Genomic DNA, 56,089 nt, shown 5'->3' with positions numbered 1-56,089 from the left:
GCGCTTCGGGGCGGCCACTCCGGAAGGCGCCATTTCTCGCACTCCACCCTCCAGGGAGACCAGCGTGTCCCGTATCCGCGCAGCCGCCGCCGTCACCGCCCTCGGGGCCTTCCTCCTCGTCGGCGTCGGTGCCGCCACCGCGCACGCCGACAACGGCGCCGGTGCCGACCACCACTCCAACAGCAGCGTGGTGAGCAACACCGGCTCCGACAACGTGATCGGCAACGTCCACGGCAACGTGGCCAACACCCAGCAGACGGCCACCGGCTCCGGCGCGAGCAACCAGGACAACGGCCTCGCCGTCACCGGCAACGGCGGCGACATCGGCGCCCTCCAGGGCAACGGAAACCCCGCCGCCACGGTGTACTACCCGCACGTCCTGTACTAGGACGAGCCTTCCGAGCTCGGCCGGGTGCCCGCCCCCGCGTGCGGGGGCGGGCGGTCACGTCCGGGCGGGCACCCCCAGGACGGCCCGGCCGAGGCGGCGCAGACAGGCGCCGAGGTCGGGCCGGTCGCTGTACGGACGGTTCCGCACCCCGTCGTTGACCATCGCGAACAGCGCGTGGACCCGGATCCGGGCCTCCGCCGCGTCGCACTCCGGGCGCACCCGGCAGAGCAGGCCGACCCACGTCCGCAGGAAGTCCCGCCGGAAGTCCACCGCGGCCCGCCGGTCCGGCGCGGCCAGCCGCTCGGTCTCGCACATCATCACGCCCAGGTAGTCGCTGTTGCGCCGGGCGAACCCCACGTACGCGGCCATTCCGGCCTCCAGCGCCGCCGCCGGACCGGCCTCCGCATCGATCGCGCCCGCCACCTCGTGCCAGAGCCGCTCGCGGCTGCGCACCAGCGAGGCGGCCAGCAACTGCTGCTTGCTGTCGAAGTGCCGGTACACGCTGGGTCCCGAAATGCCGACCGCGGCGCCGAGTTGGTCGGTGCTGACGTTGTCGAACCCGCGCCGGTGGAAGAGCCTGACCGCCGCCGCGAGCAACTCATCCCGGCGCGACTGCGGCCGCAACTCCGCGACGGCGAAGGGCGGTTGCACCTCCTCGACGACGCAGGGCGGCTGCGCCTCCGCGACGGCGAACGGCGGCTGCAACTCCGCGACGGCACAGGACGGTTGCCCATCGGGAGCGGCGTCCGCCAAGGACACGGCGAGCACCGCCGCCACCAGCTCGCGCAGCAGCCGTTCGGCCCGGCGCGGCTGCGGGACGGCCGACTGGTAGGAGAGGCCCGAGCAGGCCGAGAGCGCCGACCAGCAGATCAACTCGGCATCGTGCGCCAAGAGTTCGGGCCGTTCGACGCAGAGCACGCCTGCCATCAGGGCGGCGTCGGCGCGCAGCTCACGCCGGAGCGCGGCCCGCCGGGCCGCCGGCAGCAGCCGGGCGTCGCGCTGCACCAGCGTGCCGAGCGGCCGGTGCCCGACCGCGACGGCGGCCAGCGCGGCGCCGACCTCCGCCGTGGAGCCGGCCGCCCGCAGCCCGACCGCCAGCTCGTCCAGGCCCAGCCGGACGGCCCGGTCGAGCAGTTCGGGCTTGCCGCGGAAGTGCCGGTAGAGGGCGGGCGCGGTGATGCCGACCCCGGCGGCGACCTCCGTCATCGACACCTGGTGGTACCCGCTGCGGTGGAAGCGCTCGGCGGCCACGGCCAGGATCTGCGCCTGCCGGGCCGGCGCGGGCGGCCGCCTGACCACCATGCCGTCGCCCCCCTCGCACCAGCTCTCCGTCAACGCCGACCGTAGGCTAGCAAGGATTCACTTCACCGGCCTCCGAGCCCGCCGGTAGCGGCCTCTGCCCCAGCGGGGACGCCGGCACGCCGACCCTGGACAGCCGAAGCTACCCGGGATTAACTTGTGGAGCGATCACCTGGCACCACCGAAGGGAGCGCCGCCGTGCGCCGCACCGTGTTCACCGAGGACCACGAGGCCTTCCGGGAGACCATCCGGGACTTCATCGCCAACGAGGTCGTCCCCGTCTACGAGAGCTGGGAGGCCGAGGGCCACCCGCCGCGCGACTTCTACCGTCAGCTCGGCGCGCTCGGCATCTACGGCATCGAGGTACCGGAGGAGTACGGCGGCGCCGGCGAGAGCGGCTTCAAGTACCAGGCGGTCGTCGCCGAGGAGACGGCCCGCGCGGGCGTCAGCTTCGGCTCCTCGGGGGTGCACACCGGCCTGGTGCTGCCCTACCTGCTGGAGTACGCCAACGAGGAGCAGAAGCAGCGCTGGCTGCCGGGCTTCGTCTCCGGCGACATCATGACGGCCATCGCGATGACCGAGCCGGGCGCCGGCTCCGACCTCGCCGGCATCTCCACCACGGCCAGGCTCTCCGAGGACGGCACGCACTACGTGCTCAACGGCGCCAAGACCTTCATCACCGGCGGCGTGCTCGCCGATCTGGTCCTGGTGATCTGCCGGACGTCCCCGTACGACCCGGACAACCGCCGGGCCGGTCTCTCCATCCTCTGCGTGGACACCGCCTCCGACGGCTACACCGTCGGCCGCAAGCTGCAGAAGATCGGCCTGCGCACCTCGGACACGGCCGAGTTGGCGTTCAGCGACGTCAAGGTGCCGGTGGAGAACCTCCTCGGCGAGGAGGGCAGGGCCTTCTCCTACCTGACCCACAACCTGGTGCAGGAGCGGCTGGCGATCGCCGTCGGCGCGTACGCGGCCTCGGCGGCGGCGGTCCGGTTCGCCGTCCAGTACGTCAAGGACCGCAAGGTCTTCGGCAAGGCGGTGGCCGAGTTCCAGAACACCAAGTTCACGCTGGCCGACTGCGAGGCCCAGGTGGTGGCCCAGCAGTCGATGGTCGACCGCGCACTGGAGCTCTACCAGCACGGCGAGCTGACCGTCGCGGACGCGGCGGCGGCGAAGCTGTTCTGCACCGAGTCGGCGTCCGGCGTGATCGACAAGTGCCTTCAGCTGCACGGTGGCTACGGCTACATCCTGGAGTACCCGATCGCCCGCCTCTACACCGACAACCGGGTGTTCCGGATCTACGGTGGCACGAGCGAGGTCATGCGCAGCATCATCGCCAAGTCGCTCGGACTGTAGCGGTTGTCGTCCGTCGGCGGGCCGCCCCCACGGCGGCCCGCCGTCGTCCGGTCAGTTGGGTGAGCTGTGCTCGGCACGCCAGGCCTCCCAGCCCGCCGCCGACGCGACCTTGGCCTCGTGGAGCGCCCGCTGGGCCATGGCCGTCGGCGGGGTGTCCATGCTCCGCACCCAGCCGCGGCCGGCCGTGGCCAGCGCCGCACACACCATCACCGCCCCGGCTGCGCCGAGCAGCGCGCCGATGCCCGTGAGCACCGCGCCGCCGGCCAGCAGCGAGCGGTTGACCTGGAACCCGCTGAGAAAACTCTGGTTGGTAGCCATGCATCCACCATGGGTGCAGTCGGCGGACCGCGCACGCCGAAAGACTCCGGGTGCGGGAGCCGACCGCGTCCGCGACGCTGGCGGAGGGGCCACGGGGCCCCGGCAGGCCGGCCCTGGAGGACGCATGATGGTCGATCTCGAACTGCTCGCCGTGGAGCACGCGGCCAGGGCCGCCGAGAGCCCGCACGGGCGCAGCTCCCACCTCGTGCTGCACGACGGCGTCCTGCGGCAGACCGTGATCGCGCTGACCGCGGGGACCGCACTGGACGAGCACAACGCGCCGGCCGCCGCCTCCCTCCAGGTGCTGCGCGGCCGGGTCTCGCTGACCATCGCGGGCCGGCTCCAGGAGCTGTCGGCGGGCCAGCTCCACCCCGTCCCACAGGAACGGCACGGACTGCTGGCCCACGTCGACTCGGTGGTGCTGCTGACGGCGGTCACGGCGTAGACCCGCCGATCGGCCGATCAGCCCATCGGCCACGACGGCGCAGAAGCTCCGGAAGCGCCGCAGCCACGGGAGCGCCGCAGCGACGGCACCGCAGCCACGACAGCACCGCGGCTACGACACGGCCGGCCTGAGCACGGTGTCACCGACCAGCCGCAGGCCGCGCAGGAAGTCCCGCCCGGTCGGCGCCATATCGGGCGCGGCCAGCCACTGGCCCACCAGGCCGACCAGCAGCGCCTGGTAGAACATGCCGCGGGCCAGCTCCTCCTCGGTGTCCGGCACCTCTTCGAGCCCCTGGAACAGCGCCGCGAGCCCGAGCCGGCCCTCCTTCTGGGCGCTGGCGAGCGCCTCCTGCAGCTGGGGCGCCCGCTCGGTCTGCATCATCGCCTCGAACTGGGCCGTCCAGAGGCCGCGGTGCTCGGCGAACGTCTCCTTCACCCCGTCCCAGACCGCGACGAACCGCTCCTCCGGGTCGTCGGAGATCGCGTACGCCCGCTCCACCACGGCGCCCAGCGTGCCGCCCCACTCCCCCATGGCCTCGATCAGCGCCGCGTCGAGCAGCGACTCCTTGGAGCCGAAGTGGTAGCCGATGGCGGCCAGGCTGACGCCGGAGGCATTGGCGATGTCGCGGGCGGTGGTGCGCCCGTAGCCCTTGTCGAGCAGGCAGCGCTTGGCACCGGCGAGCAGGTCTTCACGATTTCCCATGGTCCCAATGGTACGGTCAATCCAGACACGTGTCTTGCACGCATGTCTTGCACACCTATTGAACAGATGAATAAGACACATGAGTTAGACGAGTGATTTAGACGCTCGTGCTAGACAAGCGTGCAAGACGGCTCTACTGTCGTCCCCATGACCGCAACCACCGGCCGCGCAGGCCGTCGCGCATGGATCGGCCTAGCCGTCCTCCTGCTCCCGACCCTCGTCCTCACCATGGACATGGGCGTGCTCTTCTTCGCCGTCCCGTACATCTCCACCACGCTGGCGCCGAGCGGCACCGAGCAGCTGTGGATCATGGACATGTACTCGTTCCTGCTGGCCGGACTGCTGATCACGATGGGCTCGCTGGGCGACCGGATCGGCCGCCGCCGACTGCTGATGACCGGCGCCGCCGGCTTCATCGGCGCCTCCCTGCTGGCCGCCTACGCGGACGGCGCCGGCCAGCTGATAGCCGCCCGCGCCGTGCTGGGCGCCGCCGGGGCGACCGTGATGCCCTCGACGCTCGCGCTGATCCGCAACATGTTCCACGACCCCAAGCAGCGGCAGGTCGCCCTCGGCGCGTGGGGCGCCGTCCTCACCACCGGCGCCACCCTCGGGCCCGTCGTCGGCGGCCTCCTGCTCGACCACTTCTGGTGGGGCTCGGCCTTCCTGATCGCCATCCCGGTGATGGCCCTGCTCCTGGTCACCGCCCCGGTGCTGCTGCCCGAGTACCGCACCCCGCAGCGCGGCCGCTTCGACCTGCTCGGTGCCGGCCTCTCGCTGGCCGCGATCCTGCCGCTGGTCTACGGCGTCAAGACCCTCGCCGTCGACGGCTGGAGCCCGCTGGCCGCCCTGGCCCTCCCGGTCGGTCTGCTGTTCGTCGCGGCCTTCGTCCACCACCAGCGCACCGCCGCCGACCCGCTGCTCGACCTGAGCCTCTTCCGGATCCGCGCCTTCACCGGGGCGATCAGCGTCAACTCCATCGCGATGTTCGCGATGATGGGCTTCACCCTCTTCACCTCGCAGTACCTCCAGCTGGTCAAGGGCATGAGCCCGCTGACCGCCTCGCTCTGGTCGCTCGTCCCCAGCGTGGGCGTCGGCGCCGCGGTCGGCCTCGGCTCGGCGCTCGCCGGGAAGGTCCGGCCCGCGGTCATGATGGCCGGAGGCTTCCTGACCGGCGCGGCCGGCTTCGCGATGATGACCCAGGTCGGCACGGACTCCCCGCTCGCCCTCATCCTCACCGCGGCGGGCATCCTGGCCGCCGGCACCGTCGGCACCATGACCCTCACCGCCGAGATGGTGGTCTCCGCCGCCCCGGCCGAGCGGGCCGGCGCCGCCTCCGCCACCTCCGAGACGGCCGTCGAGCTCGGCAGCTCCCTCGGCATCGCCCTGCTCGGCGCGGCCGGCGCCGCCGTCTACCGCTTCCGGCTCGACGGCTCCCTGCCGGCCGGCCTCGACGGCGAGGCCCTCCACACCGCCCAGGACACCCTCGGCGGCGCGGTCACCGTCGCCGCGGGCCTGCCCGGCCGGCTCGGCGCCGAGCTGCTCGACACCGCCCGCGCCGCCTTCACCGAAGGCCTGCACGTCGCCGCCGTGGTCGGCCTGGTCTTCGCGCTCGGCGCCGCCCTCCTCGCCTACCGCCTGATGTCCCACCTCCCCGCCCGCCCGGCCGAGCCCGCCGCCTGACCCCACCCCCCTTGCGCGTCATCAGGAGCCCCCACCCCGCCCCCCGCGGGGACGGGGGCTCTCGCACACCCGCCGTGGCTTCGGCCCGCGGCATTCTGCCGGACTGGCCACGCGCGCCGACTACCCCTGGCAGGCTGCCCGCATGACGAACAGTGCTGACCACGGGCGGGTGCGGGCGAGTTACGACGTCGTCGCGGAGGAGTACCGCGAGCGGGTGGGGGGCGAGCTGGCGTTCAAGGCGGTGGACCGGGGGCTGCTCGGGGTGGTCGTGGAGGCGGCCGCGGGCGGGGTGGTGGCGGATCTGGGCTGCGGGCCGGGTCATGTGACGGGGTGGCTGGCGGAGCGCGGGGTGAAGGCCGTGGGGGTCGACCTGTCGCCGGCGATGGTGGAGCTCGCGCGGCGGGACCACCCGGAGGCGGAGTTCCGCGAGGGCGACCTGCTGCGACTGCCCGCGTCGGACGGGGAGTTCGACGCCGCGGTCGCCCTCTACTCGGTGATCCACCTCGAACCGGCCGAGCTGTCGCCCGCGTTCGCGGAGCTGCGGCGGGTGCTGCGGCCGTCCGGCACCCTGCTGGTCTCGTTCCACCTCGGCACGGAGGTCCGCCGGATGGACGAGTGGTGGGGTCACCGGGTGGACGTGGACTTCCACTTCCTGGAGCTGGAAACCGTCGCCGGCCTGCTGGCGGAGGCCGGCTTCACCGTCGATGCGCGCCTGGAGCGGGGCCCGTACCCGGAGGAGGCGCAGACCCACCGCGGCTACCTGCTGGCCCGTCGCGGCTGAGGCCCGTTCGGGGGGCCCGGCGCGATCGGCCGGAGAGGACCCTAGAGGGCTTCCGGGCGGGCGGGCGAGCCGAAGCGGGCGAGCAGGTGCCAGACCCTCTTGAGGTCCTGCGGGTCGTACCGGCCGGTGCGGGCGGCGTCGCCGAGGATGCGCGGGTCGAGGTGGCCGCCCTCGGCGAGGGTGAGGCCGAGGGCGACGAACTCGGGCCCGCGGTAGTCGGGGTGGCGGCGCAGCTCGTCGGTGGAGAGACGGACGCCGGGGTGCCACTCGACCGGGCAGGGAAGGCGGCGGGCCTGCTCCTCGACGGGGGTGCCGCGGTGGCTCGGGTCGAGGACGAGCGCCTCGACGTCCCGGTCGAGCCGGACCTCGCCGTGCACCTGCGCCTCGATGTAGTCGTCCAGGGCGTCGGCGTCGTCGGCCTCGGCGAGCGGGACGAGGCCGAACCGCTCGGCGACGCCGAAGTCGGCCGGTTCGAGGAAGCTGTCGGGGTAGCAGAAGGTGACGCGGGCCAGGGCGGGCGCGCTCAGCCGGAAGTGGGCGGAGCCGAACCGCGGCGCGGCGCCGAGCGGCTTGCGGCGGAAGTTGAGCGCCCCGTACACCGGGCGCGCCTCGGCGGGGGCGGTGTCGTAGGCGCCGCCGAAGATACGGCTCTCCCAGCGCCAGCGGTCGCCGCCGGGGTGGGCGGTGAGGCCGCCGTTGCTGGTGCCGGTGACGAACTGGGAGCGGTAGACGGCGTCGCCCGCGAGCGCATCCAGGATCGGCCGGCCGTCGGAGACCCGGTCGGGGTGGAAGTTCAGGGTGACGCGCAGGTCCGGGTCGATCGGCGGCCCGGAGGCGAGGGCCGCGACGTGGTGGAGTGCGCGTTCCCGGGCGGTGCGGGGCTCGTCGGCGCGAAGAGTTCCGGTGCGGGGCGTGCCGGTGCGGGGCGTGCCGGTGCGGGGCGTGCCGGTGCGGGGCGTGTCGGTGCGGGGCGTGTCGGTGCTCATCGGGGCAGTGTTGCGGATGGAGGCCCGCCGCCGCATCCACATTTCGTCAAGTTCGTACTGCGAATCAACATGCTTCCTGCAGCGAACCAAAAGAGAGGGAGAGGCGGTTGGCGAAGCAGTACCGGGCCACGGCTCGGCAGCCCGCCTCAGCGGGCTCCCTCGTCCAGCTCCAGGAAGACCGCCGGCCCCCCGTTGTCCCGGACGACCCGGCCGAGCAGCCCGGCGAGCGCGGCCCGGTCTCCGGCGCCCAGTCCGGCCGGGAGCCGGTCGATCCGGCGGCAGACCTCGGCGTAGAACCCCTCGACCAGCTCCGATCCGGCTCCGGTGAGCACGATCCGCACGGCCCGCCCGTCCGACCGGTCGGCCTCACGCCGGACCAGGCCGCGCCGCGCGGTGCGGTCGACCAGACCGGTCAGGCTGGACTTGGCCAGCCCGAGCACCCCGCCCAGCTCGGTCATCCCGTACGGCTGCGCCATCAGCACACAGAGCAGCTGCCCCTGCTGCGGCGTGATTCCGTACGCGCGGGCCGCCTCGGCGTACACCGCGTTCACCAGGAAAGCCGACCGCACCAGGGCGGCGACGACCCCCGTTTCCTCTCCCGCAGCCTTTGCCATCCGGCCAGAATACGGCAGCCGAATAGGCCCGCCGGGGCCCAAGGAGATCACTGTTCGCAGGACGAACCACTTCCGCATGTGACAGGCAGAGCAGATCGGGAAGGCCGCCCCCCCGGGGGCCGCGCCCGGCCGGACGGCGCAGGCGAGGAGCGACTCCCGGGCTGCACGACCGGGCACCACGGCCTAGCGTCGACGGCAACGCCGGGCGGAGCTGGAGGGCCGATGCCGTCGTCGGAACCGGGACCGGAGCCGGGCGGGGAGCAGGACGGTGGCGGCGACGAGCCGGACTACCGCTTCTCCCTGGCCAACGAGCGGACCTTCCTCGCCTGGATCCGCACCGCGCTCGGCCTGCTCGCGGGCGGGATCGCCGTGGACCAGCTCACCCCCGACGTCGCCCCCGCGCCGCTGCGGATCGCGCTGGCCGTCGTCTGCGCGCTCGGCGGCGCGCTGATCGGGGTGACGGCGTACCGGCGGTGGGCGCGGGTGGAGGCGGCGATGCGGGAGGGGGCTCCACTGCCACGGACGCAGGTCCTGTTGGTGCTCTCGGTGGGGGTGGCGGTGGTGGCCGCGGTGTTCTGTGGTCTGATCGTCGGGTACTCCCACTGAGGCCGGGGCGACCCGAGTGCACTCACTGCTGCACACAGTGGTCCAGACCACTCCCCCCGGGTCGCCCGCGCAACATCTGCATTTTGACCAGCGTTTCCCGGCCGGTGTATACGTTCGCCTCCGCGGACAGGCATACTGGCCAGGTCGGGCGCTTTGCCCTCCTGTGACTCTAGAAGAGAAAGGACCGGTGGCCAGGGATGCTGCGGAACGGTCTTGAGCCCTGGCACCTCCTGGTGGTGCTGGCTGTCGTTGTCTTGCTGTTCGGATCGAAGAAGCTGCCCGAGATGGCACGCGGCCTCGGCAAGTCCATGCGCATCCTCAAGGCGGAGACCAAGGCTCTGCGCGAGGACGACGCCCCCGCCGACGCGGCCGCCCAGGGCACGGCGCAGAACACCGCCGCCCCGCAGCAGCCGGCCGCCGAGCAGGCCCGCCCGGCCGTGACGCCGACCAACGTCACCAAGGCCACCGAGACCCCCCGGTCCACCACGGCCTGAGTCTCCCGGATCTCCGACGAAGCCCCCGCTGACCCCAGCGGGGGCTTCGTCGTGTCCGGAGCCGACGGCAGCCTCGACCGGCCGTCCCGGGCCCGGCCCCCGGCCGACGAGCCTCCGGGCCGGCGGCCGCGGGAACGGCCCGAAGGAACCGAACAGCCCGAAGGCGTCCGACCGGCCCGAAGGCGTCCGACCGGCCCGAAGGAGGAGGCGCGTTCTCACCCTGAGGGACGATCATCCCGGCCCGGCCCGACCCTAGTCTCGACAAGGTGACGGGAACACGATGGTGGGGGCTGCGGCTGCTGCGGCCCGCCCTGCTGGCATCCGGGCTCGGGTACCTGCTGCTGACGGGCCGCCCCGCGGAGCTGGGCGCGGGCGGCTGGGCGATCGGCCTCGGCGCGCTGCTGCTGGCGGCGCTCGGCGGGCGGTGGCCGCTGGCGGTCGCGCTCGGCCAGTGCGCGCTGCTGGCACTCACGGCTTCACCGGCCGCCGCCACCGTGCACGTCGAGGTCAAGGCCGGGGTCGCCGCGGCCTTCTTCGAACTGGCGCTGCGCCGCTGGGGCGCGCCGGTCGTTCAGGCCGGGGCCGCCCTGGCCCTCGTCCAGCTGGCCACCGCCGGCGCCGGGCTGCCCTGGTCGGAACTGCCCTGGCCCGAACTCCTGTGGGGCGTCCCGGGCGCGCTGTACCGGGCGGCGGTGGTCGGCGGCGTCCCGGTCCTGCTGGCCGGCTACCTCCGCTCGGCCGATCAGGCCGCCCGGACGGCCCAGGAGCGGGCCCGCGAGGCCGAGCACAGCCGCGACCTCGCCGAGTGGGGCGCCCGGATGGGCGAACGCGCCGCCATCGCCCGCGAGCTGCACGACATGGTGGCCCACCACCTGGCCTCCACCGTGCTGCGGGTCGGGGTCGCCCGGCACGTGCTCCCCGGCACCGATCCGCGGCTGGCCGCCGTCCTGGACGACGTGCACGCGAGCGCCACCACCGCCCTCGCCGACCTGCGGCGCCTGCTCGCCGCCCTGCGGGAGCCCAACGCCGAGCACCTGGCCCCGCTGCTGGCCGAGACCACCGACCTGCCGGCCGCCGTCCACGGCGTCGTCGAGCGCTCCCGGCAGGCCGGCCTGCGGATCGACGCCGACATCGGCGGACGGCTCGGCCAGCTGGACGCGATCGGCGGGCTGACGGTGCTGCGGCTGGTGCAGGAGGGCCTGGCCAACGTCGCCCGGCACGCCGACGCGGGGGCGAGGGTCCGGCTGCGGGCCACGACAGAGGTCACGACGGAGGGGGAGAGCGTGCGCTTGGAGCTGGAGAACGAGCTGTCCGAAGGCCACCGTGCCCCCGGCGGGGTCGGCGGCGGCCACGGGCTGCTCGGCATGCGCGAGCGGGTCGCGCTGGTCGGCGGGGCGGTCGAGGCCGGACCGGTGCCGGGCGGCTGGCGTCTGGCGGCCTCCTGGCCGCTGACCGCACCCGGCGCACCGGCCGTACCGGGGTCCTTCGCGAAGGCCCACGGGGGTGCCGCGTGATCGGCGTCCTGATCGTCGACGACCAGCAGCTGGTCCGGGCCGGCGTGCGGATGCTCTGCGAGTCCACCGACGACCTGGCCGTCGCCGGCGAGGCCGCGGACGGCGCGCAGGCCGTCGAACTGGCCCTGCGACTGCGCCCCGACGTCGTCCTGATGGACCTCCACATGCCCGGCACCGACGGCATCGCCGCCACCCGCGAACTGAACCGCCTGCTGCCCGCCACCCGGATCGTCGTCCTCACCACCTTCGACGACGACGACCGCCTCTACCCGGCCCTCGCCGCCGGAGCCTGCGGCTTCCTCGCCAAGGACGTCGAGCCCGCCGCCGTCCTCGACGCCGTCCGGCGGGCGGCGTCCGGCGAGAGCCCTTACAGCCCGGCCGTCCTGCGGCGGGTGGTCGCCAGGGCCGCCTCCGACTGGACCGGCGGGGACGGCCGGCGCCAGCCCGTCGGCGGCCTCACCGGGCGCGAGCACGAGGTGCTGCGGCACATCGCCGGCGGGCTCTCCAACATCGAGATCGCCGAACGGATGCACCTCGGCGTGACCACGGTGAAGACGCACGTCTCCCACCTGATGGCCAAGACCGGCAGCCCGAACCGGGTCGGGCTGGCCGTCCTGGCGATCCGGCAGGGCCTGGCCGGCTGAGACCGGCTGCCCCGGACGGAGCAGCCCGGCGGGCACGGGCCGGTGCGGCACCGGAGCCTGGGGTGGATGTCCGACGACCTGCCGCCACCGCCCCGGAACCGCATCGACATGCGGGCCTGGTGCCTGCTGCTGGGCTCGTTCACGGTGCTGATGGTCGCGTACTTCACCCTGCCGCTGCGCTTCTTCGGCGAGCATCGGCCGGTGCTCAGCTGGCTGCTCTTCGGCGTCGTCCTGACCGGCCTGAGCGCCCTGCTGCTCGCCCGGATCATCGACATCCTGAACGGCACCGGCCGCCGTCCGGGGGTCTGGCTGGTCTTCCTGATCTGCCTCTCGATGACCGTCTTCGCCGCCACCTACTACGTCCTCGGCGCCCAGCCCGACGAGTTCGTGGGGCTCAACACCCGGCTCGACGCGCTCTACTTCACCCTCGTCACCATGTCCACGGTCGGCTACGGCGACATCACCGCGTCCGGGCAGGCGCCGCGGCTGGTGGTGATGCTGCAGATCACGTACAACTTCGTCTTCATCGCGACGGCGGCCGGGGCGCTGAGCCGCCAGGTCCGCAGCGGTGTCGAGAGCCGGGTGCGGCGGCGCGACTAGCGGCCTGCCGGCGAGCGAATCAAGGGTCGCGCCCGGGAGTCACGTCCGGCCGGCCTCAGCTCCGGCTGGTGTCGATGACGCAGAAGCGGTTGCCGTCCGGGTCCGCGAGGACGACGAAGTCCGGGTCCTCCGGGTAGCTGTCCCAGTCCACGTGCCGGGCCCCGAGGGCGACCAGGCGCTCCACCTCGGCGGCCTGGTCGGCGGCGTCGGCCGCGTAGAGGTCGAGGTGGACGCGCGGGTGCTCCTGCACCGGCGACTCGCTGCGGCCGAGCGCCACCTGCACGCCGGCGCCCTTCGCGGGGACGAGGACGACCCAGCGGTCGTCGATCTCGTCGCGCGGCACGTAGTCGAGGGCGGCCGTCCAGAAGGCGACTGCGCGGCGGACGTCCTCGACGCCGAGGACGACGGAACCGATGGTCAGCATGTTTCCCACTTTCCGAGGATGCGGGCGGCCTCGCCGCCGAGGGTGGTGTCCTGCGTCAACACCGTGAGCACATCGATCCGTTCCGGAGACGGCCCGGCGCCCTGGAGGGCGGCGGGCGCATCGCCACGGACGGCGTGGTCGGCGTCGCCAGGCGCGGCCCGCCGTGCGCCGCCACCCGGTGACCGCCGCGATCAGGGCCCGGTCGACGGCCGGGTCGACGGCGTAGCGGCCGAGCGCCGTCGTGGCCTGCGGGCGGAGCCCGGAAAGGGTGAAGGGGCCCTTCTCCGCACCGCCGTGCGGAGAAGGGCCCCTTCGGGTTTCCGTGCGTGCCGTCAGCGCTGGGGACGCAGGCGGCGCACGGCGATCAGGACGCCGGCGCCGAGGGCGACGAAGGCGGCGGCGGAGGCGGCGAGGAAGCCGTTGGTGGAGCTGGAGCCGGTCTGGGCCAGCTCGGGGGTGCCGGCGGGGGCGGTGGTGGCGGGGGCCGAGGGGGTGGCGGCCGGGGCGACGGCCGGAGCCTTGGTGGCGGTCGCGGTCGGGGCGGGGGTCTTGTCCTCGACGGGCTTGGCCGGGGCGGGCTTGGTGACCGGCTTGGCGGTGGTCGTGGGCTTGGTGGTCGCGGTCGGCTTCGCGGTGGTGGTGGGCTTGGCGGCCGGGGCGTCCTGGCCACGGGTGACGTTGACGGCCTTCAGGTCGGTGGCGCCGTTGGCCTCGGCGCCGGCGCGCCAGGCGTCGGTGACGAGCTCGACCTTGGTGACGCCCTTGGGGGTGCTCGGGGCGAGCGAGTAACGGAACTTGAAGGTCATGGAGGAGCCGCTGTCCAGGCGCTGGCGCTGGGTGAAGTCGGCGTCCACCGTGCGGTAGCAGCCGCCGACCGCCGGCACGTCCTTCCAGGTGTTGGTGTAGTCCAGCCACTGGATGTGGACGTCCTGGGTGCGCAGTGCCGCGCCGCTGTCGGCGCTGTGGATGCCGAAGGTGGGCTGCATGCCCTGGGCGTCGATGCCGGTCTTGTTGGTGACCTTCACGGCGACCTCGTTCCACTTGCCGTCCGCGACGACGCTGGACTTGCCGGAGACGAAGGCGGCGTCGGGAGCAATCTCGGTGATGCCGGGGCCGCTCGCGGCGGCCTGCGGGCCGCCGAGGCGCATGTCCCCGCAGGCCCAGGAGCTTTCGGCGGTCATGAGCTGGACGGAGCCGGCGAGGACGACGGTGGCGGCGACGGTGGCGAGGCGGCGGCGGCCGGAGATCGAGCGGACGTTCTTCGCGATCAAGGACATAACGGACTTGCGCATGACGTGAATCCCCAGGGTCATGGTGCGGATGGTGTGGTGAAGACGGCCGGCTGCCCGCTGTCGTCGAGCGGTAGCGCCCCCCGGCCTTTCCTTGCCGGTCTCGCTCTCCGTGCCTTCATCCGTATAGACGTGCATCCCCGCCGGGGGTTGCAGGTGGTTTCAAAAGTTTTTTCGGAATCCTTCGACCGGCCCGGCGAGGCGTGCGGGACGCCGGTCATCACCGGGGCCGGAGACCGGCGAGGCCCCCACCCGGGCGGGCGGGGGCCTCCGCGTCAACGGCTCAGCCGGGTATGCGGTGCCGGCCGGGGGCGGGGCCGGGGTTGGCCCGGTGGCGGATCTCGGGGCCGTAGTGGCCGGCCTGGCGGGCGATCCAGGCGTATTCGTGGGTGCCGTCGGGGAGTTGGCGCAGTTCCCAGCGGCCGTGTCGGGTGATGGGGGGTGGGGGTTGCCGGTCGTCCTCGTCGTTGACTCTGAGGGCGGTGACGACGCCGAGGGCGACGGTGGCGAGGGCGAGGGCGAGGAGGGCGAGGAGGGCGGCGCCGACGAGGAAGTTCGCGGTGCCGGTTCTCATCGGCGGATGCCGATGACGCGGTGGCCGAGGTGGGCGGCGAGGGTGTGGAGGAGTTCGTGGGCCTGGTCGCGGGTGAGGGGGAGGGCGAGGTGTTCGCCGGGGGCGGCGTGGATGTCGAGGTCGACGGCGGCGCGGAGCTGGAGGGCCGCGTCGGGGACGGTTTCGACGGTGAGGTGGGCGAGGGTGGTGCGTTCGGTGTGGACGGCCTGGGTGGCCATCGGGATCAGGACTCCCACGGCTGGTCCCTTTCGGTGGCGCGGAGGAGGTGGAGGAGGTTGAGGAGGGTGGCGATGGGCGCGTGGCCGAAGTTGACGAGGATGCGGCCGTCGACGGTGCTGTGGTGGGTGGTGGCGGAGCCCCACTGGATGCCGAACCTGGCTCCGCGTTCGTGGAGTTCGCGCAGGAGGGCGGTGACGTGGGCGTCGGTGTGGTCGTGCATGCGGGGGTCGTCGGGGGAGAGCGGGATGCGGGGGCCGGTCACGCGGCGGCCTCCAGCTCGAACCAGACCGCCTTGCCGCCGTGCTTGCGCGGGTCGGTGCCGAAGCGGTGGGTGAGCGAGCGGACGAGGTGCAGGCCGCGGCCGGACAGCTCGTAGGGGTCGGCGGACTGGACCGGTTCGGGGAGGGTGGGGCTGTCGTCGGCGACCGAGACCCGCAGGGTCCGGTTCAGGAGCAGGACCACGACCAGGGGCGCGGGGCTGCCGCCGTGGCGCCAGGCGTTGACGTACAGCTCACAGAGGGCGAGTTCGGCATCCTGGATGAGGTCGTCGGGCCAGGACGCGGCGGCGAGCGCGTCACGCAGCTCGGCGCGGGCGGCGGACCAGTCGGGCGGGTTGAAGGCACACATGAGGAACCTCCGGACGAGGCTGAGTGGAATGGGTGAGGCGTTCACCGGCGGAATCGTCGCCGTGAGCCAGGCCAGGGCGGAGCTGGTTGATGCCACGCGTGGCTGCTCTGCGGTGCGCGGGCAGCAGGCGCCTACTGCCCTGGAAACAGGCGTTACTGACGATCCATCGGATCGATCTGAGACGACCATAACGCATGCCAGTATCCAAATTTCCATCCATGCGGGATTTTCCCTCTACCGTGGTAGCCCAGCCCCAGATGGACCACCGCACGACCAGCGCGGCAGACTTGGGCCTGGTCCTTTTCCTGGAAGGAAGCCATGCCTCCACGCAGCACCCCAACACTCCGCCAGCGCAGGCTTGGTGCTGAGCTCCGGCGGATGCGAGAGCAGGCCGGCTTCGGCGGCACTCAGCTCGGTCGCGTTGTCGGGATGAACCCTGCCCAGGTGACGCAGATGGAGTCAGCACGGATTGGCATCAGCGTGGAGCGCCTGCGGACGATCGCAGCAGCGTGCATGTGCGTCAATCAACCGCTGATCGATGCGCTCGCTGACATCATCACGGAGCGAGGCAGAACCGGCTGGTGGGAGTCGCACCGCGACACCCTGTCGGAAGACTTTCTCGAGGTCGCAGAGCTTGAGGATCACGCACGACGGCTCTCGACCTACACGATCACATTCGTACCCGGGCTGCTTCAGACCGGTGCCTACGCTTCCGCTGTCTTCTCCCAGGCCTACCCGCCCCTGCCCCGACACGAGGTCGATCTCAGAACGGCCTTTCGCATTCAACGGCAACGCACGGTCCGCTCCGGCGCGACACCGTACTCTGCGTTCATCCATGAGGCAGCACTGCGGATGCAGTTCAGTGGCCCCCACGTTCGTGCCGAGCAGCTCGACGCCCTCATCGAGGACTCCGAAGCTCCCGGCATCGCAATTCGAGTCCTGCCGTTCGACATCGCCGGCCTGCCGAGTCCTATCGAGAACTTCACCTACGCCGAAGGACCGATTCCCGACTTGGACACGGTGCAGACGGACACAGGCTTCGGCTGCCAACTCCTCGACGCTCCAGCCCACGTGGCGAGGTTCCGAGCCATCCTCGCTCAGATGGAGTCGACTGCCCTCTCAGTAGAGGAGTCCCGCGACTTCATCCGATCCGTGAAGAAAGAAATGGATAGTAAGCATGCCTAGCTCCGTGTGGCAGAAGTCCAGCTACTCCGCTGCACACGACGACTGTGTCGAGGTCCGTACCGCCGGCGGGCTGGTCCAACTCCGTGAGTCCGACGACGCCGACGTCATCCTCCGCACCACCCCCACCAAGTTCGCCGCACTCCTCCAAGGCATCAAGGCCGGCGAGTTCGACCACCACGCCGCCCCCACCACATGACCCAACGGCTCCTCGCTCAACCGAGCGAGGGGACCGCGGGGCTACGGCCGGCTGGCTCTGCGCCAGCGGAGAAGGCCGCCGACGACCGTGAGGAGGAGCCCGAGGACGATTAGCCGACCGCGTCCAGCAGCATCTTCGCCGCCGCCACCGCGCCGTCGGTGCGGATCGTGCCGGCCACGGCGGCAGCCCGGTCACGGACCCCGGGGGCCAGCGCCGTCCTCAGCGCGGCCGCGAGGGACTCGGTGGTCGGCGTCGGGCCGTCGTGGGCCGCGCCGATGCCCAGGTCGGCCACCCGGCCCGCCCAGTACGGCTGGTCGGCCATCTGGGGCACCACCACCTGGGGCGCGCCGGCCCGGGCGGCCGTCGTCGTCGTTCCCGCACCGCCGTGGTGCACGACGGCGGCGACCCGGCCGAACAGGGCCTGCTGGTTGACCTCCCCGACGACGAAGCAGTCGTCCCGGTCGTCGGTCAGCGCCAGTCCGGCCCAGCCGCTCCCGAGGAGCACGCGGCGGCCCTGCGCGCGGACCGCCCCGACGACCGCCTCGGCGACGTCCTCCGCGTCGCGCACCGGCATGCTGCCGAAGCCCACGTACACCGGTGCATCACCGGCCTCCAGGAACGCCTCCAGCCCGGCCGGGAGCGGGCGTTCGTCCTCCCGGATCCACGCGCCGGTCTGCACCACGTCGAGCTCCGCCGGCTCAAGCCACGGGCCCAGGACCGCGTCCGCCGCCAGCCACGGCTGCCCCGTGAAGACGTGGTCGCGGACGTTCTCCACCGGGGGCAGGCCGATCGACGCGCGGTGGGTGTTGACCGCGCCGCCGAACAGCTCGTCCATGTCCTGCGCGTTCAGCTCCCACAGCACCCGGTTGTCGGTCACGTCCGCCGGGAGCGGCTTCGTCCACGCGAGCGGCGGGTGGTGCGGCGACGGCAGGTAACTCGGGAAGTAGGAGACGAACCTGTAGGGGACGCCCAGCTTCTCGGCCACCGACCGCGCGGCGGCCGCGGCCGGGATCAGGCCCGTCGCCACCACCACGTCGACGCCCTCGGCCACCGAGGAGGCCGCGTCGTACGTCATGGCGACCATCCGGGCCGCGCGCTCCGGCATGCTCGCCGGCGGCGCCGGCTTCGCCCCGGTCACCGCGCCCTTCGTCATCTCGCGCACTGACGGGCCGATCGGCGCCAGCGGGAGGCCGAACCCGGCCAGCAGCTCCGCGAAGTCCGGCGGCGCGCACACCTGCACCTCGGCGCCGAGCGCCTGCAACTGCACCGCGAGGCCGACCATCGGCTCGATGTCCCCGCGCGACCCGTACGCCACCAGCAAAACACGCATTCAGCAACTCCGAACTTCCTTGGTTTTCGGCCTCGGTCGGAGATTCTGCGGCATCGCCGGGGCCTTGCCGCAAGGCCCCCCGTGCGCTATATGTTGAGAGTGGAAAGGCGTGGGTGTGCCGCCTTCCGACTCATCGTCCGCTGCGAACGGACTCCCCTTCTTACGATGCGGCGACGCGCCGAACGTTTCCGTCGCGGCCGATTGTCTGCGATCAGCACGCCGCAGGGCCCCACCCCTCGCCATGACTGTTCTCCACCCACCGGTGCGCGTTCCCCGGGGCGGGAGGAGTGGGTCTGGCCCCACCCCTCCCGCGCGCCGTCCCGTGGCCGGCCGCCGCTGCGTCAGCCCTGGCTGCGCTGGCGGAGTTCGATCCGGTTGCCGTCGGGGTCGAGCGCCGTGATGCGGACGCCGTAGGGGTAGTGCACCGGCCCGGGCTCGACGAACCGGACGCCGCGCGCCTGGAGCACCTTGAACTCCGCCTCCAGGTCGTCGGATTCGATGAAGACCGAACCCACGACGACCGCCCCCTCGGCCTCGACCACCGGACCCTGTCCCGAGCCGCCGGACCACAGGATGATCTCGACCGGATCGTCGCCCGCGGCGACCGTCAGGAAGCGGCCGTCGGGGCCCGGGTAGTCGATGCGCTTGTTCAGCCCGAGGCCCTCCGTGTAGAAGGCCAGGGCCCGGTCCTGGTCGGTCACGTAGACGGCCACATACATCAGGTTCTTCAACATCCGCGTCTCCCTCGCTCATTGGCGCGCCTGGTCAAAACACCGACGGACCGGAACGGGGAAGTGTGACAGCGGACGGTCGGCGATTTCCGCCCGCGGCGGCCGTCAGGCCCGGAGGAGCCCCTCCGGGAGGTAGCCGGAGCGCAGGCCCGGCTGCCAGCCGCACGCCTGGACGGCGACGGCGGCCACCGCGATCGCACCGACCGGCAGCAGGCTCCGCGGCTCCGGGTCGGGGCCGGCCTCCTCGTGGTGCCGGCGGAGGCGGTCCGCCAGGGCCTGGTCGAAGGCGGGCCGGTCGTCGTCCAGCAGTACGCGCAGCAGCCGCTGGTCGGGGGTCAGCGTGCCGGCGGCGTCCAGCCGGCGGGCGGCCTCCGCACGTGCCTCGGCGGCCGGCTTGACCAGGGGTTCGGACGCGATCCGCGACCGGGGCCAGGTGCCCGCCAGGTCGGGCAGGTACGCGCAGAGGGCGTCCATCTCGGCGAGGTCGGCCGGGTCGGAGACCGACTCCAGGCGCGAGTACGGCACCCCGTCGCGGATCGCGGGCGCGTAGTCCTCCTTGAGCAGCGGGCCGACCAGCCGAGCCGGCTCCCGGAGCAGGCCGGTGATCGCGCACATCGCGAACGCGTCCACCCACGTCCGTGCGGTGGGCGCCTCGTCCACGGCGTCCCCGAAGGCGAAGGTCTCGCTGGAGAGCCTCTGGTCGACGAGCGGGAGGACGACCTCGAAGTCGCCCTCGGGGAAGGCCCCGAGGCTCAGCACCCCGAGGCTGCACTCCGCCGCGGTCCGCAGGGCCAGCCGCGCGGGGGCGGCGTCGAGCGCGGGGTCCTCCAGGGTGCACGCGGCGGCGTGGTCGAGGAGCTCGCCGCCCATCTCGCGCATCCGCTTCAGCGAGAGGCTGTCGTAGCGCAGCCCGTGCCAGCGGCCGAAGGCCCGGCCCCTGATGTCCTCCAGAGCCGCGGCAATGCGCTCCTCGCCCACCTGGTGACGCGTCACTTCCTGCACGTCCGCTCCCCTCCCGTGATCGTCAAAGCCGGTCACGACGCTAACAGGAGGGGCCGACGAGACGAACCGTCTCGTCTTGACGATCACCCCCGAGCGGTCCATAGTGGAGCGCACGAGACGAACCGTCTCGTTCAATCAGTAGGCAGAGACCGAGAGGCCATCGCGATGACCCGAAACACCACCGACCGCGTCTGGTTCGTCACCGGCGCGTCCAGCGGCCTCGGCCTCGCCTTCACCCGCGCCGCGCTCGCCGCCGGCGACCGGGTCGTGGCCACCGCCCGCCGCACCGCCCTCCTCGACCCGACCCTCGCCGAACACCCCGGCCGGCTCGTCGTCCTCCCCCTCGACGTCACCGACCGCGAAGCCGTCGCGGCCACCGTCGACAAGGCCGCCGCCGCCTTCGGCCGCATCGACGTCGTCGTCAACAACGCCGGCATCATGACCAGCGGCACCGTCGAGGAGTTCACCGAGACCGACGCCCGCGCCCAGCTCGAAACCAACTTCTTCGGCGCCCTCTGGGTCACCCAGGCCGTCCTCCCCCACCTGCGGGCCCGGCAGAGCGGCCACATCATCCAGATCTCCAGCGTCGGCGGCATCATCGGCTTCGCCACCACCGGGCTCTACAGCGCCAGCAAGTGGGCGCTGGAAGGCATGACCGAGGCGCTCGCCCAGGAGGTCGCGCCGTTCGGCATCAAGGTCACCATCGTCGAACCCGGCGGCTACACCACCGACCTCTACACCACCATGCGCACCCAGCCCCGCCACGAGGCCTACGAGCCCCTGCACACCGCCCTCGCCGAGATGTGGGGCGACGCCGAGGACGCCGACCCGGCCAAGGCCGCCGACGCCGTCCTCGCCCTCGTCGACAGCGACCGGCCGCCCCTGCGCCTCGTCCTCGGCAGCGCCATGTACGACGTCGCCCAGGACGCCGCCGACCGGCGCAAGGCGGACTGGGCCGGCTGGGAGGCCACCAGCCGCGCCGCGGGCTGATGACCACCCGCCAGGCACCAGCGGCGGAGTGGGAAGTCGGACCGGCCGACCTCCCATTTCACAGCCGGATGGTCACCCGGTGACGCCGTGGGCGATCCGCTCGGCGTGCCGGCGCATGAGGGCGCGGTCGCCGGGGAAGCAGCTCTCCCACTCCTCGTCCAGGGGCGTCCAGGCCGCCGGTTGGCCCTCCTCCGCCACCAGGGGAACCGCCGCGTCCACGACCGCGACGTAGGACAGGCTCAGTGTGGCGGGGGCGCCGGGGTGATAGGAGCGAACGGCTGCCAGGGCCGGCCGGTGGAGCAACTCGGCGCGCAGACCGGCCTCTTCGAGGAGTTCGCGGCGGGCCGCGGCGCGGGGCGTCTCGCCCGGCTCGACCTGGCCACCCGGTGGGACCCAGCCGCGCCAACGGTGCCGCACCAGCAGGACGCGGCCGAGCTGCCGGTCGAAGACCCAGACCTCGGCACCGAGCGGGCCCGCCGGCTCCGGGCCGGCGGCTGCCAACCAGGCCTGGACGTCACCGAGTTCGGCGGCGGCAAGTCGGGCCTCGGCGGCGGCCCACTCCATTTCTTCGCGTGTCACCGGCCGACCGTACCGGGCAGGTCCGACAGGACGCACCGAAGGAGCGGGCTGCGTTCAGTCGTTCTGGTTGTGGTCGGCCGCCGCGTTGAGGGAGGTGATCAGGACGCTGAGCCGGGTGTTCCAGTTCGCGGACGTCAGAGCGTCGATGGCGTGCTTCTTCGCCATGTCCCGGACGATCTTCTGGGCGTTCTTCAACTCCTGCACCGCGTCGTCCGGTTGGCCCTGGTTGAGGCGGGCGGAGGCGTCGTCGAGGGTGTGCAGCAGGTCGAGCTGGCGGTCGCGTTCCTTGGTGATCTGGGCCTGGGCGACGGCCTGGCGCAGGGCGTTCAGCTGCGCGGCCGCGGCCTGGCCGCGCGGCGGGGTGGAGGTGGCCGACGGGGTCGGGAGGGCGGCCGGGGTGGTGGGTGCGGGGGTGGTCGCGGCGGGCGTGGGCACCGGGGCGGCCGACGCGGTCTGGGAGGGCTTGGTGGCGGCGGGAGGGGCGGCGGCCGGGGTGCCCGGGCCGTCGAAGGCGGTGAGCGCGAGCATCGCGGCGCCCGCGACCCCCACGAGGCCGAGCGCGCCGAAGACCAGCGGCTTGCGGCGGCTCTCCCGGGCGGGCGCGGGCAGCGGCTCGGCGTGGAACGGCGGCTGCGACGGGACGGCCGCCATCACCGAGGTGGCCGCCACCGGCTGCACCGGGACGGGCGGCAGGAGCTGGGTGGCCTGACCGGCCGAGGCGGTCGCGAGGAGTTCGCCGGTCGGGTCGCCGACCACCAGCCCGGGTATGCAGGAGAGCAGTTCGGACCGGGCCGCCGCCGCGTCGGCCGGCCGGTCGGCCGGGTTCTTGGCGAGCAGCCGCAGCACCGCGGCGTCCAGCGCCGCCGGCACGCCCGCCCGTCTCGCGGAGGGCGGCAGCGGCTGCTCGCTGACGTGCTTGAACGCGATCGCCACCGGGGTCTCGGCGGTGAACGGGGTGGCGCCGGTGAGCATCTCGGTCAGCACGCAGCCGACCGCGTAGAGGTCGGTGCGTCCGTCCAGCTCGGACGCCGTGGCCTGCTCGGGCGAGAGGTAGGCCGCCGTACCGAGCACCGAAGCGGTCTGGGTGAGGTTGTGGGAGGAGCCGGCCCGGGCGATGCCGAAGTCGACGACCTTCACCCCGCCGTCGTCGGTGATCATGATGTTGCCGGGCTTGATGTCGCGGTGCACCAGGCCGGCGCCGTGCGCGACGGTCAGCGCCTCGCAGACGGCCGCCGCGATGCCGACCGCCCGCTCCACCGGCAGGCCGGGCTGCTGGGCGAGCACGGTGGCCAGCGACCGGCCGTTCACCAGCTCCATGACGATGTACGGCGAGCCCTGGTCCACGCCGGAGTCGAAGACCATGACGATCCTCGGGTGCACCAGCATCGCGGCGTGCTGCGCCTCGCGGCTGAACCTCTCGGCGAAGCGCGGGTCGTCGGCGAGGCCCCCGTTGAGGACCTTGACGGCCACCTGTCGGCCCAGCACGTGGTCCACGCCCCGCCAGACGGTGGCCATGCCGCCGACGCCGAGTATCTCGACGAGTTCGTAACGCCCGTTAAGCGCCCGTCCGATCACTGGAACCGCTCCCCTCACGTGCCCTGCCCGGGGTCCCGGACCGCCTCGTGCACCTGTGCACGATAGCCCCCTGTCCCCACGGGCTCCGGCGGAGCATCGACCCCGGCGGAGACGGCCGGCACCCGCAGGCTGCCGTACCGCTGCATCCGCTGCCAGCGCAGCCGGGAGCCGGCCACCGCGGTGAAGACCGACTGGATCACCACCAGGTACATCAGCTGCCGGTAGACGAACTGCTGCAGGGGCAGGCTCCAGAGCGGGCCGAGCCGCTCCCGGTCCAGCCGGAAGGCGTAGGTGCCCATCAGCAGCTGGACCAGCAGGAAGGCGGCCCAGAGGCCGATGATCCGCGCCGGGTCGAGGAAGGCCAGCCCGTACAGCGCGAAAACGTCCACCACGGGGGCGAGGAGCGGCAGCAGCACCTGGAACATCAGGAGGTAGCCGAGACCGCGCCGGCCCAGCTTGCCGGCCTGCCCGTGCTGCCGGAGCGCGCCGCGGTGCTTCCACATCGCCTGAAGGGTGCCGTAGCACCAGCGGTAGCGCTGCCGCCAGAGCGCGCTCAGCGAGGCCGGCGCCTCCGTCCAGGCCTTCGCGCGCTCCTCGTACACGACCCGCCAGCCGTCCCGGCAGAGGGCCATGGTCAGGTCGGTGTCCTCGGCGAGTGTCTCGTCGCCGACACCGCCGGCCGCGAGCACCGCCGAGCGGCGGAAGGCGCCGACCGCGCCCGGAACGGTGGGCATGCACTCGGCGAGGTCGAAGAGCCGGCGGTCCAGGTTGAAGCCGACCACGTACTCGATGTGCTGCCAGCGGCCGAGCAGCCCGCCCCGGTTGACCACCTTGGCATTGCCGGAGACGGCGCCCACCGACGGGTCGGCGAAGGGCTGCACCAGCATCCGGACGGCGTCCGGCTCGAAGACGGTGTCGCCGTCGACCATCACCAGCAGCTCGGCGCGGGCGGCGGCGATACCGGTGTTGAGCGCGGCCGGCTTGCCCGCGTTCTCCTGCCGGATCACCCGGACGTAGGGCAGGTCCAGCGACTCCACCAGGTCGGCGGTGCCGTCGGTCGAGCCGTCGTCGACCACGATGATCTCGACCGGGTGGTCGGAGGCGAGCAGTGAGCGGACGGCTGCCTCGATGCCGGCCGACTCGTTGTAGGCGGGCACGATCACGCTGACCGGCTCGGTCACCGGCGGGCCCCACGGCCGCCGTCGGCGCAGCTTCTTGTGCCGGCGGGCGGCGACCAGGAGGGCGACCGCGCGCAGCACGCTGACCGCGCCCGCCGCGTAGAGCAGCCAGCCCAGGACGGTCAGCGTCCAGTCGCCGGTCCGCAGGACCTGGATCAGGGCGAGGCCCTGCCAGTGCTCGGCCCCGGTGGCCGGGTGGACCGGGTCGGGCAGGCCGACCGACTCGCTGACGGTGGTGAAGCGGTAGCCGAGCCCCTTCATCTGGGGCAGCAGGCCGTCCAGCGCGGCGACGGTCTGCATGCGGTCGCCGCCCGCGTCGTGCATCAGCACGATCTGGCCCTGCCGGTTGCCGGGCTCGCCGATGACCGTGTTCACGATGGACGCGATGCCCGGGCGGCGCCAGTCCTCGCTGTCCCGGGTGGTGAGCACGGTGAGGTAGCCCTCGTGGCCGGCCTGCTGGACGGCGGACCAGGCCGGGTCGTCCAGGGCGTCGGCGGTGGACGAGTAGGGCGGGCGCAGCAGTGAGCTGGTCACCCCGGCGGCACCGGCCAGGGTCAGCTGGGACTCCCGCAGCTCCAGCGAACGACGCCAGGCGGGCTGGGAACCGAGGTCGGTGTGGGTGAAGGTGTGCACACCCAGCTGGTGGCCCTCGGCGACGATCCGGCGGACCAGATCGGGGTGGGCGGCGGCCTGGGTGCCGACCACGAAGAAGGTGGCGTGCACGCCGTTGCGGCGCAGGGTGTCCAGGATCTCCGGGGTCCAGCGGGGGTCCGGGCCGTCGTCGAAGGTCAGCGCGACGGTCCCGGGCTTCGGCATGGCGGTGCGCGGCTGCGGGCCGGCTGCGTCGATCACCGGGCCGCCGGTGCGGACGGGCTCGGGGACGGCCTCCGAGCCGGCCTGGCGGGCGGCCTGGCGGGCGGCCTGGTCGGGGCGGTGGTCGTAGAGGTGCTGGGTGTAGCCCTGGATCAGCAGGGTGGCGCCGAGGGTGAGCAGCAGCGCGGTCAGCAGCAGCCAGTGGGTGCGCAGCGGGCCCTGACGGACGACGCCGCGCCGGCCGCGGCGGGCCTGCGGGGCGGGGGCGGGACGGCCTGTTCTTCGACGGCGGGAGGTGCTCACGGGGGCGCTTTCGGGAGGGGCCCGGTCCGGGGACGCCGACGGGGCCGGGTGCGCGGAGCTTCACGAAGCTCCGCGCAGGCCACGGCGGGGGTCGGGAGTCCGCCGTCAGGGCGTCGGTGAGGGCTTGCCGGGCTTGCCGCCCGCGTTGCCGGAGTTGCCCGGCGCGTCGGTGGGGCGGCCGTGACCGGGGGTGGGGGTGGCTCCCCCCGCGCTGCTGCCCCCGTTGCCGGCGCCGTTCCCGCCGTTGCCGCCCGGCGTGGCGGACGCGGAGGCGGGCGGCGGCGAGGACGGTCCGGCCTCCGGGCCGGACGGCCGCGGGGTGGCCGCCACCGGGACAGCCGTGCGGTGGTCGGCCGCCGTCGGCCGCACCGTCCCGGGCTGCACGCTGTCCGGCCCGGGCGTGCCGGTGATCGTCGGCCCCGCGGTGGGCTCCGGGTCGGCCGGTGCGGGCGCGGCGGCGCTCGGCCCGGGCGGCAGCGGCAGGAACGGCGCGCTGACGGTCGGGCCGCCGAGCACCGTGCTGGCCAGCAGCGCCAGGTAACCGGCGGCCGGGACGGCGAGCAGCAGGCCGAGCCTGCGGACCCGCCGCTGGCGGCGGCCGGAGGAGTCCACGAACACCGGGGCGACGGTGGTCTCGGCGGCCTCTTCGGAAGGAAAGGCGGCCGGGGAACCGGGCAGCGGATCCCCGGCCGCCGGCTCGTGGTCGTACAAGGTGACGGTCACGGTCGGGTCCAGGTCTGGTCTGGTGGTGCGGGGCGCGGCCCGCCCGACTGCGGGCGGGCGGGCCGCAGGGGTTGGTCCCGGCCGGGCCGGTGGCGCGTCCGGGGTGCGCCTGCCGGTCCGGCCGGGGCCGGCCGGGCGGACGGTTGGCACGGGGGAGCCGACCGGCCACCCGGAGTCTGCGGGTGGTGCTGGTACTGCGGGTACTGCCGGGTGGAGCGGGTGGTCCGGTCCGGATGGGCGGCGAGCCCGGGGGGATTCGCTCGCCGCCCATCCGGAGTTCTGGGGTTACCTCTTGGGTGAGGGGTCGGTGGACCTGTCCGTGCGGTCCGGCTTGGGGCGGACGTCGGGGAGCGTCGGTACGGCGGGCAGCGCCGGGGTGCTCGTGCTGCCCTTGGTACCGGTACCGCCGCTCTTCCCGTCGCCGCCACCGGAGCCGCCGCCGTCGCTGCTGCGGGGCTTCGGGGTGGCGCTCTGGCGGTCGTCGTCGCTCAAGCGCCGGAGCACCTCCCCGCAGTAGTCCTCCACCTTGTCCGGACCGCCGGCCGCCGCGACCAGCGCGCCGAACTGCGGGTCCGCGACCAGCAGGCGCGGGCGCTCGCCCTTGCCCGTCCGGTCGGTGAACCCGCGGCAGAGGGTGACCACCGCGTCCTGGAACTGGCCGCCCCGGGTCTCCGCCGGGGACGACGCGCCCGGCGCCGGGGGCTTCCCCGGACCGGCGGACGCGTCCGCCGACGGCGACCCACCGGTGGACGGACCGCCCAGGGCGGGGCCACCAGCGGACGGCCCGCCTGTCGACGGGCCGGCGGAGGAACGCCCCGCCGAGCTGCCCGGCGTGCCGGAGCCCGTCCCCGGAGCGGCGGACGTGCCGGTGACGGGCGGGGCGACCCGCGACCGGTCCAGCCCGCCCGACCCGCCGCCGAGTGCGGACGGCAGGTTGCCCGTGCCGGCCGCGACCGCCACACCGCCGAGCGCCGTGGCTCCGAGCACGACGGCAACGGCCTTCGTGCTGAAGGCCCTGGCCAGCGCGGCGGTTGCCATCGATCGTCTCCGGACGGGTGCGGGTGCGGCGGGTACGGCAGGAACAGGCGCGAGACGGGCCTCCCGGAACGCGGCCAGGGCGGCCTCCTCCCCGGCCAGTTCGCCCGCCGCCGCGGGGGCGGCCGCGGCGGCCAGCACGTGGGCGACCCCCGTGCCGGCGTCCGGTCCGGTGAGCGAGGCGTCCTGCCCGGCCGACGGTCCGCCCACGGCGCCGCCGAGCAGCTGCTCGGCCGTGTCGCGGTCGATCCGACGGGATCGGTTGGTGCTCATCTCATGTCCTTCAGCGTCGCGGCCCGGCGTTCTGTCACACCCTGCGGAGGAATTTTTTTCTCGTCCTTTCCGACGTGCCCCGCCACCGGTCGGGTCGGCTGCCCGGACGACCCGGCCGGCGGCTGCTGCGCCGGAATCCCCACGCCCGCCGCGACGGACTGCTCCAGCACCTTGGCCAGCCGGCGCAGCCCCCGGTGCGCGGCCATCCGCACGCTGCCGGACCTCTTGCCGAGCACCCGCGCGGCGCTCTCCGCGTCCAGCTCCATCACCACCCGCAGCAGTACCGCCTCGGCCTGGTCGCGGGGCAGCCGGGAGATCAGCGCCAGCGCGTCCGCCGTGCCGACGGAGGCCAGCGCCGCACCGGCCGTGTCGTCCCCGGCGGCCAGCTCGGAGAGGTACTCGAACGGCAGGTCGGCGACCGGTCTGCGGCGCCGGGCGCGCAGGTGGTCCAGCGCGCGGTTGCGGGCGATGGTGGCGGCCCAGCCGCGGAAGCCGTCCCCGTCGCCGGAGAAGGCGCGCAGGTCGCGGGCGATCTGCAGCCAGGCCTCGGAGGCGATGTCCTCGGCGTCCTGCGCGTCCTCGGGGCGGCCGCCGACCAGCACCCGCAGATAGCGCAGCAGGCCCGGCTGCACGCTGCGGAACAGCAGCCGGAACGCCTCCTCGTCGCCGTCCTGCGCGGCTCTCACCGCCGCCGACAGGTCGGCGGGAGCGGTCCCCGGGGACGGGGCGGACGGGGGGCCGGGCGGGGGGCCCGACGTCGGTACCGGTCCGGACCGGCCGACGGCGCTGTCGGTGCCCGCTCCCGGGCGATCTGCACTCTGCACCCGCCACATCATGCGCCATCCGGGCGACCGGCTCCGATTCGCCCGGGCGGCTGCGGCGCCCCGTGACCGGGCCGTTCCAGGCCGTCACCGCGCTGGGCCGCCGGCAGTTCCGGACCAAGGGCGGCACCCCGCCGGGCCCAAGGTCCCGCAGGTCACCGGCCTTCGCCCGCAGCCCGGCCGGTCCCCTCCTGCCTACGTTGCAGGTGGGCGAAGCAGTCCGGACCGGCCCCGCCGGACCGACCCGCCGGGCCGCCCTCGCCGGACCGTGCGACCCCACCGCCGACAGGGCCGCGAGCCCTGGGCCTTCGACCCCGACCACGGGTGAACGCGCAGGCCGGCGGCGCTGTCATGACGCGGACCGTGACAACTGTCATGCGGATCCCGCAACGGACGACACTGCTCTGACGGAGGGTCGGCCCGGAAAACTGGAGGCACGACGCGGGCACCGCCCGCAGGCCGACCAGCCAGTCCGGGGAGGAACCCATCATGAGCCAGACCCTCAGCGCACCCGCCGCCGCCACTGCCACCACCGCCGCCACCGCCCCGGCCGGCGCCCGGGAGACCGCCAAGGCGCCGAACCCGGTCGCCGCCGGCCTCCGCCCGCTCGCCCTGGACGTCGCCGCCCCGCTGGCCGGCTACTACCTGCTGCACTCCGCGTTCGGCATGAGCGAGTTCGCCGCCCTCGCCTGGAGCGGCGCCGTCCCGGCCGCCCGGACCGCCGTCGGCCTGGTCCGCGAGCGGAAGCTCAACCTGTGGGCGTCGATGATGCTCGGCGTCAACCTCGTGGGCCTGGCGCTCACCACCATCACCGGCGACGCCCGGCTGATGCTCGCCAAGGACGGCGCGCTCAGCGGCAGCCTCGCGCTGGCGATCCTCTTCTCCGCGCTGATCGGCCGGCCGCTGATGTCGCCGATGCTGATGCCCTTCCTGACCAAGGGCGACCGGGCCCGCTCCGCCGCGTGGCAGCGGCTGGCCGACGGCCGGGCGGCCGGCTCCCGCACGTTCCGCCGCTACGAGCGCCTCTTCTCGGGGATCTGGGGCGCCGCCCTGCTGACCGAGTGCGTGGCCCGTGTGGTCGGCGCCTTCACCCTGCCGGTGTCGACCATGGCCTGGCTCTCCACCGTCTTCCTGGTGGGCGCGATCGTCGCCGGCTCGGTGCTCGGCCAGACCGCCGCCGACCCGATGGAGAAGCTGGTCCGCACCGAGGCCGCCGAGCCGACCGCCTGCTGACCTGATCATCCATGAGGAACGTTTTCCCGGAATGCTGCTGACGCCGGGTCGCACAATTCAGGAACCATCCGACCATCCCGATAGTCCTCATATAACGAGGGGGTAACGGACCCCCGCGAGAAACGGGGACCCTGATGAGCCGGACGCACACGCTGACCACCACCGAGGACCGCACGCTGGTCTGGGACGGCTGCCTCAACGTCCGCGACCTCGGCGGCCTCCGCACCACCGACGGCACCCGGACCGCCCACCGCGCGATCGTCCGGGCCGACAACCTGGACCGCCTCACCGCCGAAGGCTGGGACGCCCTCCTCGACCACGGCATACGCACCGTCGTCGACCTGCGCAACATCGAGGAGTACAAGCCGCTCCTCCCCCTCCCCGACGGCGTCGAGCTGATCCGCGTCCCCCTGGACGAACTGGCCGGCTCCGCCTGGTGGGAGACGTACGGGAGGCTGGACGGCACCCCGCTCGCCCTCCGCCCCTACCTGGACCACTGCGCGCACGCCGCCGCCGAACTGGTCACCACCATCGCCGGCGCCCGCCCCGGCGGGCTGGTCGTGCACTGCGGCGCCGGCCGCGACCGCACCGGCCTCGCCGCCCTGCTGCTGCTCGCCCTCGTGGGCGTCGAGCCCTCCGAGATCGTCGCCGACTACCTGCTCAGCGCGCCCAACGTCCGCCCGCTGTACGGAATGCTCGGCCTGCCGGACCAGCACCTCCGGATCGACGCGGTGCTCGCCGAGGCCGGCACCACCGCCGAGGCCGCCCTGCACGCCACCCTCGACGGTTTCGACCCGGCCGGGTACCTGCTCGCCGCCGGCGTCGACCCGGCCGACCTCGCCGCCGTCCGCGCCCGGCTGCTGCCCTCGTAGCCCGCCACCGGAGCCGACGGCCGGGGCCGGTCACCCGAGCCTCCGGCGGGCCGGGATCCGGCCCGGCGGACGGGCCCCAACCCGACCGACATGCCCCCGCCCGGCCAGCGGGCCCGGCCCGGCAGGCCGGATCCGCTCTGGCAGACTCCGGGCGTGATCTTCCGCACCGCCACCCGCCGGGACCTGCCCGCCGTCATCGCCCTGCTCGCCGACGAGGAGCGCGTGATCGACCCCGCCACCGTGCAGGTCGACGAGGCCTACGCCCGCGCCTTCGCCGCCGTGGAGGAGGACGCCCGCAACGAGCTGATGGTCCTGGACGAGGGCGACGGCACGGTGCTCGGCTGCCTCCAGCTCACCTACATCCCCGGGCTCGGCCGGCACGGCGAGGAGCGCGCGCTGGTCGAGGCCGTCCGTGTGCGCGCCGACCGCCGGGGCGCCGGCCTCGGGCGCGAACTGCTGACCCGGGCCGTCGGGCGGGCCCGCGACCGCGGCTGCACGCTGGTCCAGCTGACCAGCAACAAGCGCCGCAGCGAGGCACACCGCTTCTACGCCTCGCTCGGCTTCGAGCGCAGCCACGACGGGTTCAAGCTGGCTCTCTGACCCGCGGGTCGACCGACCGCCGGAAACGCGCCGGCCGCCGGGCGGCACGCCTCGGAACACAACTCGAAACATCGTCAACCAATGGTTGACGCACCTTGGGTCGACAACCTACGGTTGACGCATGGAGAACCCCATCGTCCCCCAGACCACTCCGCTGCGCCTCGACGACCTGATCGACGCGATCAAGAAGGTCCACAGCGACGCGCTCGACCAGCTCTCCGACGCGGTCATCGCCGCCGACCACCTCGGTGACCTGGCCGACCACCTGATCGGCCACTTCGTCGACCAGGCCCGCCGTTCCGGCGCCTCCTGGACCGACATCGGCCGCAGCATGGGCGTCACCAAGCAGGCCGCCCAGAAGCGCTTCGTCCCCAAGGACCCGGGCACGCCCTCCGACCTCGACCCCAGCCAGGGCTTCAGCCGGTTCACCCCCCGGGCCCGGCACGTGGTGATGGAGTCGCAGGAGGAGGCCCGCCGGGCCGGCAACACCGAGATCGGCACCGGGCATCTCGTGCTCGGCCTGCTCGCCGAGCCGGAAGGCCTGGCCGTCCGGGCGCTGGCCGCCCAGGGCTTCACCCCGGACGCCGTCCGGGCGGCGGTCACCGCGACCCTTCCGGCCGCCTCCGGCGAGACGCCCGGGCTGATCCCCTACGACGCCGAGGGCAAGAAGGTGCTGGAGCTGACCTTCCGCGAGGCGCTCAAGCTGGGGCACAACTACGTCGGCACCGAGCACATCCTGCTGGCCCTGCTGGAGCAGGAGAACGGCGCGGGCCCGCTCGCCGACCTCGGCGTGGACAAGGCCGAGGCGGAGACCTTCACCTCGGAGGCCGTCGCGGCGTACATCGCGGCGCGCGCCACCGAGCAGGGCTGAGCGACCCGCCCGGGCCCCCGGCGCGACCGGGGGCCTCGGGCCCGTCGTCAGAAGCCGGACACGTGGGTGGTGATGATCCGCACCCGCCCGTCGGCGGCCGCCTCCACCGCAGCCCGCAGCCGCAGGGACCGTGCCGGGCCGAGCAGTTCGAGTGCCTCCTCGTCGCCGGCCCAGCGGTAGTCGTCCAGTTCACCCGCCGGGACGGTCACGGGGGTGCCGTCCGGGACGGTGCCGAAGTCGAAGAGGAAGTGCTCGGCCGGGTGGTCGAGTTCGGCGGAGGGATGGGTCCAGGAGATCGCCAGCAGGTCACCGGCCGGCCGCACCAGCCCGGTCTCCTCGGTCAGCTCCCGCGCGGCGCACTCGGCCGGCCCCTCGCCGAGGTCGATGGTACCGCCCGGGAACTGCCAGTGCTCCCGGTAGCCGGCCTTAACGATCAGAACCCGCCCCGACGCGTCCCGCAGCACGCACCCGGCTGCCGCGTAGATCCGCGGCAGGGACGCCAGCCACTCTTCCTTGGACTTCAACGGCTCGGCCGTCACGGCGGTCCTCCTCCGGGGCAGGGGCAACTGCCGCCCACTGTGCCACGCATCGCTCCCGCCGGAAATCTTGCGGGAATCTCCCGGCGGGCCGATGAGCCACGCCCGCCGCGGCGGTCCAAGCTCCGTGAACACCAACCGGGAGACCCCGTCCGACCCACTGCTGACCTGCGACGTCGGCGCCCTCACCACCCCCGACCTGGCCGTCGTCGACGCGCTCGCCCGGCTCCGGCGCGCGGCCGCCCGGTACGGCGTGCGGGTGGTACTGACGAACGCGAGCGGCCCCCTGCGGGAGCTGCTCGCCTTCACCGGCCTGGCCGGCGTGCTGCCGGTCGAGCCCGGACCACCCGTCCGACCGGCACTGCCCACGCAGCCCGGGCTGCCGGTCGAGCCCGGACTACCCGTCCAGCCGGGGCGGGAGGCCGAAGAGCGGGAAGAGCACGTCGGTGTCGAGGAAGTTGGTGAGCCCGATGATCCGGCCCTCTGACACCTCCAGCACGATCAGCGCCCACGGCTCGTGGCCGCCCTCCGGGCTCGGCCGGTACTGCCCGAAGGCCGGGCTGCCGTTGGCCTCCACCGGGACCAGCCGCGAGCCCCGGCAACCGTGGCCCGGGCCGAGCATCCACTCACGGATGTCGGCGTGCCCGGTCAGCCACAGCTCGTACGGCGGCATGTTGAGCGTGACGTCCTCGTGCAGCAGCGCCGCCAGCCCGTCCATGTCGTACGCCTCGAAGGCCGAGACGTAGCGGGAGAGCAGCGCCCGGTGGTCCTCGTCCAGCGCGGGCGCCGGCCGGGCCGCCGAGGCGTCCGCGGCGAGCACCGAGCGCGCCCGCTGGAGCGCGCTGTTGACGGACGCCACGGTGACGCCGAGCAGTTCGGCGACCTCGGCGGCCCTCCAGCCGAGCACCTCGCGCAGGATCAGCACCGCCCGCTGCCGCGGCGCCAGCCGCTGGAGCGCGGCGACGAACGCCAGCCGCACCGACTCGCGCTGGGCGGCCACCTCGGCAGGGTCCCCCGTCTCGGGCAGGACCCGGCCGTCCGGCGCCGGGCCGATCCAGGTCACCTCGGGCAACTGGTTCCCGGTCGCGGTGGCGACGGTGGACGGGCCGGCCAGGTCCATCGGACGGGCCCGGCCGTTGCGGCCGTTCAGCGCGTCCAGGCAGACGTTGGTGGCGATCCGGTACAGCCAGGAGCGCAGCGCCGCCCGACCTTCGAAGCCCCGGTGGCCGCGCCAGGCGCGGATCATCGTCTCCTGCACCGCGTCCTCGGCCTCGAAGACCGAGCCGAGCATGCGGTAGCAGTAGCCGGTCAGCTCCGTCCGGTGGCGCTCCAGCTGGACCTCGACCGGCTCCTCCGTCATCAGCTCGGCCATCGCGTGCCCCCCGTGTCCGCCACACCGCCAGTGATCGGCACGAACCTACCGCAGCCCACCGACAGCGGCCCTACTCCGGCTGGTCCCCGTACTTCTGGCCGGAGCCGAAGGAGGTCGTCACGATCTCCCACATCTTCGGGAACTCGGCGCCGGAGATGCCGGTCGGGTTGATCGAGTAGACCACCTTGCGGCTGAGGTCCCTGGTGGCGAAGACGCCGCTGGTGTAGCCGGGGCGGGAGCCGGTCTTGCCCCAGACCACGACGCCGTTGGGCAGGGTGGCGCTCATCAGGCCCTTGGAGAAGCAGGCGTGACCGGCGGTCGGGCCGATCTCGCAGTTCTTGTTGCGGTGGTTGGGCACGTCCGGGACGTCGAACAGCTCGGCCTGCTGGGCGGGCGGCAGCAGCCGGCCACGGAGCAGCGCCGTCATGAACCGGTCCAGGTCGGCGGCGGAGGAGATCATGCCGCCCTCCGCCCACGGCCACGGGCTCTGCTCGGTGACGTCCACCAGCTGCCGGGGGCCCTGCGGGCCGCCGACGTCCACGGAGACCCGCGCGTGCGGACCGGTCAGGGTGAGGTCGTCGCGGTCCGGGACGACGGTGTCGCGCAGACCCAGCGGGCGGGCGATCCGGGTCTGCACCTCCCGGGCGAAGGTGTGGCCGGTGACCTTCTCGACCACCATCCCGGCGACGAAGGTGTTGATGCCGTTGTACTGCTGCGCGGTGCCCGGTGCGAAGCCCATCGGCTGCCGGACGGCGTCCGCGACCACCTGGGCGGGCGTCCAGGAGTCGGCCTTGTGCGCGGCGAACCAGCTCTCGGTGCCGTCCCCGGAGGTGAGGCCGCCACCGCCCGGCAGACCGCTGGTGTGGTCGAGCAACCGGCCGACGGTGACCGGCGGGTAGGACGCCGGGAGGAGCCCGGGCAGGTACTGCTGAACGGTGCCGTCCAGGTCGAGCTTCCGCTCGGCGGCGAGCTGGAGCACCACGGTGGCGGTGAAGACCTTGGAGATGCTGCCGATCCGGAACCGGGCGTCCGCCGGGACGTCGCCCGCCGTGCCGGCCCACCGGCCGCCCCTGCCGTCGACCCGGACCAGCGCGCCGGTGATTCCGTCGGCCGGCAGGCCGGCGAGCGTCTTCGCCAGCGCCTCGCGGTCGGGCGGACCGGCCAGGCGGACGGCGGCGTCGGCCGAACTCGCGCTGCCCGGCGCCCGGTCGGCGGCCAGGGCCGGCGTCGCAGCACCGGCCGCGACGGCCGCCAGCAGGGCACCCGAGACGGCGAGGGCGGTCCAACGGCGTTTGCGCTGAGTGGTGTTCATCGGTCTGGTCTCCAACTGTGGCTCGTCCGGCGGCTCGTGCTCTGTCCGGGAACGAGTCTGTTGGAGTGCGGCGCCGCGGCCATCCGGGACGGCCCCCCAGACGCCCCGGAGCCGACCCCGAGTCGTCCCGGGGCCGGCGCCCGGGCAGCCGTCGGGGGCGGGGGCCCGCGCTCGGCCCCCGCCCCCGACGGCTGCGTCCCGCCCGGTGCGCGGAGTGGTCCAGCGCGCGCGGTGGTTGTCCGCGCGGAGTGCTTCGGCACGCACGGTGGCCCCGTGTGCAGTCGTTCACTGCGTGCGTGGTTCACTGCGTGCGGTGGTCCAGCGCGCACGGTGATTCAGGCGTGCGGTGGTTCAGTGCGCGGAGTGCTTCTCCGCGCCGCGGTGGCGGTGGCCCTTCAGTTCGGAGTGCATCGCCGGGGCGGAGTGCATCGCCGCCACCTCGGCGTCACGGCCGCCGTGCCGGAAGGCGGAGCCGGCCCCGGCGCTGGCCGCGGGTGGCGCGTTGGTGCGCAGCCGTGGTGGCAGCGACTTGGGGCTCATCGCCATGCCCCGGCGTTCCAGCAGCTCCTGGGTGCCCCGGCGGAGCTTGTGGGTGCTGCTCGGCATCGACTTGGTCATCGTCGGCCTCCCTTCGGCGGCCACCGGACGAACGAGCGTCGGCCGGGAGGACCGCACGGGCGTTATGTCCGGATTTTAGCCGCCCTACACCTCGGCCGCCCTGCCACCTCGCCCGTTCCGGAACCTCCGGGGGTACGCCCCAGGACGCCCTCAGCCCATGACCTCGTGGACGAAGCACCAGCGCCAGTCCTCCCCCGGCTCGTACGAGCGGATCACCGGGTGGGAGCTGTTGTGGAAGTGCGCGGTGGCGTGCCGCTGCGGCGAGAAGTCGCAGCAGCCGATGTGGCCGCAGTCCAGGCAGACCCGCAGGTGGACCCAGTCCCGGCGCCCCTGGGCCAGGCAGTCGGCGCAGCCGTCGGCCGGCGGGAGGGGTTCGATGTCCCGGGGTGCCGCGGTGAGGTCTTCGCAGGCGCTCATGCACGCAGGGTAGTGACGGCCGCCCCGGCCCACCGCCCAAGACACGCCCCGCAGGTCGCACACGCCCCCGGGTCAGTCCGCGGCGGCCGGGGCGTCCTGCGCCGGGGCTCCCCCGGCCGGGGCGTCCTGCGCCGTCCAGCTCCCCAGCAGGGCCAGCTTCTGCGCGGTCGGCGAGCCGGGCGGAGCGGTGTAGACGACGAGCAACTGGTCGGGGGAGCCGTTGACGGCCAGCGTCTCGTAGCCGAAGTCGAGTTCACCGACCAGCCGATGGCGGATCAGCTTGACGCCGTGGGTCTTCTGCTTCACCTCGTGGTCCGCCCACAGCCGCCGGAACTCCTCGCTGCGCATCGACAGTTCGCCCACCAGCGCGGCCAGCCGGGCGTCCTGCGGGTGCCGGCCGGCGTCCAGCCGCAGGTAGGCGACGGTCTCGGCCGCCACCGCCTCCCACTGCGGGTAGAACTCCCGGGCGGCCGGGTCGAGGAAGGCGTGGCGGGCCGCGTTGGCCTCGCCGGACGAGCGTGCGGAGAAGCCGTTCACGGCGTCGCCGAGGTCGTTCCAGGCCAGCACGTCCATGCGGCGGCCGAGCACGAAGGCCGGTACCCCGGGCATCAGGTCCAGCAGCAGCCGGGTGCCCTCCCGCACCTGCCGGCGGCCCCGCGGCGCGGCGGACGGCCGGGCCGGACGGGCCAGCGACCGCAGGTACGCGGCCTCCACCTCGTCCAGCCCCAGCACCCGCGCCACCGCGTCCAGCACGGCGTCCGAGGCGCTGCCGCCGCGGCCCTGCTCCAGCCGGACGTAGTAGTCGACGCTGACCCCGGCGAGTTGGGCCACCTCCTCGCGGCGCAGCCCCTGCACCCGGCGGCGGCCGTGCGAGGGCAGGCCCACCTCCTCGGGCCGGATCCGGGCACGGCGCGAGCGGAGGAAGTCCCCGACGGTGTTCTCCATGCCCGGCAGCGTAGACCGGGAGGGCCGCCGTGAGGGTAGTACTGGCTTTCCCAGGTTGCGCTTTCCCAGGAAGGGCTTTCCCGGGTGCGGCGCAGCCCTGGGTGACCGGCCGCGGTGCGCGCAGAGTTGCTCCCGTCAGCCCCGACGGAACCACTCAGGAGCACCCGATGAGCTACCCCGCCCTCGCCACCCGCACCGCCGTCGTCACCGGAGCCGCCAGCGGCATGGGCGAGGCCACCGCCCGCCTGCTCGCCACCGGCGGCGCCCGGGTCGCGCTGCTGGCCCGCCGCACCGAGCGGCTGGACGCGCTGGCCGCCGAGATCACCGCCGCCGGCGGCCGGGCGATCGCCGTCACCACCGACATCACCGACCAGGCCTCGGTGGACGCCGCCGCCAAGGCCGTCCACGACGCGTACGGCCCGGTCGACCTGGTGGTCAACAACGCCGGCGTGATGCTGCCCAACCCCCTCGCCGACGGCCGGATCGACGAGTGGACCCGCATGATCGACACCAACCTCACCGGCGCGCTGCGGATCGTCCGCGCCTTCACGGCCGACCTCACCGCGGCCGCCGCCGAGGGCCGGACCGCCGACCTGGTCAACGTCTCCTCGATCGCCTCCCACGTCGTCTTCCCCGACTACGCCGTCTACGGCGCCACCAAGGCCGCACTCACCCAGCTCTCCGCCGCGCTCCGCAGCGAGCTGGGCCCGCGCGACGTCCGGGTCAGCGCGATCGAGCCCGGGCTGACCGACACCGAGCTGGGCGGGCACATCGACAACCCGGTGCTGCGCGAGCAGCTCGGCGGGATGTTCGCCGCGATCCCCGCGCTGACCTCCGACGACATCGCCGACCTGATCGGCTACACCGTCACCCGCCCCCGGCACGTCAACCTGCGCCACCTGGTCGCCCTGCCGACCCGGCAGGCCTGACGAGGGCCGTCCGCCCGGGTTCCCCGGCGGGCCCGGACGGCGCCGTGGGAGCATGCCAACCGTGGCGGTTGTAACGGGGGGAACGGACAGCGACACCGGCGGTGCCCAGGCGGGCGGCATACCGGGGCAGGCAGACCCAGGCGCTCCGCCGGACATACCGGACACCCCTCCCCCCGCGGATGCCCCCGGCTCGGACACCCGCGCCCCGGGCATCTCCCACCCCGGGGGCACCGGCCCGGCGGGCACCGACCCGGCGGGCACCGGCCGGATCCGCCAGCCGGTCGCGCTGATCCGGCTCCTCGTCGGCCTCACCGCCTTAGCCCTCACCCTGCTGCTCTCCGAGTACGCCCGTGCCACGACCAGCGGCATCGCCTCCGACGTCGCCCAGGCCGTCCTGCTGGTGCCGGTCCCGCTCCCCGCGATCGCCGGAGGGCTCTCCACCGCCGCCCTGCTGCTCGTCCCGGCGTACTCGGCGGTCCGCCGGCTCCTGAGCCCGGCGACCGACCGCAGGCGCACCCTCCAGCACCTCTGCGACGGACTGCTCGCCGCCGTCCTCGCCTACGGCGTCTCGCTCGCCCTGGACCTGTGGATCGACGGTGCCGCCCCGCGCTCACTGCTGACCGCCCTCACCCTGCCGCTGCCCGTCGACGGCCTCGCCCACTCCGGGCCCGTCTACAGCTACGCGGCCCACACCGAACCGGTCTACGGCTACCTCGCCCCGGTCCTCGCCTTCCTCACCGCCTCCGGAGCCCGCGAACTCAGGGCCCCCCGGGTCCTCCTCGCCGTCTCCGGCCTCGCCGGGCTGGCCGCCGGGTACGCCACCCCGACCGCGGTGGTGCTCGGCCTGCTGATCGGCTGGACCACCGCCCACGGCACCCGCTACGCCGTCGGCACCCCCGACCCCCGGCCCCGGCCCGCCGAGCTCCTGCGCAGCCTGCGCGGGGCGGGGCTGCGCCCGGTCGGCGCCGGCCCGGCCGGCCCCGACCGCTACCTGGTCCGCCAGGAGGCCGGCCGCCCCGACCTCGACGTCCAGCTGCTCGACCGCCAGGCCGTCACCGCCGCCCTGGTCCAGCGCGTCTGGCGCCGGCTGCGGCTGCGCACCGCCCCGCACCCGCGGGCCCTGCGCTCGCTGCGCACCGGGCTGGAGCACGAGGCCCTGGTCTCGTACGCGGCCGTCGCCGCCGGCGTCCGGACCCGCCGGATCGCCGTCACCGTCGAACTCGGCCGCGACACCGCCCTGGTCGCCTACGAGTACCTGCCCGGCCGCACCCTGGACCGGCTCTCCGACGACGAACTGACCGACACGCTGCTCACCGACGCCTGGACCCAGCTCTCGCTGCTCCAGCGCCGCGAGATCTCGCACCGCGCGCTCGTCCCCTCCTCACTGCTGGTGGACGAGACCGGCGCGGTGCACCTGGTCGACCTCGCGGACGGCGACATCGCGGCGAGCGAACTCGTCCTGCAGTGCGACATCGCCCAGCTGCTCACCACCCTCGCCCTGCGCACCGGCGCCGAGCGGGCCGTACGCAGCGCGGTGGCCGTCCTCGGCCCGGACGCCGTCGGCGCGGCCCTGCCGCTGCTCCAGCCCATCGCGCTCGCCCGCACCACCCGCAGCGCCCTCAAACGCGACGCGGCCGCCCGGCGCGCCACCGCCGGCCCGGCCGGTCCCGGGGCCGCGGCGACCCGCGCCGCCGCTCCCCCGCCACCGCCCGTCGAGCTGCTGGACGCCATCCGCGGCGAAGTCCTCCGGAGCAGGCCGCAGGCGCCGGTGCGGGCGGTCAGGCTGGAGCGGCTGCGCCCCCGCACCCTGCTGGCCGTCGGCGGCGGCGTGGTGGCCGGGTGGCTGCTGCTGCCCCAGCTCTTCGCGAGCGAGCAGAACCCGGTCGCCACCATGGCCGACGCCGACCCGCTCTGGCTGGTGCTCGCCCTGCTGGCCGCGACGGCCAGCCACTTCACGGCCGCGATGGGCTTCGTCGGCTTCGTCCCCGAGCGGCTGGACTTCCGCCACGCCGTCCTCGCCCAGCTCGCCGGGTCCTTCGTGAAACTGGTCTCGCCCGGCGGCGTCGGCGGGGTGGCCCTGAACACGCGCTTCCTCCAGCGGGCCGGCCTCCCGACCGCCCAGGCGCTGTCCAGCGTGGGCGTGGGCCAGCTCTTCAGCCTGGTGCTGCACCTGTTGCAGCTGGGTGCCTTCGTCTACCTGCTGGGCCTGGAGCCCGGCGGCTCCGAGCTGGACGCGCTGCCGGCCGTGGTCAGCGGCCTGGCCGGCGCCGCGGTGCTGCTGGCCGGGGTCTCCGCCGTGCCGGCGGCCCGGCGGTGGCTGACCGCCCGGCTGCGGCCGCTGACCTCCGAGGTGCTGCCCCGGCTGCTGGAGCTGCTGCGCAGCCCCCGGCGGCTGGCCGTGGGCATCGCCGGGCAGCTGCTGGTCTCGCTCTGCCTGGTGGCGTGCCTGTACTGCTGCGCCCGGGCGGTCGGCCGGGAGCCGGCCTTCGCCTCGGTGGCGGTGGTCTTCCTGATCGGCAACGCGGTCGGCAACGCGGCGCCGACCCCGGGCGGGGCCGGCGCCGTGGACAGCGCACTGGTGACGCTGATGGAGCACACCGCGTCGATGGAGGAGGGCGGCGCACTGGCCTCGGTCGCGCTCTTCCGCCTGCTGACACTCGTCCTGCCGGTGCTGCCGGGCTGGGCGGCGTTCGCCTGGCTCCAGCGGCGCGGCGCACTCTAGGCGCCCGCCCCGGCACGCACTCACCCCCGGTTCGTGCCCACCCCCGGCACGGCCCTACTCCCGGTACTCGTCCTCGTCGAGCTGGACGATCCGGCTCTGTTCCGCGACGTCGGCGACCTCGGTGGCCGGGTCGGCGCCGAGGGCGCGGCGCTCGGCCAGCTCGTCGTACTCGTCGCCCTCCTCGGCCTCGTCGTCAGGCTCCACCACCTCGGCGACCTCGTCCAGGTAGTCCTCGTGATTCTGCGGCATGGCATCCGTCCTCGCTGCTGGGAGGCTCCCACGGGCCCGCCCCGGGTACTCGAAGTATCCGTCCGCGGCCGCCCGGGCGCGATGCGCCGCCCGCCGCCCGGCGTGTTGCCGGGTCTGCCGCGACGGCACGGGCGGCACGGACGGCACGGGCGGCACGGTCCCGGCAGCACGGACGGCACGGACGGCACGGCCCCTTCTCCCGCGCTGCCGGGGCCCGGGCCGCCGGGGGTACGATCAGTCGCGTACCAGCAGGGCTTACCCACACCCACCCGGTGGCCCCGAAGCCTTACGAACGACGGGGAAATCATGTCCGGCTCGCACTACTTCACCGGTGCACCCGAGGTCGCCAGCGAGCGCCGTCCGATCACGGTCACCCTGCCGGACCTCACCCTGGAACTGACCACCGACGCCGGGGTGTTCTCCCGCAACCGGCTGGATCCGGGCACCCGGGTCCTGCTGGAGCACGCCCCGCCGCCGCGGGTCCGCGGCCCGATCCTGGACGTCGGCTGCGGCTACGGCCCGATCACCCTGACCTGGGCGAGCCGGCGCAAGCGGCTGCCGGTCTGGGGCGTGGACGTGAACACCCGCGCGCTGGAGCTGGTCCGGCTGAACGCGGAGTCGCTCGGGCTGGGCAATGTGCAGGCGTCGCTGCCGGAGGACGTCCCCGAGGACCTGCGGTTCGCGGCGATCTACTCCAACCCGCCGATCCGGATCGGCAAGGCCGCCCTGCGCCGGCTGCTGCACCAGTGGCTCGGCCGGCTGACCCCGGACGGCTCGGCGTTCCTGGTGGTGCAGAAGAACCTGGGCTCGGACTCGCTGCAGAAGTGGCTGAACGACCAGGGCTACCCGACCGGCCGGGTCACCTCGGTCAACGGGTTCCGGATTCTGGAAGCGCGGCCCCGCCCCGAGGGTGCGGGCCCCGAGAGTGGACGAGGTACGACGTCGTGAAGCAGCTCCGCGGGACCGAACTGAAGCGGCTGCACCGCCAGTGGAGGCGCAGCAACGAGTACCGGCTCGCGCTGATCCTGGAGAACCTCCAGTCGCCCTTCAACGTCGGCTCGGTGGTCCGGACCGCCGCCGCGATGGGCGCCGAGAAGCTGTACCTGACCGGCGACACCCCGTCGGTGCGGTCGTCCGGCGCGCAGAAGGCCGCGATGGGCACCGACAAGTACCTCAAGGTGGAGCACTTCCCCACCGTGGCCGAGGCGGTCGCCTCCGCCAAGGCGGACGGCTTCAAGGTGGTCGGCCTGGAGCTGGCGGACGAGGCGGTGCCGATGTTCGCCGCCGAGCTGACCCCGGCGGTCGCCTTCGTGCTGGGCCACGAGGACCGCGGGATCACCCCCGACGCGCTGGCCCTCTGCGACCAGGTGGTCTTCGTCCCGCAGCTGGGCCGGGTCGGCTCGCTGAACGTCTCCGCCGCCGCGACGGTGGCCTGCTACGAGGCGCGCCGCCAGGGGTACGCGATCAGCGGTACCCCGGACGGCAGCGACGCGGGCGGCCTGGACCTCGACGACGAGTGACCCTCCGGGGTGCGTGACCCCCGGGGCGGGAGGTGCCGACCGGCCCCTCCCGCCTGCCGGGCTCAGACCTCGACCAGCACCTTGCCCCGGTTGGCCTCGCGGTCCACGTAGAGGCTGCGGTAGGCCTGCGGGATCGCGTCGAAGCCCTTGTGCACGGTCTGGTGGTAGCGGATCTCGCCGCGCCGGACCAGCCCGCCGAGGTCCGCGTGCATCGCGGCCAGCTCCGGCTCGTTGAACCACTCCTGGGCGAAGATCCCGCGGATCGTGGTGCGCGGGAACATGATGTACGGCAGCAGCCGGGGCCCGGTCAGCTCGCCGTTCACCGTGGTCGCCCACTGCCAGCAGACGGCGACCTGGCTGTTCACGTTGAGCATGGTGAACACCGCGTCGGTGACCGTCCCGCCGAGGTTGTCGAAGTAGCGGTCGATGCCGTCGGGGGCGGCGAACAGCAGCGCCTCGCGGACCGTCCCGGCGTCGTCGGCCTGGTCGTACAGCACCACCTCGTCGAAGCCGAGCTCCTTCAGGTACGCGGCCTTGCCCGGCGAGGCGGTGGTGCCGACCACCCGGCCGGCGCCCGCGCGCCTGGCCAGCTGGCCGACCAGGGTGCCGATCGAGCCGGACGCGCCACTGATCACCACGGTGTCGCCGGGGCGCACGGTCATGAACTTGGTGAGCGTTCCCCAGGCCGTCATCCCGGGCGCGCCCATGATGCCGAGCCCCGTGGAGACGGGCAGCTCATCGTCGTACCAGGCCGGGTCGAGCCGCCGGTAGGCCGGGAAGACCATCGGGAAGACGCCGGTCTTCCACACCTCCTCGGCGCCGTTGTGGACGACGTGGCTGCGCCAGCCGCCGAAGCCCTGGACGAGGTCCCCGACCCGGAACGCCGCCTCCGGCCCGGCCTCCAGCACCTCCATGATCGAGTCGCCGCCCATGTGGTCGCCGATCGGCGTCTCCAGCGCGAGGCCGCTCTGGTACGGGTCGACCGAGACGTACCTCGTCCGGAAGAGCATCTCGTCCGGACGGAGGCCGATCTCGACGTCCTCGACCACCTTCCGGTAGATCCGGTTGACGTCCGGCACCCCTTCGAGGTGCTCGCAGACCACCCATTTCTCGATCTTCATGCCAGGGTCCCTGTCGGTACGGTGCTGGTGGACGGGATCTCCTCGGCCGGTCCGGCCTGTTCTTGCGGCGGCCGGCCGACCGGGAGGATCAGATGGGTGGGCGGCGGCGCGCTCAGGTCGATGTCGGCGGTGAACTCCACGCCGTCGTCGCGGCAGATGAACTGCATGACGTGCCGGCCGGCGGCGGCCGCCCGGATCAGGCCGCCGATGGTGGCCCAGACGCCGGAGAGGTAGAAGTTCCCCAGCCCGGGCAGCACCGGGCCGTTCTTCTTGATCTCCTGCTCGACGGTCTCGCTGCCCTCCACGAACGGGTTCCAGCCCGGGAAGGTGCCGTCGTAGACGCCCGTGTAGCGGACCTGGGTGAGCGGAGTGGAGACGTCGGCGACGGCGACCGCGTCCTTGAAGCCGGGGAACCGCTCGTCCAGGAAGGAGACGATGCCGTTGCGCACCCTCCGCTTGGCCGCCATGTACTCCCGGCCGTGCTTCACCGGCAGGGTGTGCAGCTCCTCGCCGCGCCGCACCCGGGAGGACTGCTCCGGGCCCTCGCGCAGCTCCCGCCAGGGGCCGATGTCGGAGAAGTAGGTGGCGAACACCACGGTGGACTCCTTGGGCGCCAGCTCCGGGTAGTGCCGGGTGCGGAACTGCACGTTCATGCTGGGGCAGCGGATGCCGGTCAGCCCGGCCGTCTCCCGCTCGCCCAGCAGGTAGGTGGTGCAGGGCTCCCCCTCCGGGAAGGGCCGGCGCAGCCCGAGGAAGAGGGAGACATACCCGGGCGACAGCTGGCCCGGCTCGTCGATCAGCGAGGTGTAGAGCCTGCGGTAGGTGTCGTTCAGGTAGCGGCCCTTGAGCAGCTTCATCACGGTGGTGTGGCCGTCGGCGGCGGAGACCACGATGTCGGCCCGGTAATCCCGGCCGTCGCTGAGCCGCACGCCCACCGCCCGGTCGTCCTCGACCAGGATCTCCTCGACCTTGGCGTTGTAGGTGATCTCGCCGCCGAGCTTCCGGTACCGCTGCTCGACCGACCGGGCCAGGGCGAGCGAGCCGCCCTCCGGCACCCCGGCGGCGTGGTTGGCGTGCGAGGCGAGCTGGAAGTAGAACGGCAGCACCGGGAAGGCCGGGTGCTTCTCGTAGAGGATGAAGTTGAACGCCTCCCGCAGCAGCGGCTCCCGGAACCGCTGCGAGTAGTCCGCCATCAGCACGGTGATCGACTTGCGGATGGTGTTGAAGTACGGGAGGAACGAGGCCAGCATCCGCCAGCGCTCGACCCGGCCCATCAGGCCGACCGGTTTGAGGAACGGGTAGACGGCCAGCGCCTTGCGGAAGGTCCGGATGCCGTTGCAGAACTCCCGGATCGGGGCCGCGTCGGCCGGGGAGATGCCCAGCAGATGGGCCTCCAGCCGGTCCGGGTCGGAGTAGAAGTAGACCGCCCGGCCGTCCCGGCCGCGGACGACGTTGAACGCGTCGAAGTGCCGCATCTCCTTGCCCTGGAGGGCGCCGAGCTCCAGCCAGATCTGGTACATCTCGTTGCCCGGGCCGTTGCCGAGCAACCAGCTGATGCACCAGTCGAAGGTGAAGTCGCTGCGGTCCCAGCCGGTGCAGGAGCCGCCGGGGATCTCGTGCATCTCGAAGATCTGGGTGCCGTACCCGTTCATCCTGGCGTAGCAGCCGGTGGAGAGGCCGCCGAGGCCGCCGCCGATGATGATCATCGACTCCCGGCGTCCTGTCGCTGTATCCCGTGCCAATTCACTGGCCTTCCTCGTCGCTCCTGGCATTTCCTGACGCTCCGTCATTGCGTCGCCGCCTCGCCGCGTCACCGCCCCGCCGTCTCGCCGCGTCACCACGTCACCGCTCCACGGCCCCGCCGCGTCACCACGTCACCGGGAGCGCCTGCAGGCCGTTGACCATGGCGTCCGCCTTCCAGTGCAGTTCGCCCTCGGGAACGGCCAGCCGCAGGCCGGGCAGCCGGTGCAGCACCGTCTCGATGGCCACCTGGAGCTCCAGCCGGGCCAGGTGCGCGCCGATGCAGTAGTGGACGCCGTGTCCGAAGCCGATGTGCGGGTTGCCCGGGCGGTCCAGCACCAGGCGCTCCGGCTCCTCGAAGACCTCCGGGTCGCGGTTGGCGGCGGCGGTGGCGATCATCACCGCGTCGCCGGCCCGGATGGTCACCCCGCCCAGCTCGACGTCGGCCGTGGCGTACCGGGGCAGGCTGAAGCCGGTGAGCAGCGGGACGTACCTCATCAGCTCCTCGACGGCCTTCGGGATCAGCTCCGGCCGCTCCTGAAGGCGGCGCAACTCCTCCGGGTTGACCAGGAGTTGGTAGAAGAAGTTGCCGATCTGGTTGGTGGTGGAGACGAAGCCGGCGATCAGGAGGTCGCAGGCGATCGAGAGCAGCTCCTCCTCGGTGATCAGGCCCTGCTCGCGGCAGGCCCGGACGAGGACGGTCAGCAGGTCCTCGCCCGGCTCGCGGCCGCGCAGGTCCAGCACCCCGGCCATGTACTCGATGAACGCCTGCCCCTCGACGGAGAGCACCTCGCCGGGGGTGACGGCGGAGAGCACCGTCTCGGCCCAGTGCCAGAGCATCCGGTGGTCCTCGGCGGGGATGCCGAGAACCTCGCAGATGATGGTGGTGGGCATCGGGATGGCGAAGTCCTCGACCAGGTCGGCCGGCCGGCCGGCGGCCACCATGGCGTCCACCAGCTCCCCGGCCAGCTCGCCGGCCCTGGCGCGCAGGCGCTCGACCCGGCGGGCACTGAACTCCCGTGCCACCAGCGAGCGCAGCCGGGTGTGCTCGGGCGGCTCGGTGGAGAAGAGGCCGGCGCCGGTGCGGGCGACCGGGCGCATCCGGGGCTGGTCCCGTCCCATCCCCGCGGCGAGACTGAAGCGCGGGTCGGCGAGCACCGCGCGCACGTCCTCGAAGCGGGTGACCAGCCAGGCGCCGTCGCCGAACGGCAGCCGGATCCGGGCCAGCGGGCGGCCGCGCAACTCGGCGTACCTCGGGTGGAGTTCGAGCCCGAGCGGTTCGAAGGGGTAGGCCAGCGGCCGGTGCTGCCGGAGCATGAGGCGGTCCGTCTCTCGTGGGGGGCTGCTGGGGGCCGGCAGGCGGGTGCCGGCGGTCTCGGAGCCCGCGGCTCCGGGACTCACGTCTTCGGGACTCGGAGCTTCGGGGCTCAGGACTCCGGGCCGCACCGCCTCGGGCCGCAGGGCCTCGGCACGGGGGGCCTCGGAGCGCACGGCTCCGGGGCGCAGGGCCTCGGCACGGGGGGCCTCAGGACGCATGGGCGGCACCTCCGGCGAGGATGTCCCTGGCCAGCCCGGCGTTGCGGGCGATGTACTCGTGGTCGAGCATCTCGGCGTGGGTGCCGAAGCCCCGGAACACCGCCGTCCCGGTCGCCGAGCTGCCGTGCCAGGCGCCGCGCTCCCCGGCCGCGTAGAGGGCCACCTTGGCGTCGTCCGAGATCACGCTGACCGGCGCGGTGATCACCCCGAGGTTGGGCGTCCGGCTGCAGAACTGCAGGTACTCCCGGGCCTGTTCGCGGGTCTCCTGGGCGACGATGTCCGAGCCGGTGTGCCGCTGGAGGTGCTCGGCGAGCTCGCGCTCGAAGGCCTGGACGTGCTCGTCGCCGAGGGTGAAGGACTCCGGGATCCGGTGCGAGTCCACGATCACCACATTGGGCACCGCCCGGCCGCGCCGCTCCAGCTCCTTGGCCACCTCGAAGGCGAGGTTCCCGCCGAGCGAGTAGCCGAGCAGGGCGCAGGGCCCGTCCGGCTGGATGGTCTCGATCAGGTCGGCGTACCGGTCGACCTTGTCGTCGCCCGCGACGTAGTTGAAGGCGACCATCCGGTACTCCGGCAGGTGCGCGGCGAACTGCCGGTAGACCAGGCCGTGGCCGCCGGCCGGCGGGAAGCAGAAGACGGTCTGCTGCTGCTCCTGGTTGAACCAGAGGTACGGCTGGGCGCCCTCGATCCGGCCGGTGATGATGTGCTCCACCGTCCTGGCCATCCCGTGCAGGGTGGTGACCTTGAACAGCCGGCCGACCGGGATGCCGATGTTGAACTCGCTCTGCAGGCCGTGGATCAGCTCGATCAGCTTGATCGAGCTGCCGCCGCACTCGAAGAAGTCGTGCTGGAGGCCGGGCTCCTCGATCCCGAGCAGCGCCCGCCAGTGCTCCGCCATCCGGACCTCGTAGAGGGTGACCGGCGGTTCGGCGGCCTGCTCGGCGGCGACCGCCCGGGGGGCGGGCAGCGCGGAGACGTCCACCTTGCCGTTGGCGGTGAGCGGCAGCGCGGGCAGCTCGGTGAAGTGGGCGGGGATCATGAAGGTCGGCAGGTAGCCGGCCAGGTGGCGGCGGAGCTCGCGGCGGTCCAGCGTCCGGCCGGGGGCGGGCACGCAGTAGGCGCAGAGCACGTTCTCGCCGCTCCCGTCCGGCCGGACGGTGACCACCGCACGGTCCACCTCGGGCCATTCGGTGAGCTGGGTCTCGATCTCGCCGAGCTCGATCCGGTGGCCGCGCACCTTGATCTGGGAGTCGGCCCGGCCGAGCAGGTGCACCCCGCCGGCGGCGTCCCAGCGGGCGAGGTCCCCGGTGCGGTAGAGCCGGACCGGTTCGGTGCCGTCCTCCCCGCCGACGGGCAGGGTGACGAAGCGCCGGGCGGTCTGCTCATCGTCGCCGGCGTAGCCGAGCGCCACCCCGGAGCCGCCGATCCACAGCTCCCCCGGCACGCCGGGCGGGACGGGGCGGCCGTGCCGGTCCAGCAGGTAGAAGGCGCTGTTCGGGAACGGCCGGCCGATCGGGACCATCCGGCTGGGCTCCAGGCCGTCGGCCGGGCCCTCGAAGTACGCGCTGTCGATGGTGGCCTCCGTGAGGCCATAGGAGTTGACCAGCCTCGTCTGCGGGCCGCAGAGGGCGTGCAGCCGCTGGTACTCCTCCACCTTCCAGACGTCCGAGCCGACGACCAGCAGCCGCATGAAGTCCAGCCGCAGGCCCGACCGTTCGCAGTGGGCGATCACCGTCCGCACCACCGCCGGGACGAACTCGCCGGCGTCCACCCGCTCGGTGCGCATCACCTCGTAGAGGCGGGCGGTGTTGAACAGCAGCTCGCGGCCGACCAGCACCAGCGTGCCGCCCGAGCAGAGCGCGCGGACGACGTCCCCGGTGAAGACGTCGAAGGAGGTGCTGGCCATCTGGAGGTGGACCCTGGCCGCGCTCTCCAGCCGGTACTCGGTGCGCCAGGCCTGGTAGGCCGAGGCGAGGTTGCGGTGGGAGACCTGCACCGCCTTCGGGCGGCCGGTGGAGCCGGAGGTGTAGATGACGTACGCGGGGGCGTCGAGGTCGGCCGGCGCGTCCTCGAACTCCTCGAACTCCTCGTCCGGCCGGCCGAGTTCGGAGGGGCTCACGACCCGCACCGGCAGCCCGGCGAGCCGCTCCGGGTCGCCGATCAGCAGCCCGGCGCCGGCGTGCCCCACCATGTAGGCCAGCCGGTCGGCCGGGTGGCCCGGGTCGAGCGGCAGGTAGGCGGCGCCGGTGCGGAGGACGGCCAGCAGGGCGGTGATCAGCTCCGGCGACTTCTCCAGGCAGAGCGCCACCACCGTGCCCGGCCCGGCCCCGAGCGCCCGCAGCCGGGCGGCCGCCCGCCGGGAGCGCTCGGCCAGCTCGCCGTAGCCCAGCCGGGCGGTCGGCCCGGACTCCGCCGGGGCGGCGACGGCGGGCGCCGCCGGATCGGCCGCGGCGGCCCGCAGGATCAGCTCGTGCACCGGCTCCTCGTGCGCCACCCGCCGGTCGGCCCCGCTCCACTGCCGGAGGACCATGGCGCGCTCCTCCCGGCCGAGCGGCTCCAGCCCGGTGGCCGGGCGGTCGGGGCCGGCCACCGTCAGCGCCTCCAGCAGGTTGACGTAGTGCCCGGCGAGGCGGGCTGTCGTCTCCGGCAGGAAGAGGTCGGTGTTGTACTTGAGGACGCAGTGGAAGCGGCGCTCCGCCTCGTCCTCGTAGGCGGACAGGGTGAGGTCGAACTGCCCCTCCTCCTCGGGGAGTTCGATGTACTCCAGGTGGTAGCCGTACTTCTCGGTGGCCACCTTGTGGTGGAGCAGGATGAACATCGCCTGGAAGACCGCCGAGCGGCTCGGGTCGTGCTGGAGTCCGAGCTTCTCCACCAGCAGCACGAACGGGTACTCCTGGTTGTCCAGCCCGCCCAGCACCGTGGTGCGGACCTGCGCCAGCAGCTCGGCCACCGTGGGCGCGCCGGCCAGTGAGACGTGCAGCGGCAGCGGGTTGACGAAGTAGCCGTAGACGCCGGCGAACTCCTCGTCGGTGCGGCCGGTCACCGGGCTGCCGACGATGATGTCGTCCTGGCCCGAGTAGGCGTGCAGCAGCAGGTAGTAGGCGCTGAGCAGCACCATGAAGACGGTGACGTTGTGCTCCCGGGCGAGCGCGTGCACCCGGGCGCTCAGCTCCTCGTCCAGGACGAAGAACTCGGAGGCGCCGTTGTGCGTCTGCACCGCCGGGCGCGGCTTGTCGGTGGGCAGGCCGAGGACCGGCACCTCGGCGGGCAGGTGCGAGCGCCAGTAGTCGAGCATCCGCGGCGCTTCGCGGCCGGCCAGGAACTCGTTCTGCCGGTTGAGGAAGTCCAGGTAGCGGGCGCCGACCGGGGGCAGCCCGGGCGCCCGGCCCTGCCGCAGCCCCTCGTAGACGGCGAGCAGCTCCTCGATGAAGGTGAAGGTGGAGATCGCGTCCGAGATGATGTGGTGGACGGCCTTCATGATCACCCACCGGGCCGGGCCGCGCCGGAACAGCCGGAACCGCACCAGCGGATCCCGCTCCAGGTCGTACGGCTTGCGGTACTCCCGGACGATCAGGTCGTGGACCTCGGGCCAGGCCAGGCCCTCGACGTCGACGACACCGAAGTCCGGCTCGGCCGCGGCGCGGACGCGCTGGACGGCCCGGCCGCCGTCCAGCACGAAGTTGGCCCGCAGGCTGGGGTGGCGCTCGACCATCGCCCGGAAGGCGGCCGCCATCAGCTCGGGCTCCAGCTCCACCCGGACCTCGACCGCGCCGCCGATGTTGTAGGCGAAGCCGTCCGGGTTGAGCTGCTTGAGGAACCAGAGCGCCTTCTGGTTCTGCGTCAGCGGGTGGCTCGACTCGTCCTCGTACCGGACGATCCCGGCCCCGGCCGCGCTCGTGCCGTCCTCCTCGATCAGCTCGGCGAGGCCGGCGTGCAGCCGGTCGACCAGCTCGGCCACCGGTGCGTCGGAGAGCAGCGCCACCACCGGGAGGGCGGTGCCGAGTTCGGTGTTGAGCCGGGCCCGCAGCTCCATCGCGAGGAGCGAGTCCAGGCCGAGGCCGCTCAGGCCGGTGGTCGGCCCGATCTGCTCGGCGGGCACCCGCAGCACCGCGGCGGCCAGCACGGTGAACCGCGCGGTGAGCAGCGCCCGGCGCTCCTCCTCCCCGGCCGCCCGCAGCGCGTCCAGCAGGCTGCTCTGCCGCGGCGCCGGGGCGCTCTCCCGGGCGGCGGCGGCCAGATCGGCGACCAGCGGCGGCGGGGCCGGGTACCAGGAGAGGAAGACCGGCCAGTCGACCACGGTCGCGACCAGCAGCTGCGCGCGGTCCTGGCCGAGCACCCGCTCCAGCACGGCCATGCCGGCCTCGGGCGCGAGCGAGCTCATGCCGCGGCTGTTGCGGTAGTGGTCGATCAGGCCGAGCTCCTCGATCATGCCGGTGGCCCAGGGGCCCCAGTCGAGGCTGAGCGCGGGCAGGCCGAGCGCCCGGCGGTGGTGCGCCAGCGCGTCCAGGAAGGCGTTCCCCGCGGCGTAGTTGGTCTGGCCGGCGGTGGTCAGCAGCGAGGCGATCGAGGCGAACAGCACGAAGTGGTCGAGCGGCTCGTCGGCGAGCCGGCGGTGCAGGGCGAAGGCGCCCAGCACCTTGGGGCCGTGGACGGCGTCGAACACCTCGCGGTCCAGCTCCGGCACCAGGGTGTCGCGGACCTGCCCGGCCAGGTGGAAGACGCCCCGGATCGGCGGCGACTCCAGCGCCCGGTACTCGGCCAGCCAGGCGGCCAGCGCCGCTTCGTCGGTGACGTCCAGCGGCACCGGGACGGGCAGGGCGCCGAGCGCCTCCAGCTCGCGCAGGAAGGCGGCGTTGCGGCCGGCCGGGCTCTCCGGGTCGAGACCGCGCCACTGCTCGCGCGGCGGCAGCGGGCTGCGGCCTACCAGGATCAGCCGGCGGGCGCCGCGGCGTACCAGCGTGCGGCAGAGCAGCCGGCCGAGCGCGCCGAACGCGCCCGTCACCAGGTAGGCACCGTCCGGGCGCAGGCTCGGCGGCAGCGGTCGGGTCAGGCCCTCGGCGGGGCGCAGCCGGCTGGTCAGCCGGCGGCCGGGCCGCAGCGCGATCTCGTCCTCGTCGGCGATCCCGAACTCGCGCAGCAGCGCGGCCGCCTCGTCGGCGGGCGGGCCGGCCGGGCCGAGGTCGACGAGCTTGCCGGGGTGGCCGGGCAGCTCCTGGTGGCGCAGCACCCGGCCGACGCCCCAGGCGGGGGCGCCGAGCGGCTCGACCGGCTCGCCGGGGGCGGTGGCCTGGGCGGTGCGGGTGACGATGTGCAGCCGGGCCTCGGGGAGTTCGGCGGGCAGCACGGTGGCCAGCGCGATCAGGCTGTACGCGCCGGCGCCGGTGTGGCCGGCCACGGCGGCGTGGTCGGCGCCGGCCAGCGCGGGCCGGTCGAGGTTCCAGAGGTGCACGACGGCGGCCGGGTCGGGGGCTCCCCCGGCCCGGCGGTCGGCCAGCAGCCGGCGGAGGTCCTCGGCGGAGCCGGGCTCGACGGTGGCCGCCCGCCCGTCGGCGGCGGGGCGGTAGCCGGGGCCGGGGCGGACCAGCGTGCAGCTGCCGCCGCGGGCGGTGATCCGGGCGGCCAGCTCCTCGGCCACGCCCTGGGTGTCGGCGAACACCAGCCAGTGGTCGGGGTGTTCGGCCAGCAGGTCGGGGGTGCCAGGCTCGTCCGGCAGCTCCGTCCAGGCGGGCTCGGCGAGCCAGCCGTCGATGGTGGCGAGGCCGACGGCGGTGGCGGCCTTCTCCACGTCGGCGGCCCGAAAGCCGGTGATCCCGCCGAGCGGCACGCCGTCCTCGTCGTAGACGGCGATGTCGCCGACCAGTTCGTCCCCGCCGTCGCGGGTGACGGTGGCGTGCACCCAGAGCGGGCGCTCGCCGACGGCGTCCAGCCGGACTTCGTCGATCGCCAGCGGCAGCTTGATGCCGGTGCCGGCCGGGCCGTCCACCAGCAGCTGGGGCGTCAGCAGGGTCTGGAAGAAGGCGTCCATCAGCACCGGGTGCACCTGGTGCCCGGCGCCCTGCCCGGCGATCGCCGCCGTCGGCCGGACGGCGGCCAGCGCCTCGCCGGGGCCGATCCAGACCTCGTGGATGCCCTGGAAGGCCGGGCCGTAGTGGTAGCCCAGCCCGGCCAGGGCGGTGTAGCAGTCGGGGCCGGCAAGGTGCCGGGCGGCGCGGTCGCGGACGGCGTCGGCGTCCAGCCGGTGGCCGGGGCGGCGGCGCTGCCCGGGGCGGACGCTGCCGGCGGCGTGGACGGTGCGCTCCTGCCCGTCGCCGCGGCCGGTGGTGCTGATGGTGAAGGTGCCGTTCTCGGCGGAGAGGGTGAGCCGGACGGCGCGGCTCTCGTCGTCGGGCAGGAAGAGCGCCTTGCGCAGCTCGATGCCGGCCAGCGCGGCGTCGGTGCCGCCGGTCAGCGCGCGGACCGCCTGGACGGCCATCTCCAGGTAGCCGGCGGCGGGGAAGAGCACCTGGCCCTGGATCCGGTGGTCCCCCAGGTACGGCAGCGCCTCGGCGTCCGGCCGGGCCTCCCAGGCCGGTTCGGCGCCGTCGAGACGGCGGCCCAGCAGCGGGTGGTCCAGCCGGCCCTGCCGGACCTGCTCGACCGGCCGGGGCTCCACCCAGTGCCGCTCCCGCTTGAAGGGGTAGCGCGGCAGCGGGACGGGCCGCCCGGCGGGCTGGAGCACCGACCAGTCGACCTCGACCCCGAGGTTGTGCAGGGCTGCCAGTGAGGCGGTGAAGGCGGCCTGCTCGTCCTCCTGGCGGCGGATCGAGGCCAGGGTGCGGACCTCGGGGCGGTCGGCGTCGCCGGGGCGGGCCGCCACCGTCTCCTGGATCGAGCGGCCGAGCACCGGGTGCGGCCCGATCTCCAGGAAGAGGCTGAACCCGTCGTCGGCGAGCCGCTCCACCGCCTGCTGGAAGCGGACGCTGTCGCGAACGTTGCGCCACCAGTAGGCGGCGTCCAGCTCGGTGCCGTACGCGGTGCCCTCCTGGCCGGTCAGGTAGAGCGGCACCCGGGCGGGGCGGGCCTTGAGGTCGGCCAGCGACTCCAGCAGCTCGTCCTTGATCAGCTCCATCCGGGCGCTGTGGTACGGCACCTCGACGGTCAGCGGGCGGGCGAAGACCTGCTCGGCGGTGAGTGCGGCGGCCAGCTCCTCCAGCACCGTCTCGTCCCCCGCGAGGGTGAGCGAGCCCGGACTGTTGACCGCGGCCACCGAGACCGCGTCGCCGTACGGTCGGAGCCGGCGGAGCGCCTCGGCCTCGGAGAGCGCGACGGCCAGCATGCCGCCGGTGCCGGCCAGCTTCTGCTGGAGCCGGCTGCGGTGCACCACCACCTTGACCGCGTCGGCCAGGTCGTAGACGCCGGCCTCGTGGAAGGCGGCGACCTCGCCGGTGGAGTGGCCGACGATCGCGTCCGGGCGGACGCCGCGGCTGCGCCAGAGCGCGGCCAGGCCGACCTGGACGGCGAAGTTGGCGGGCTGGGCGAGCCAGGTCTCGGACATCCGGGAGTGCGCCTCGTCCGCGGCCAGCTCCTCGGTCAGGGACCAGCCGGTCAGCTCGGCGAGGTGCTCGGCGCAGGCCTCGACGGCCTCCCGGTAGACCGGCTCGGTCGTGAACAGCTGCCGGCCCATCGCCCACCACTGCGGGCCCATGCCGGTGAAGACCCAGGCCAGCCTGCGGTGCCGGGCCTCACGGCGCCGGCCGGTCAGCACCCTCGGGTGCGGCTCGCCGCTCAGGTAGGCGGCGAGCGCCTCGTCCAGCGACTCCCGCGAGTCGTACACCACGGAGAGCCGGGCGTCGAGGTGCTGGCGGCGGTGGGCCAGGGTGTGGCCGAGGTCGGCCGGCCGGGCCGGGGTGCCGCCGCGGACGCCGGCCAGCTCGCCCTGGATGCCGGCGGCCAGCTCGGGCAGCGCCGCCGCGTCCCGGGCGGTGAGCGGCAGGACGGTGTACCCGCCCGGCCGCCGCCCCGCCGGGGCGTTCTCCGGTGCGGCCTCGGAGGCGGCAGGGGCAGGGGCGGGGGCGGCTTCCAGCAGGACGTGGGCGTTGGTCCCGCCGAAGCCGAAGGAGTTGACGCCGGCCCGGGCCGGGCCCTCGTGCGCAGGCCAGGGGGTCGGCTCGGTCGGGATCCGGTACGGCAGCGTGGCCGGGTCGATCGCCGGGTTCAGCCGGTCCAGGTTGATGTGCGGCGGGATCAGCCGGTGCTTCAGCGCCAGCGCGGACTTGATCAGCCCGGCCAGACCGGAGGCGGACTCGGTGTGCCCGATGTTGGTCTTGACCGAGCCGACGTAGCAGGCGTCGCCGGGGCGGCGGCCGATCGCCAGCGCCCGGGCCAGCGCGTTCGCCTCGATCGGGTCGCCGACCGGGGTGGAGGTGCCGTGCGCCTCGACGTACTGCAGGCTGCCGGGCGTGATCCCGGCCTCGGCGCAGACCCGCTCGATCAACGTGACCTGGGCGTCCGGGTTGGGCACGGTGATGCCGTTGGTGCGGCCGTCCTGGTTGACCCCGCTGCCGATGATGACGGCATGGATCGGGTCGCCGTCGCGCCGGGCGTCGGAGAGCCGTTTGAGCGCGACCACGGCGACGCCCTCGGCGCGCACGTAGCCGTCCGCCGAGGCGTCGAAGGTGCGCGAACGGCCCTCCGGGGAGAGGAAGCCGCCCTTGGTCTCGGCGATCGTGTACTGCGGCGCGATGTGCAGGAGGGTGCCGCCGGCCAGCGCGAGGTCGGTCTCGCCGCGCAACAGGCTCTGGGTGGCGAGGTGGACGGCGACCAGGGAGGAACTGCAGGCGGTGTCGAGCGAGACGCTGGGGCCGCGGAAGTCGAAGCAGTGCGAGATCCGGTTCGACACCATCGTCATCATCGTGCCGGTGGCCGTGTGCGCGGCCAGGGTCTCGAAGGAGAGATCCGAGAACTGCACGATCTTGTAGTCCAGCGTGAACGCTCCGACGTAGACGCCGACTTCACGCCCAGCCAGCTCGGCCGGCTTCTGCCCGCCGTCCTCCAGCGCCTCCCAGGCCACCTCCAGCAGCTTCCGCTGCTGCGGGTCCATGTGGTCGGCCTCGCGGCCGCTGATCCCGAAGAACGCCGGGTCGAACTCGTCGAAGCCGTCGATGTAGCCGCCCCGGCCGCCCACCAGCCGGCCCGGTTTGGCCTTGTCCCGGCTGCTCAGGGA

Annotated in this window: 53 protein-coding genes (1 of these 53 cut by a window edge); 22 read left to right on the top strand and 31 right to left on the bottom strand. The window is 73.9% G+C overall.

What is annotated here, in order from left to right; genetic code table 11:
• The first annotated feature begins 64 nt into the window (after positions 1–64).
• The gene (locus tag OG286_RS22270; RefSeq protein WP_396321972.1) at positions 65–388 is read left to right on the top strand and encodes a hypothetical protein; all 324 of its coding nucleotides are present in this window, start codon (positions 65–67) and stop codon (positions 386–388) included.
• A 54-nt stretch (positions 389–442) separates the two neighbouring features.
• On the opposite strand, the gene OG286_RS22265 is transcribed toward OG286_RS22270, so the two are convergent.
• On the bottom strand, positions 443–1,690 hold the full coding sequence (locus OG286_RS22265; protein WP_396321973.1) for a TetR/AcrR family transcriptional regulator: 1,248 nt from the start codon (positions 1,688–1,690) through the stop codon (positions 443–445).
• Between the two features lie 195 nt (positions 1,691–1,885).
• Between OG286_RS22265 and OG286_RS22260 the strand changes: the two genes are divergently transcribed.
• The gene (locus OG286_RS22260; RefSeq protein ID WP_396321974.1) at positions 1,886–3,043 is read left to right on the top strand and encodes an acyl-CoA dehydrogenase family protein; all 1,158 of its coding nucleotides are present in this window, start codon (positions 1,886–1,888) and stop codon (positions 3,041–3,043) included.
• A 51-nt stretch (positions 3,044–3,094) separates the two neighbouring features.
• Here the strand turns inward: OG286_RS22260 and OG286_RS22255 are convergent, their stop codons facing one another.
• Positions 3,095–3,361, bottom strand: coding sequence for a hypothetical protein (locus OG286_RS22255; RefSeq protein ID WP_396321975.1), 267 nt, complete (start codon positions 3,359–3,361; stop codon positions 3,095–3,097).
• A 127-nt stretch (positions 3,362–3,488) separates the two neighbouring features.
• Here OG286_RS22255 and OG286_RS22250 point away from each other — a divergent pair, with 127 nt between their 5' ends.
• Entirely contained in the window at positions 3,489–3,806 is a 318-nt protein-coding gene (locus OG286_RS22250; RefSeq protein ID WP_396322074.1) for a cupin, read from the top strand.
• Positions 3,807–3,917: 111 nt separating this feature from the next.
• Here the strand turns inward: OG286_RS22250 and OG286_RS22245 are convergent, their stop codons facing one another.
• Positions 3,918–4,508 carry a TetR/AcrR family transcriptional regulator gene (locus OG286_RS22245; RefSeq protein WP_396321976.1) on the bottom strand — a complete coding sequence of 197 codons (591 nt, stop codon included), beginning with the start codon at positions 4,506–4,508 and terminating at the stop codon, positions 3,918–3,920.
• A gap of 147 nt (positions 4,509–4,655) precedes the next feature.
• Between OG286_RS22245 and OG286_RS22240 the strand changes: the two genes are divergently transcribed.
• On the top strand, positions 4,656–6,188 hold the full coding sequence (locus tag OG286_RS22240) for an MFS transporter (RefSeq protein ID WP_405365733.1): 1,533 nt from the start codon (positions 4,656–4,658) through the stop codon (positions 6,186–6,188).
• Positions 6,189–6,330: 142 nt separating this feature from the next.
• Positions 6,331–6,969 (top strand): class I SAM-dependent methyltransferase, encoded by a 639-nt coding sequence (locus tag OG286_RS22235; protein ID WP_405365732.1) that lies wholly within the window; start codon positions 6,331–6,333, stop codon positions 6,967–6,969.
• 41 nt (positions 6,970–7,010) lie between these two features.
• On the opposite strand, the gene OG286_RS22230 is transcribed toward OG286_RS22235, so the two are convergent.
• Both OG286_RS22230 and OG286_RS22225 read right to left on the bottom strand, forming a co-directional pair.
• Entirely contained in the window at positions 7,011–7,955 is a 945-nt protein-coding gene (locus OG286_RS22230; RefSeq protein ID WP_405365731.1) for a DUF3626 domain-containing protein, read from the bottom strand.
• 146 nt (positions 7,956–8,101) lie between these two features.
• The gene (locus OG286_RS22225; protein ID WP_405365730.1) at positions 8,102–8,569 is read right to left on the bottom strand and encodes a MarR family winged helix-turn-helix transcriptional regulator; all 468 of its coding nucleotides are present in this window, start codon (positions 8,567–8,569) and stop codon (positions 8,102–8,104) included.
• 222 nt (positions 8,570–8,791) lie between these two features.
• Between OG286_RS22225 and OG286_RS22220 the strand changes: the two genes are divergently transcribed.
• The 5 genes from OG286_RS22220 (at position 8,792) to OG286_RS22200 (ending at position 12,427) form a co-directional block, all read left to right on the top strand.
• Complete coding sequence (locus OG286_RS22220) at positions 8,792–9,175, top strand: YidH family protein (RefSeq protein WP_396321981.1); 384 nt, start codon at positions 8,792–8,794, stop codon at positions 9,173–9,175.
• A 197-nt stretch (positions 9,176–9,372) separates the two neighbouring features.
• The gene (gene tatA, locus OG286_RS22215; protein WP_396321982.1) at positions 9,373–9,669 is read left to right on the top strand and encodes a Sec-independent protein translocase subunit TatA; all 297 of its coding nucleotides are present in this window, start codon (positions 9,373–9,375) and stop codon (positions 9,667–9,669) included.
• A gap of 266 nt (positions 9,670–9,935) precedes the next feature.
• Positions 9,936–11,183, top strand: a complete 1,248-nt coding sequence (locus tag OG286_RS22210; RefSeq protein ID WP_396321983.1) for a sensor histidine kinase — start codon at positions 9,936–9,938, stop codon at positions 11,181–11,183.
• Positions 11,180–11,827 (top strand): response regulator, encoded by a 648-nt coding sequence (locus tag OG286_RS22205; RefSeq protein WP_396321984.1) that lies wholly within the window; start codon positions 11,180–11,182, stop codon positions 11,825–11,827. The genes OG286_RS22210 and OG286_RS22205 overlap by 4 nt, the downstream gene beginning before the upstream one ends.
• Positions 11,828–11,893: 66 nt before the next feature.
• Positions 11,894–12,427 carry a potassium channel family protein gene (locus OG286_RS22200; protein WP_405365729.1) on the top strand — a complete coding sequence of 178 codons (534 nt, stop codon included), beginning with the start codon at positions 11,894–11,896 and terminating at the stop codon, positions 12,425–12,427.
• A 55-nt stretch (positions 12,428–12,482) separates the two neighbouring features.
• Here OG286_RS22200 and OG286_RS22195 read toward each other — a convergent pair whose 3' ends face one another.
• From OG286_RS22195 to OG286_RS22170, 6 genes are all read right to left on the bottom strand, one after another.
• Positions 12,483–12,851 carry a VOC family protein gene (locus OG286_RS22195; RefSeq protein WP_396321986.1) on the bottom strand — a complete coding sequence of 123 codons (369 nt, stop codon included), beginning with the start codon at positions 12,849–12,851 and terminating at the stop codon, positions 12,483–12,485.
• Between the two features lie 332 nt (positions 12,852–13,183).
• Positions 13,184–14,164, bottom strand: a complete 981-nt coding sequence (locus OG286_RS22190) for an LPXTG cell wall anchor domain-containing protein (protein WP_405365728.1) — start codon at positions 14,162–14,164, stop codon at positions 13,184–13,186.
• A gap of 259 nt (positions 14,165–14,423) precedes the next feature.
• Complete coding sequence (locus tag OG286_RS22185) at positions 14,424–14,714, bottom strand: hypothetical protein (RefSeq protein ID WP_405366097.1); 291 nt, start codon at positions 14,712–14,714, stop codon at positions 14,424–14,426.
• Positions 14,711–14,950 (bottom strand): hypothetical protein, encoded by a 240-nt coding sequence (locus tag OG286_RS22180; RefSeq protein ID WP_405365727.1) that lies wholly within the window; start codon positions 14,948–14,950, stop codon positions 14,711–14,713. Before OG286_RS22180 ends, OG286_RS22185 begins: the two co-directional genes overlap by 4 nt.
• Positions 14,938–15,195, bottom strand: coding sequence for a hypothetical protein (locus tag OG286_RS22175; RefSeq protein ID WP_405365726.1), 258 nt, complete (start codon positions 15,193–15,195; stop codon positions 14,938–14,940). Before OG286_RS22175 ends, OG286_RS22180 begins: the two co-directional genes overlap by 13 nt.
• Entirely contained in the window at positions 15,192–15,560 is a 369-nt protein-coding gene (locus tag OG286_RS22170; RefSeq protein WP_405365725.1) for an ATP-binding protein, read from the bottom strand. Before OG286_RS22170 ends, OG286_RS22175 begins: the two co-directional genes overlap by 4 nt.
• 318 nt (positions 15,561–15,878) lie before the next feature.
• Here OG286_RS22170 and OG286_RS22165 point away from each other — a divergent pair, with 318 nt between their 5' ends.
• Together OG286_RS22165 and OG286_RS22160 are read left to right on the top strand one after the other, a co-directional pair.
• On the top strand, positions 15,879–16,745 hold the full coding sequence (locus tag OG286_RS22165) for a helix-turn-helix domain-containing protein (protein ID WP_396321990.1): 867 nt from the start codon (positions 15,879–15,881) through the stop codon (positions 16,743–16,745).
• Positions 16,738–16,941: a DUF397 domain-containing protein gene (locus tag OG286_RS22160; RefSeq protein WP_396321991.1), complete on the top strand. Its 204-nt coding sequence runs from the start codon at positions 16,738–16,740 to the stop codon at positions 16,939–16,941. The genes OG286_RS22165 and OG286_RS22160 overlap by 8 nt, the downstream gene beginning before the upstream one ends.
• Before the next feature lie 109 nt (positions 16,942–17,050).
• Here the strand turns inward: OG286_RS22160 and OG286_RS22155 are convergent, their stop codons facing one another.
• From OG286_RS22155 to OG286_RS22145, 3 genes are all read right to left on the bottom strand, one after another.
• Positions 17,051–18,271, bottom strand: a complete 1,221-nt coding sequence (locus OG286_RS22155) for a glycosyltransferase (protein WP_405360309.1) — start codon at positions 18,269–18,271, stop codon at positions 17,051–17,053.
• Positions 18,272–18,612: 341 nt separating this feature from the next.
• Complete coding sequence (locus OG286_RS22150) at positions 18,613–19,005, bottom strand: VOC family protein (protein WP_405365724.1); 393 nt, start codon at positions 19,003–19,005, stop codon at positions 18,613–18,615.
• Between the two features lie 102 nt (positions 19,006–19,107).
• Positions 19,108–20,004 carry an immunity 49 family protein gene (locus tag OG286_RS22145; RefSeq protein ID WP_405365723.1) on the bottom strand — a complete coding sequence of 299 codons (897 nt, stop codon included), beginning with the start codon at positions 20,002–20,004 and terminating at the stop codon, positions 19,108–19,110.
• A 165-nt stretch (positions 20,005–20,169) separates the two neighbouring features.
• Between OG286_RS22145 and OG286_RS22140 the strand changes: the two genes are divergently transcribed.
• The gene (locus OG286_RS22140) at positions 20,170–20,994 is read left to right on the top strand and encodes an SDR family NAD(P)-dependent oxidoreductase (RefSeq protein WP_405365722.1); all 825 of its coding nucleotides are present in this window, start codon (positions 20,170–20,172) and stop codon (positions 20,992–20,994) included.
• A gap of 72 nt (positions 20,995–21,066) precedes the next feature.
• Here the strand turns inward: OG286_RS22140 and OG286_RS22135 are convergent, their stop codons facing one another.
• The 6 genes from OG286_RS22135 to OG286_RS22110 form a co-directional block, all read right to left on the bottom strand.
• A complete protein-coding gene (locus tag OG286_RS22135; protein ID WP_396321997.1) occupies positions 21,067–21,573 on the bottom strand; it encodes an NUDIX domain-containing protein in 507 nt (168 codons plus the stop codon).
• Positions 21,574–21,627: 54 nt separating this feature from the next.
• Positions 21,628–23,148 (bottom strand): protein kinase domain-containing protein, encoded by a 1,521-nt coding sequence (locus OG286_RS22130; protein WP_396321998.1) that lies wholly within the window; start codon positions 23,146–23,148, stop codon positions 21,628–21,630.
• A gap of 14 nt (positions 23,149–23,162) precedes the next feature.
• Positions 23,163–25,442, bottom strand: a complete 2,280-nt coding sequence (locus tag OG286_RS22125) for a bifunctional polysaccharide deacetylase/glycosyltransferase family 2 protein (protein ID WP_405360316.1) — start codon at positions 25,440–25,442, stop codon at positions 23,163–23,165.
• 105 nt (positions 25,443–25,547) lie between these two features.
• Complete coding sequence (locus OG286_RS22120) at positions 25,548–26,165, bottom strand: hypothetical protein (protein WP_405360318.1); 618 nt, start codon at positions 26,163–26,165, stop codon at positions 25,548–25,550.
• Positions 26,166–26,450: 285 nt separating this feature from the next.
• The gene (locus OG286_RS22115) at positions 26,451–27,473 is read right to left on the bottom strand and encodes a hypothetical protein (protein ID WP_405360320.1); all 1,023 of its coding nucleotides are present in this window, start codon (positions 27,471–27,473) and stop codon (positions 26,451–26,453) included.
• Positions 27,470–28,159, bottom strand: coding sequence for an RNA polymerase sigma factor (locus OG286_RS22110; protein ID WP_396322002.1), 690 nt, complete (start codon positions 28,157–28,159; stop codon positions 27,470–27,472). The genes OG286_RS22115 and OG286_RS22110 overlap by 4 nt, the downstream gene beginning before the upstream one ends.
• A 624-nt stretch (positions 28,160–28,783) precedes the next feature.
• Here OG286_RS22110 and OG286_RS22105 point away from each other — a divergent pair.
• The 4 genes from OG286_RS22105 (at position 28,784) to OG286_RS22090 (ending at position 31,870) form a co-directional block, all read left to right on the top strand.
• The gene (locus tag OG286_RS22105) at positions 28,784–29,527 is read left to right on the top strand and encodes a VC0807 family protein (RefSeq protein WP_405365721.1); all 744 of its coding nucleotides are present in this window, start codon (positions 28,784–28,786) and stop codon (positions 29,525–29,527) included.
• 134 nt (positions 29,528–29,661) lie between these two features.
• Positions 29,662–30,399: a tyrosine-protein phosphatase gene (locus OG286_RS22100; RefSeq protein ID WP_405365720.1), complete on the top strand. Its 738-nt coding sequence runs from the start codon at positions 29,662–29,664 to the stop codon at positions 30,397–30,399.
• Between the two features lie 153 nt (positions 30,400–30,552).
• Entirely contained in the window at positions 30,553–30,999 is a 447-nt protein-coding gene (locus OG286_RS22095; protein WP_405365719.1) for a GNAT family N-acetyltransferase, read from the top strand.
• A 121-nt stretch (positions 31,000–31,120) separates the two neighbouring features.
• A complete protein-coding gene (locus OG286_RS22090; protein ID WP_396322006.1) occupies positions 31,121–31,870 on the top strand; it encodes a Clp protease N-terminal domain-containing protein in 750 nt (249 codons plus the stop codon).
• A 47-nt stretch (positions 31,871–31,917) separates the two neighbouring features.
• Here OG286_RS22090 and OG286_RS22085 read toward each other — a convergent pair whose 3' ends face one another.
• A complete protein-coding gene (locus OG286_RS22085) occupies positions 31,918–32,409 on the bottom strand; it encodes an NUDIX domain-containing protein (RefSeq protein ID WP_396322007.1) in 492 nt (163 codons plus the stop codon).
• A gap of 124 nt (positions 32,410–32,533) precedes the next feature.
• On the opposite strand from OG286_RS22085, the gene OG286_RS22080 reads away from it, so the two are divergent.
• A complete protein-coding gene (locus tag OG286_RS22080) occupies positions 32,534–32,893 on the top strand; it encodes an STAS domain-containing protein (protein ID WP_405365718.1) in 360 nt (119 codons plus the stop codon).
• Here the strand turns inward: OG286_RS22080 and OG286_RS22075 are convergent.
• The 5 genes from OG286_RS22075 to OG286_RS22055 form a co-directional block, all read right to left on the bottom strand.
• Positions 32,804–33,778: a sigma-70 family RNA polymerase sigma factor gene (locus OG286_RS22075; RefSeq protein ID WP_405365717.1), complete on the bottom strand. Its 975-nt coding sequence runs from the start codon at positions 33,776–33,778 to the stop codon at positions 32,804–32,806. The two genes, OG286_RS22080 and OG286_RS22075, sit on opposite strands and share 90 nt — an antisense overlap.
• 70 nt (positions 33,779–33,848) lie before the next feature.
• Positions 33,849–35,090, bottom strand: coding sequence for a serine hydrolase domain-containing protein (locus OG286_RS22070; RefSeq protein ID WP_405365716.1), 1,242 nt, complete (start codon positions 35,088–35,090; stop codon positions 33,849–33,851).
• 351 nt (positions 35,091–35,441) lie between these two features.
• Positions 35,442–35,708, bottom strand: a complete 267-nt coding sequence (locus OG286_RS22065) for a hypothetical protein (protein WP_396322011.1) — start codon at positions 35,706–35,708, stop codon at positions 35,442–35,444.
• A gap of 150 nt (positions 35,709–35,858) precedes the next feature.
• On the bottom strand, positions 35,859–36,125 hold the full coding sequence (locus OG286_RS22060; RefSeq protein ID WP_396322012.1) for a UBP-type zinc finger domain-containing protein: 267 nt from the start codon (positions 36,123–36,125) through the stop codon (positions 35,859–35,861).
• Positions 36,126–36,197: 72 nt separating this feature from the next.
• Positions 36,198–37,070, bottom strand: coding sequence for a helix-turn-helix transcriptional regulator (locus OG286_RS22055; protein ID WP_396322013.1), 873 nt, complete (start codon positions 37,068–37,070; stop codon positions 36,198–36,200).
• A 167-nt stretch (positions 37,071–37,237) separates the two neighbouring features.
• Here OG286_RS22055 and OG286_RS22050 point away from each other — a divergent pair, with 167 nt between their 5' ends.
• Both OG286_RS22050 and OG286_RS22045 read left to right on the top strand, forming a co-directional pair.
• Positions 37,238–37,999: an SDR family oxidoreductase gene (locus tag OG286_RS22050; protein ID WP_396322014.1), complete on the top strand. Its 762-nt coding sequence runs from the start codon at positions 37,238–37,240 to the stop codon at positions 37,997–37,999.
• Positions 38,000–38,060: 61 nt separating this feature from the next.
• On the top strand, positions 38,061–40,721 hold the full coding sequence (locus OG286_RS22045) for a lysylphosphatidylglycerol synthase domain-containing protein (protein ID WP_405365715.1): 2,661 nt from the start codon (positions 38,061–38,063) through the stop codon (positions 40,719–40,721).
• A gap of 54 nt (positions 40,722–40,775) precedes the next feature.
• Here OG286_RS22045 and OG286_RS22040 read toward each other — a convergent pair whose 3' ends face one another.
• Positions 40,776–40,970 carry a hypothetical protein gene (locus OG286_RS22040; RefSeq protein ID WP_396322016.1) on the bottom strand — a complete coding sequence of 65 codons (195 nt, stop codon included), beginning with the start codon at positions 40,968–40,970 and terminating at the stop codon, positions 40,776–40,778.
• A gap of 306 nt (positions 40,971–41,276) precedes the next feature.
• Between OG286_RS22040 and OG286_RS22035 the strand changes: the two genes are divergently transcribed.
• Entirely contained in the window at positions 41,277–41,918 is a 642-nt protein-coding gene (locus OG286_RS22035; RefSeq protein WP_396322017.1) for a class I SAM-dependent methyltransferase, read from the top strand.
• Positions 41,915–42,490 (top strand): TrmH family RNA methyltransferase, encoded by a 576-nt coding sequence (locus tag OG286_RS22030; RefSeq protein ID WP_396322018.1) that lies wholly within the window; start codon positions 41,915–41,917, stop codon positions 42,488–42,490. The genes OG286_RS22035 and OG286_RS22030 overlap by 4 nt, the downstream gene beginning before the upstream one ends.
• A 62-nt stretch (positions 42,491–42,552) precedes the next feature.
• Here the strand turns inward: OG286_RS22030 and OG286_RS22025 are convergent, their stop codons facing one another.
• From OG286_RS22025 to OG286_RS22010, 4 genes are all read right to left on the bottom strand, one after another.
• The gene (locus OG286_RS22025) at positions 42,553–43,611 is read right to left on the bottom strand and encodes an MDR family NADP-dependent oxidoreductase (protein WP_405360333.1); all 1,059 of its coding nucleotides are present in this window, start codon (positions 43,609–43,611) and stop codon (positions 42,553–42,555) included.
• A complete protein-coding gene (locus OG286_RS22020; RefSeq protein ID WP_396322020.1) occupies positions 43,608–45,317 on the bottom strand; it encodes a phytoene desaturase family protein in 1,710 nt (569 codons plus the stop codon). Before OG286_RS22020 ends, OG286_RS22025 begins: the two co-directional genes overlap by 4 nt.
• Before the next feature lie 160 nt (positions 45,318–45,477).
• Complete coding sequence (locus tag OG286_RS22015) at positions 45,478–46,668, bottom strand: cytochrome P450 (RefSeq protein ID WP_405365714.1); 1,191 nt, start codon at positions 46,666–46,668, stop codon at positions 45,478–45,480.
• Between the two features lie 208 nt (positions 46,669–46,876).
• On the bottom strand, positions 46,877–56,089 hold the 3' portion of the coding sequence (locus OG286_RS22010) for an amino acid adenylation domain-containing protein (RefSeq protein WP_405360337.1). It continues 294 nt past the right edge of the window; the window shows 9,213 of its 9,507 coding nt (coding positions 295–9,507); its start codon lies off the right edge, out of view — the gene reads right to left on this strand; the stop codon is at positions 46,877–46,879.

Source organism: Kitasatospora sp. NBC_00039, assembly GCF_045160625.1.
Classification (GTDB): Bacteria; Actinomycetota; Actinomycetes; order Streptomycetales; family Streptomycetaceae; genus Kitasatospora.
Note: the sequence above shows the minus strand (reverse complement) of the source record. Positions and strands in the feature narration are given on the sequence as shown.

Excerpts from the sequence above, each read along its gene's own strand:
- OG286_RS22265 (WP_396321973.1), bottom strand. The coding sequence starts at position 1,690 with ATGGTGGTCAGGCGGCCGCCCGCGCCGGCCCGGCAGGCGCAGATCCTG.
- OG286_RS22255 (WP_396321975.1), bottom strand. The coding sequence starts at position 3,361 with ATGGCTACCAACCAGAGTTTTCTCAGCGGGTTCCAGGTCAACCGCTCG.
- OG286_RS22250 (WP_396322074.1), top strand. The coding sequence starts at position 3,489 with ATGGTCGATCTCGAACTGCTCGCCGTGGAGCACGCGGCCAGGGCCGCC.
- OG286_RS22245 (WP_396321976.1), bottom strand. The coding sequence starts at position 4,508 with ATGGGAAATCGTGAAGACCTGCTCGCCGGTGCCAAGCGCTGCCTGCTC.
- OG286_RS22240 (WP_405365733.1), top strand. The coding sequence starts at position 4,656 with ATGACCGCAACCACCGGCCGCGCAGGCCGTCGCGCATGGATCGGCCTA.
- OG286_RS22235 (WP_405365732.1), top strand. The coding sequence starts at position 6,331 with ATGACGAACAGTGCTGACCACGGGCGGGTGCGGGCGAGTTACGACGTC.
- OG286_RS22230 (WP_405365731.1), bottom strand. The coding sequence starts at position 7,955 with ATGAGCACCGACACGCCCCGCACCGACACGCCCCGCACCGGCACGCCC.
- OG286_RS22225 (WP_405365730.1), bottom strand. The coding sequence starts at position 8,569 with ATGGCAAAGGCTGCGGGAGAGGAAACGGGGGTCGTCGCCGCCCTGGTG.
- OG286_RS22220 (WP_396321981.1), top strand. The coding sequence starts at position 8,792 with ATGCCGTCGTCGGAACCGGGACCGGAGCCGGGCGGGGAGCAGGACGGT.
- tatA (WP_396321982.1), top strand. The coding sequence starts at position 9,373 with ATGCTGCGGAACGGTCTTGAGCCCTGGCACCTCCTGGTGGTGCTGGCT.
- OG286_RS22200 (WP_405365729.1), top strand. The coding sequence starts at position 11,894 with ATGTCCGACGACCTGCCGCCACCGCCCCGGAACCGCATCGACATGCGG.
- OG286_RS22195 (WP_396321986.1), bottom strand. The coding sequence starts at position 12,851 with ATGCTGACCATCGGTTCCGTCGTCCTCGGCGTCGAGGACGTCCGCCGC.
- OG286_RS22190 (WP_405365728.1), bottom strand. The coding sequence starts at position 14,164 with ATGACCCTGGGGATTCACGTCATGCGCAAGTCCGTTATGTCCTTGATC.
- OG286_RS22185 (WP_405366097.1), bottom strand. The coding sequence starts at position 14,714 with ATGAGAACCGGCACCGCGAACTTCCTCGTCGGCGCCGCCCTCCTCGCC.
- OG286_RS22170 (WP_405365725.1), bottom strand. The coding sequence starts at position 15,560 with ATGTGTGCCTTCAACCCGCCCGACTGGTCCGCCGCCCGCGCCGAGCTG.
- OG286_RS22165 (WP_396321990.1), top strand. The coding sequence starts at position 15,879 with ATGCCTCCACGCAGCACCCCAACACTCCGCCAGCGCAGGCTTGGTGCT.
- OG286_RS22160 (WP_396321991.1), top strand. The coding sequence starts at position 16,738 with ATGCCTAGCTCCGTGTGGCAGAAGTCCAGCTACTCCGCTGCACACGAC.
- OG286_RS22155 (WP_405360309.1), bottom strand. The coding sequence starts at position 18,271 with ATGCGTGTTTTGCTGGTGGCGTACGGGTCGCGCGGGGACATCGAGCCG.
- OG286_RS22150 (WP_405365724.1), bottom strand. The coding sequence starts at position 19,005 with ATGTTGAAGAACCTGATGTATGTGGCCGTCTACGTGACCGACCAGGAC.
- OG286_RS22140 (WP_405365722.1), top strand. The coding sequence starts at position 20,170 with ATGACCCGAAACACCACCGACCGCGTCTGGTTCGTCACCGGCGCGTCC.
- OG286_RS22115 (WP_405360320.1), bottom strand. The coding sequence starts at position 27,473 with ATGAGCACCAACCGATCCCGTCGGATCGACCGCGACACGGCCGAGCAG.
- OG286_RS22105 (WP_405365721.1), top strand. The coding sequence starts at position 28,784 with ATGAGCCAGACCCTCAGCGCACCCGCCGCCGCCACTGCCACCACCGCC.
- OG286_RS22100 (WP_405365720.1), top strand. The coding sequence starts at position 29,662 with ATGAGCCGGACGCACACGCTGACCACCACCGAGGACCGCACGCTGGTC.
- OG286_RS22090 (WP_396322006.1), top strand. The coding sequence starts at position 31,121 with ATGGAGAACCCCATCGTCCCCCAGACCACTCCGCTGCGCCTCGACGAC.
- OG286_RS22075 (WP_405365717.1), bottom strand. The coding sequence starts at position 33,778 with ATGGCCGAGCTGATGACGGAGGAGCCGGTCGAGGTCCAGCTGGAGCGC.
- OG286_RS22070 (WP_405365716.1), bottom strand. The coding sequence starts at position 35,090 with ATGAACACCACTCAGCGCAAACGCCGTTGGACCGCCCTCGCCGTCTCG.
- OG286_RS22065 (WP_396322011.1), bottom strand. The coding sequence starts at position 35,708 with ATGACCAAGTCGATGCCGAGCAGCACCCACAAGCTCCGCCGGGGCACC.
- OG286_RS22060 (WP_396322012.1), bottom strand. The coding sequence starts at position 36,125 with ATGAGCGCCTGCGAAGACCTCACCGCGGCACCCCGGGACATCGAACCC.
- OG286_RS22055 (WP_396322013.1), bottom strand. The coding sequence starts at position 37,070 with ATGGAGAACACCGTCGGGGACTTCCTCCGCTCGCGCCGTGCCCGGATC.
- OG286_RS22050 (WP_396322014.1), top strand. The coding sequence starts at position 37,238 with ATGAGCTACCCCGCCCTCGCCACCCGCACCGCCGTCGTCACCGGAGCC.
- OG286_RS22040 (WP_396322016.1), bottom strand. The coding sequence starts at position 40,970 with ATGCCGCAGAATCACGAGGACTACCTGGACGAGGTCGCCGAGGTGGTG.
- OG286_RS22035 (WP_396322017.1), top strand. The coding sequence starts at position 41,277 with ATGTCCGGCTCGCACTACTTCACCGGTGCACCCGAGGTCGCCAGCGAG.
- OG286_RS22025 (WP_405360333.1), bottom strand. The coding sequence starts at position 43,611 with ATGAAGATCGAGAAATGGGTGGTCTGCGAGCACCTCGAAGGGGTGCCG.
- OG286_RS22020 (WP_396322020.1), bottom strand. The coding sequence starts at position 45,317 with ATGATCATCATCGGCGGCGGCCTCGGCGGCCTCTCCACCGGCTGCTAC.
- OG286_RS22015 (WP_405365714.1), bottom strand. The coding sequence starts at position 46,668 with ATGCTCCGGCAGCACCGGCCGCTGGCCTACCCCTTCGAACCGCTCGGG.